The sequence below is a fragment of the Nocardia sp. NPDC059240 genome (assembly GCF_042753865.1).
Classification (GTDB): domain Bacteria; phylum Actinomycetota; class Actinomycetes; order Mycobacteriales; family Mycobacteriaceae; genus Nocardia.
In genome coordinates this window covers 1-57478 of sequence record NZ_JBHZAC010000018.1, presented here as the reverse complement: position 1 = coordinate 57478, position 57478 = coordinate 1, and the positions used below count along the sequence as shown (strand labels likewise).

55 protein-coding genes (1 of these 55 cut by a window edge) are annotated in these 57478 nt (G+C 67.8%); 24 read left to right on the top strand and 31 right to left on the bottom strand.

Features of this window, described 5'->3' with window-relative positions:
• Positions 1 to 405, bottom strand: the 5' portion of a protein-coding gene (locus ACFXHA_RS41920) for a response regulator transcription factor (protein ID WP_364697701.1). Its footprint begins 273 nt before the window's first position; 405 of the gene's 678 nt are visible here — the first part of the coding sequence; its start codon is at positions 403 to 405; its stop codon lies beyond the left edge, outside the window.
• 9 nt (positions 406 to 414) lie between these two features.
• On the bottom strand, positions 415 to 960 hold the full coding sequence (locus tag ACFXHA_RS41915) for a PH domain-containing protein (protein WP_379366409.1): 546 nt from the start codon (positions 958 to 960) through the stop codon (positions 415 to 417).
• Positions 961 to 1139: 179 nt separating this feature from the next.
• On the opposite strand from ACFXHA_RS41915, the gene ACFXHA_RS41910 reads away from it, so the two are divergent.
• Together ACFXHA_RS41910 and ACFXHA_RS41905 are read left to right on the top strand one after the other, a co-directional pair.
• Positions 1140 to 2093, top strand: coding sequence for an acyl-ACP desaturase (locus ACFXHA_RS41910; protein WP_379366407.1), 954 nt, complete (start codon positions 1140 to 1142; stop codon positions 2091 to 2093).
• A gap of 78 nt (positions 2094 to 2171) precedes the next feature.
• On the top strand, positions 2172 to 3524 hold the full coding sequence (locus ACFXHA_RS41905) for a protein kinase (protein WP_379366405.1): 1353 nt from the start codon (positions 2172 to 2174) through the stop codon (positions 3522 to 3524).
• Between the two features lie 10 nt (positions 3525 to 3534).
• Here ACFXHA_RS41905 and ACFXHA_RS41900 read toward each other — a convergent pair whose 3' ends face one another.
• The 6 genes from ACFXHA_RS41900 to ACFXHA_RS41875 form a co-directional block, all read right to left on the bottom strand.
• The gene (locus ACFXHA_RS41900) at positions 3535 to 4329 is read right to left on the bottom strand and encodes a biotin--[acetyl-CoA-carboxylase] ligase (protein ID WP_379366403.1); all 795 of its coding nucleotides are present in this window, start codon (positions 4327 to 4329) and stop codon (positions 3535 to 3537) included.
• Positions 4330 to 4427: 98 nt separating this feature from the next.
• Entirely contained in the window at positions 4428 to 4607 is a 180-nt protein-coding gene (locus ACFXHA_RS41895; protein ID WP_379366402.1) for a hypothetical protein, read from the bottom strand.
• A gap of 254 nt (positions 4608 to 4861) precedes the next feature.
• Positions 4862 to 5206, bottom strand: coding sequence for a hypothetical protein (locus ACFXHA_RS41890; protein WP_379366400.1), 345 nt, complete (start codon positions 5204 to 5206; stop codon positions 4862 to 4864).
• A complete protein-coding gene (locus ACFXHA_RS41885; protein ID WP_379366398.1) occupies positions 5206 to 5640 on the bottom strand; it encodes a DUF1707 domain-containing protein in 435 nt (144 codons plus the stop codon). Before ACFXHA_RS41885 ends, ACFXHA_RS41890 begins: the two co-directional genes overlap by 1 nt.
• A gap of 66 nt (positions 5641 to 5706) precedes the next feature.
• Entirely contained in the window at positions 5707 to 7500 is a 1794-nt protein-coding gene (locus ACFXHA_RS41880) for an acetyl/propionyl/methylcrotonyl-CoA carboxylase subunit alpha (protein WP_379366396.1), read from the bottom strand.
• A 199-nt stretch (positions 7501 to 7699) separates the two neighbouring features.
• Positions 7700 to 8599 carry a sulfurtransferase gene (locus tag ACFXHA_RS41875; protein WP_379366394.1) on the bottom strand — a complete coding sequence of 300 codons (900 nt, stop codon included), beginning with the start codon at positions 8597 to 8599 and terminating at the stop codon, positions 7700 to 7702.
• 264 nt (positions 8600 to 8863) lie between these two features.
• Between ACFXHA_RS41875 and ACFXHA_RS41870 the strand changes: the two genes are divergently transcribed.
• On the top strand, positions 8864 to 9613 hold the full coding sequence (locus ACFXHA_RS41870) for a helix-turn-helix transcriptional regulator (RefSeq protein WP_379366392.1): 750 nt from the start codon (positions 8864 to 8866) through the stop codon (positions 9611 to 9613).
• Here the strand turns inward: ACFXHA_RS41870 and ACFXHA_RS41865 are convergent.
• From ACFXHA_RS41865 to ACFXHA_RS41840, 6 genes are all read right to left on the bottom strand, one after another.
• Complete coding sequence (locus ACFXHA_RS41865) at positions 9539 to 10180, bottom strand: Maf family protein (protein WP_379366390.1); 642 nt, start codon at positions 10178 to 10180, stop codon at positions 9539 to 9541. The two genes, ACFXHA_RS41870 and ACFXHA_RS41865, sit on opposite strands and share 75 nt — an antisense overlap.
• A 5-nt stretch (positions 10181 to 10185) precedes the next feature.
• A complete protein-coding gene (locus tag ACFXHA_RS41860; RefSeq protein WP_379366592.1) occupies positions 10186 to 10503 on the bottom strand; it encodes an acyl-CoA carboxylase subunit epsilon in 318 nt (105 codons plus the stop codon).
• Between the two features lie 215 nt (positions 10504 to 10718).
• Positions 10719 to 12356, bottom strand: a complete 1638-nt coding sequence (locus ACFXHA_RS41855) for an acyl-CoA carboxylase subunit beta (protein WP_379366388.1) — start codon at positions 12354 to 12356, stop codon at positions 10719 to 10721.
• 223 nt (positions 12357 to 12579) lie between these two features.
• The gene (locus tag ACFXHA_RS41850) at positions 12580 to 13773 is read right to left on the bottom strand and encodes a hypothetical protein (RefSeq protein WP_379366386.1); all 1194 of its coding nucleotides are present in this window, start codon (positions 13771 to 13773) and stop codon (positions 12580 to 12582) included.
• Between the two features lie 175 nt (positions 13774 to 13948).
• Positions 13949 to 15289, bottom strand: a complete 1341-nt coding sequence (gene lat / locus ACFXHA_RS41845) for an L-lysine 6-transaminase (protein ID WP_379366384.1) — start codon at positions 15287 to 15289, stop codon at positions 13949 to 13951.
• 112 nt (positions 15290 to 15401) lie between these two features.
• Entirely contained in the window at positions 15402 to 15854 is a 453-nt protein-coding gene (locus tag ACFXHA_RS41840) for an Lrp/AsnC family transcriptional regulator (protein WP_120737141.1), read from the bottom strand.
• A 58-nt stretch (positions 15855 to 15912) separates the two neighbouring features.
• On the opposite strand from ACFXHA_RS41840, the gene ACFXHA_RS41835 reads away from it, so the two are divergent.
• Positions 15913 to 17442: an aldehyde dehydrogenase family protein gene (locus tag ACFXHA_RS41835; protein WP_379366382.1), complete on the top strand. Its 1530-nt coding sequence runs from the start codon at positions 15913 to 15915 to the stop codon at positions 17440 to 17442.
• A 33-nt stretch (positions 17443 to 17475) separates the two neighbouring features.
• Here ACFXHA_RS41835 and ACFXHA_RS41830 read toward each other — a convergent pair whose 3' ends face one another.
• Entirely contained in the window at positions 17476 to 18330 is an 855-nt protein-coding gene (locus ACFXHA_RS41830; protein ID WP_379366380.1) for an SDR family oxidoreductase, read from the bottom strand.
• Positions 18327 to 19286 (bottom strand): patatin-like phospholipase family protein, encoded by a 960-nt coding sequence (locus ACFXHA_RS41825; protein ID WP_379366379.1) that lies wholly within the window; start codon positions 19284 to 19286, stop codon positions 18327 to 18329. The genes ACFXHA_RS41830 and ACFXHA_RS41825 overlap by 4 nt, the downstream gene beginning before the upstream one ends.
• 69 nt (positions 19287 to 19355) lie before the next feature.
• Here ACFXHA_RS41825 and ACFXHA_RS41820 point away from each other — a divergent pair, with 69 nt between their 5' ends.
• Positions 19356 to 20018 (top strand): TetR/AcrR family transcriptional regulator, encoded by a 663-nt coding sequence (locus ACFXHA_RS41820; RefSeq protein ID WP_379366377.1) that lies wholly within the window; start codon positions 19356 to 19358, stop codon positions 20016 to 20018.
• On the opposite strand, the gene ACFXHA_RS41815 is transcribed toward ACFXHA_RS41820, so the two are convergent.
• A complete protein-coding gene (locus tag ACFXHA_RS41815) occupies positions 19972 to 20514 on the bottom strand; it encodes a histidine phosphatase family protein (RefSeq protein WP_379366375.1) in 543 nt (180 codons plus the stop codon). The genes ACFXHA_RS41820 and ACFXHA_RS41815 overlap by 47 nt on opposite strands.
• Positions 20515 to 20666: 152 nt before the next feature.
• Between ACFXHA_RS41815 and ACFXHA_RS41810 the strand changes: the two genes are divergently transcribed.
• Together ACFXHA_RS41810 and ACFXHA_RS41805 are read left to right on the top strand one after the other, a co-directional pair.
• A complete protein-coding gene (locus ACFXHA_RS41810; RefSeq protein WP_379366373.1) occupies positions 20667 to 25469 on the top strand; it encodes an ATP-dependent helicase in 4803 nt (1600 codons plus the stop codon).
• Positions 25470 to 25475: 6 nt separating this feature from the next.
• Positions 25476 to 26255, top strand: coding sequence for a DNA-formamidopyrimidine glycosylase family protein (locus tag ACFXHA_RS41805; RefSeq protein ID WP_379366371.1), 780 nt, complete (start codon positions 25476 to 25478; stop codon positions 26253 to 26255).
• A gap of 64 nt (positions 26256 to 26319) precedes the next feature.
• On the opposite strand, the gene ACFXHA_RS41800 is transcribed toward ACFXHA_RS41805, so the two are convergent.
• Positions 26320 to 27975 (bottom strand): hypothetical protein, encoded by a 1656-nt coding sequence (locus ACFXHA_RS41800; protein WP_379366369.1) that lies wholly within the window; start codon positions 27973 to 27975, stop codon positions 26320 to 26322.
• Positions 27976 to 28146: 171 nt separating this feature from the next.
• On the opposite strand from ACFXHA_RS41800, the gene ACFXHA_RS41795 reads away from it, so the two are divergent.
• Positions 28147 to 28701 carry a Uma2 family endonuclease gene (locus ACFXHA_RS41795; protein ID WP_379366367.1) on the top strand — a complete coding sequence of 185 codons (555 nt, stop codon included), beginning with the start codon at positions 28147 to 28149 and terminating at the stop codon, positions 28699 to 28701.
• Between the two features lie 10 nt (positions 28702 to 28711).
• Here the strand turns inward: ACFXHA_RS41795 and glpK are convergent, their stop codons facing one another.
• Positions 28712 to 30208, bottom strand: a complete 1497-nt coding sequence (glpK, locus tag ACFXHA_RS41790; protein ID WP_379366365.1) for a glycerol kinase GlpK — start codon at positions 30206 to 30208, stop codon at positions 28712 to 28714.
• 82 nt (positions 30209 to 30290) lie between these two features.
• Here glpK and glpD point away from each other — a divergent pair, with 82 nt between their 5' ends.
• Positions 30291 to 32039, top strand: coding sequence for a glycerol-3-phosphate dehydrogenase (gene glpD, locus ACFXHA_RS41785; RefSeq protein ID WP_379366363.1), 1749 nt, complete (start codon positions 30291 to 30293; stop codon positions 32037 to 32039).
• A 70-nt stretch (positions 32040 to 32109) separates the two neighbouring features.
• Here the strand turns inward: glpD and ACFXHA_RS41780 are convergent, their stop codons facing one another.
• The 4 genes from ACFXHA_RS41780 to ACFXHA_RS41765 form a co-directional block, all read right to left on the bottom strand.
• Entirely contained in the window at positions 32110 to 33300 is a 1191-nt protein-coding gene (locus ACFXHA_RS41780) for a PLP-dependent aminotransferase family protein (RefSeq protein WP_379366361.1), read from the bottom strand.
• Positions 33301 to 33410: 110 nt separating this feature from the next.
• Positions 33411 to 34625 (bottom strand): hypothetical protein, encoded by a 1215-nt coding sequence (locus ACFXHA_RS41775; RefSeq protein ID WP_379366359.1) that lies wholly within the window; start codon positions 34623 to 34625, stop codon positions 33411 to 33413.
• A gap of 101 nt (positions 34626 to 34726) precedes the next feature.
• Complete coding sequence (locus tag ACFXHA_RS41770) at positions 34727 to 35872, bottom strand: hypothetical protein (protein ID WP_379366358.1); 1146 nt, start codon at positions 35870 to 35872, stop codon at positions 34727 to 34729.
• Positions 35873 to 36070: 198 nt separating this feature from the next.
• Positions 36071 to 37474 (bottom strand): NAD(P)H-quinone dehydrogenase, encoded by a 1404-nt coding sequence (locus tag ACFXHA_RS41765; protein ID WP_379366356.1) that lies wholly within the window; start codon positions 37472 to 37474, stop codon positions 36071 to 36073.
• Between the two features lie 303 nt (positions 37475 to 37777).
• On the opposite strand from ACFXHA_RS41765, the gene ACFXHA_RS41760 reads away from it, so the two are divergent.
• On the top strand, positions 37778 to 38257 hold the full coding sequence (locus ACFXHA_RS41760; protein WP_379366354.1) for a gamma-glutamylcyclotransferase: 480 nt from the start codon (positions 37778 to 37780) through the stop codon (positions 38255 to 38257).
• Between the two features lie 73 nt (positions 38258 to 38330).
• Positions 38331 to 38744, top strand: a complete 414-nt coding sequence (locus tag ACFXHA_RS41755) for a PPOX class F420-dependent oxidoreductase (RefSeq protein ID WP_379366352.1) — start codon at positions 38331 to 38333, stop codon at positions 38742 to 38744.
• Between the two features lie 58 nt (positions 38745 to 38802).
• On the opposite strand, the gene ACFXHA_RS41750 is transcribed toward ACFXHA_RS41755, so the two are convergent.
• From ACFXHA_RS41750 to ACFXHA_RS41740, 3 genes are all read right to left on the bottom strand, one after another.
• Positions 38803 to 39972 (bottom strand): M20 family metallopeptidase, encoded by a 1170-nt coding sequence (locus tag ACFXHA_RS41750; protein ID WP_379366350.1) that lies wholly within the window; start codon positions 39970 to 39972, stop codon positions 38803 to 38805.
• 104 nt (positions 39973 to 40076) lie between these two features.
• Positions 40077 to 41306, bottom strand: coding sequence for a M20 family metallopeptidase (locus ACFXHA_RS41745; protein ID WP_379366348.1), 1230 nt, complete (start codon positions 41304 to 41306; stop codon positions 40077 to 40079).
• Positions 41307 to 41509: 203 nt separating this feature from the next.
• A complete protein-coding gene (locus tag ACFXHA_RS41740; protein WP_379366346.1) occupies positions 41510 to 42214 on the bottom strand; it encodes an enoyl-CoA hydratase/isomerase family protein in 705 nt (234 codons plus the stop codon).
• A gap of 148 nt (positions 42215 to 42362) precedes the next feature.
• Between ACFXHA_RS41740 and ACFXHA_RS41735 the strand changes: the two genes are divergently transcribed.
• Entirely contained in the window at positions 42363 to 43166 is an 804-nt protein-coding gene (locus ACFXHA_RS41735) for a purine-nucleoside phosphorylase (protein ID WP_379366344.1), read from the top strand.
• Positions 43167 to 43176: 10 nt separating this feature from the next.
• Positions 43177 to 44721 (top strand): phospho-sugar mutase, encoded by a 1545-nt coding sequence (locus ACFXHA_RS41730; RefSeq protein ID WP_379366342.1) that lies wholly within the window; start codon positions 43177 to 43179, stop codon positions 44719 to 44721.
• A gap of 27 nt (positions 44722 to 44748) precedes the next feature.
• On the opposite strand, the gene upp is transcribed toward ACFXHA_RS41730, so the two are convergent.
• Complete coding sequence (gene upp / locus ACFXHA_RS41725; protein ID WP_379366340.1) at positions 44749 to 45372, bottom strand: uracil phosphoribosyltransferase; 624 nt, start codon at positions 45370 to 45372, stop codon at positions 44749 to 44751.
• Between the two features lie 138 nt (positions 45373 to 45510).
• On the opposite strand from upp, the gene ACFXHA_RS41720 reads away from it, so the two are divergent.
• The 6 genes from ACFXHA_RS41720 (at position 45511) to ACFXHA_RS41695 (ending at position 49576) form a co-directional block, all read left to right on the top strand.
• Positions 45511 to 45834 carry a type VII secretion target gene (locus tag ACFXHA_RS41720; RefSeq protein ID WP_379366338.1) on the top strand — a complete coding sequence of 108 codons (324 nt, stop codon included), beginning with the start codon at positions 45511 to 45513 and terminating at the stop codon, positions 45832 to 45834.
• A gap of 166 nt (positions 45835 to 46000) precedes the next feature.
• Positions 46001 to 46372 (top strand): hypothetical protein, encoded by a 372-nt coding sequence (locus ACFXHA_RS41715; protein ID WP_379366336.1) that lies wholly within the window; start codon positions 46001 to 46003, stop codon positions 46370 to 46372.
• Positions 46369 to 47532 (top strand): C40 family peptidase, encoded by a 1164-nt coding sequence (locus ACFXHA_RS41710; protein WP_379366334.1) that lies wholly within the window; start codon positions 46369 to 46371, stop codon positions 47530 to 47532. The genes ACFXHA_RS41715 and ACFXHA_RS41710 overlap by 4 nt, the downstream gene beginning before the upstream one ends.
• A 16-nt stretch (positions 47533 to 47548) precedes the next feature.
• Positions 47549 to 47890, top strand: coding sequence for a hypothetical protein (locus ACFXHA_RS41705; protein ID WP_379366332.1), 342 nt, complete (start codon positions 47549 to 47551; stop codon positions 47888 to 47890).
• Positions 47891 to 47960: 70 nt separating this feature from the next.
• The gene (locus ACFXHA_RS41700) at positions 47961 to 48305 is read left to right on the top strand and encodes a YbaB/EbfC family nucleoid-associated protein (RefSeq protein WP_379366330.1); all 345 of its coding nucleotides are present in this window, start codon (positions 47961 to 47963) and stop codon (positions 48303 to 48305) included.
• Positions 48306 to 48331: 26 nt separating this feature from the next.
• A complete protein-coding gene (locus tag ACFXHA_RS41695; RefSeq protein WP_379366328.1) occupies positions 48332 to 49576 on the top strand; it encodes a primosomal protein in 1245 nt (414 codons plus the stop codon).
• 59 nt (positions 49577 to 49635) lie between these two features.
• Here the strand turns inward: ACFXHA_RS41695 and ACFXHA_RS41690 are convergent, their stop codons facing one another.
• The 4 genes from ACFXHA_RS41690 to ACFXHA_RS41675 form a co-directional block, all read right to left on the bottom strand.
• Positions 49636 to 50727: an adenosine deaminase gene (locus tag ACFXHA_RS41690; RefSeq protein WP_379366326.1), complete on the bottom strand. Its 1092-nt coding sequence runs from the start codon at positions 50725 to 50727 to the stop codon at positions 49636 to 49638.
• 109 nt (positions 50728 to 50836) lie between these two features.
• Positions 50837 to 51193 carry an excalibur calcium-binding domain-containing protein gene (locus ACFXHA_RS41685; protein ID WP_379366324.1) on the bottom strand — a complete coding sequence of 119 codons (357 nt, stop codon included), beginning with the start codon at positions 51191 to 51193 and terminating at the stop codon, positions 50837 to 50839.
• Between the two features lie 32 nt (positions 51194 to 51225).
• A complete protein-coding gene (locus tag ACFXHA_RS41680; RefSeq protein WP_379366590.1) occupies positions 51226 to 52509 on the bottom strand; it encodes a thymidine phosphorylase in 1284 nt (427 codons plus the stop codon).
• A gap of 74 nt (positions 52510 to 52583) precedes the next feature.
• A complete protein-coding gene (locus ACFXHA_RS41675) occupies positions 52584 to 52985 on the bottom strand; it encodes a cytidine deaminase (protein ID WP_379366322.1) in 402 nt (133 codons plus the stop codon).
• A 300-nt stretch (positions 52986 to 53285) separates the two neighbouring features.
• Between ACFXHA_RS41675 and sdhC the strand changes: the two genes are divergently transcribed.
• From sdhC to ACFXHA_RS41650, 5 genes are all read left to right on the top strand, one after another.
• Positions 53286 to 53681, top strand: a complete 396-nt coding sequence (gene sdhC / locus ACFXHA_RS41670) for a succinate dehydrogenase, cytochrome b556 subunit (protein ID WP_379366320.1) — start codon at positions 53286 to 53288, stop codon at positions 53679 to 53681.
• Positions 53682 to 53689: 8 nt separating this feature from the next.
• The gene (locus ACFXHA_RS41665) at positions 53690 to 54121 is read left to right on the top strand and encodes a succinate dehydrogenase hydrophobic membrane anchor subunit (protein ID WP_379366318.1); all 432 of its coding nucleotides are present in this window, start codon (positions 53690 to 53692) and stop codon (positions 54119 to 54121) included.
• A 34-nt stretch (positions 54122 to 54155) separates the two neighbouring features.
• Complete coding sequence (sdhA, locus tag ACFXHA_RS41660) at positions 54156 to 55907, top strand: succinate dehydrogenase flavoprotein subunit (RefSeq protein ID WP_379366589.1); 1752 nt, start codon at positions 54156 to 54158, stop codon at positions 55905 to 55907.
• Entirely contained in the window at positions 55907 to 56674 is a 768-nt protein-coding gene (locus ACFXHA_RS41655) for a succinate dehydrogenase iron-sulfur subunit (RefSeq protein ID WP_379366316.1), read from the top strand. The genes sdhA and ACFXHA_RS41655 overlap by 1 nt, the downstream gene beginning before the upstream one ends.
• Positions 56675 to 56829: 155 nt before the next feature.
• Positions 56830 to 57357, top strand: a complete 528-nt coding sequence (locus tag ACFXHA_RS41650; protein ID WP_379366314.1) for a hypothetical protein — start codon at positions 56830 to 56832, stop codon at positions 57355 to 57357.
• The last annotated feature ends 121 nt before the right edge of the window (positions 57358 to 57478 follow it).

Genomic DNA, 57478 nt, shown 5'->3' with positions numbered 1-57478 from the left:
CTCCAGCCGGATGCCGCCCACCTCGACCGCCTCGTCCCCGATTCCGCTGCGGCGCAACAGCGCCCGCACCCGGGCCAGCAGTTCGGCGAGCCGGAACGGCTTGCCCACATAGTCGTCGGCGCCCGCGTCCAGACCCACCACGAAATCCACCTCGTCGGTGCGCGCGGTCAGCATGAGCACGGCCAGATCCGCACCCCGCGCCCGCACCTGGCGGCACACCTCCAGGCCGTCCATGCCGGGCAGCCCGAGATCCAGGATGAGTAGATCGTGACCACCCTCCAGGGCCCGCTCCAGCACGGCGGGGCCGTAGCTCTCGACGGTCACCGAATAGCCCTCACGGCCCAGGGCGCGCGACAACGGCGCGGCAATAGCCTCGTCGTCTTCGGCCAGCAGTACTGCGGTCACGGAACAAGACTACGGGTACGCGCCCGAAGAACCGTAGAAGCCGCCGCCGTTCGGATTGTTCTGCACCACATCGAAGACCTGGTGATACAACATCGCGTGCACCGCCTGCACGTGCGGGATGTCGTCGTACTCCAGCGGATCCTCCGACGACGAACCGATGATCAGCGTGCCGGTGCCCAGCATTCGGTCGAAAAGGCCATAGCGGAACTGCACATTCGAGATCCGGTTCATCGGAATGTCGATACCGGTATGGGTGAGCACACCGTGCCGGATCAGCACCCGGCGATCGGTCACGATGAAATGCGTCGACTTCCACCGGATCAGCGGAGCGAGACTGCGCCACAGCACGATCCCCGCCCACAGCGCCAGAATGCCCAGCAGCAAACCGGTCTGGAGCGTGCCCTCGGTATTGCGTGCGCTGACCCCCGCGCCGAACCCGGCCAATGCGGTGATCAGGATGAAAGTCACAGCGGGCCAGAACAACATCTTCCAATGCGGATGACGGTGCAGCAACAACACCTCATCAGGCGCCAGTGCTTCTTCCGGGTATCCCATACCCGAAACCCTATCGCGCGTATGTGTCGGAACGCCTCACACGCGACTGCGGCAGAGGGCACAATCGTGCGGTTGCCGATCGCGTATCGGCGGTCGCGAGTCGACCTACTTCGAGTTGTACCAAGCCAAACCGCAGGACCATTCAGGCTGTACCCGTGTGCATGACACAGGAGGCGTGTGTGACCCGAGAGTTGACGCAGTACCAGATCCTCCGCGAGCTCGAACCCGTGGCGGAGGCCAACCTCAACCGGCATCTGTCGATCGCCAAGGAATGGCATCCGCACGATTACGTGCCGTGGGACCAGGGCCGGAATTTCGCGGCGATGGGTGGCGAGGACTGGGACCCCTCGCAATCGAAGCTCACCGAGGTCGCGAAGATCGCGATGGTCACCAATCTGCTCACCGAGGACAATCTGCCCTCCTATCACCGCGAGATCGCCGAGAACTTCTCCCAGGACGGCGCGTGGGGCACCTGGGTGGGCCGCTGGACGGCCGAGGAGAACCGGCACGGCATCGTGATTCGCGATTACCTGGTGGTGACCCGGGGCGTGGATCCGGTGGCGCTGGAACAGGCGCGCATGATCCACATGACCAATGGCGTGCAGTCCCCGGCCGATTGGGGCGGCTTTCTGGAGAATGTCGCCTATGTGACGTTCCAGGAATTGGCCACCCGCGTCTCGCACCGCAATACCGGCCGGGTCTGCGACGACCCCATCGCCGACCGCATGCTGCAGCGCATCGCCACCGACGAGAACCTGCACATGATCTTCTACCGCAGCCTGTGCAGCGCGGGCCTGGACCTGGCCCCCGACCAGGCCGTCGAGGCGATCACCAAGGTGCTCACCCATTTCGTCATGCCCGGCCACGGCATGCCCAACTTCCGGCGCAATGGCGTCATGATGGCCAAGCACGGCATCTATGACCTGCGCCAGCACCTGGAAGAAGTGGTCGCGCCGGTGCTGAAGAATTGGAATATCTTCGAGCGCAACGATTTCGGGCCGCGCGGCGAGAAGGCACGCGAGGAATTGGCCGCCTATATGACGCGGCTCGCCGAGGACGTGGCCAAGTTCGAAGAGCAGCGCGACCGCATGCTCGCCCGCGAAGCCGCCCGGCGCGAATTGCAACCGGTCTGAAATAACAGGCGAGTTGTGTGCGTCTGAAATAAATTCGGTTCGCTATCGTGGTCCCCCAGAGCGACGAGAGGAAATGCGTTGGGGGATGGCTATCTGGGCCGATACCGCCTCGACGAACTGCTCGGCAGCGGCGGCTCGTCGGAGGTGTGGCGGGCGCACGACACCGTGGCCGACCGGACCGTCGCGCTCAAGGTGCTCGCGCCCGTCCTCACCGCCGACCCCGAATACCGGCGGCGCTTCGAGCGCGAAGCCCGGGCCGCCACGCTGCTGCACGGGCCGCACATCATGGCGGTCCACGCCCACGGTGAACTCGAGGGGCGGCTGTTCATCGACACGGAATTCGTCGACGGCCTGGATGTCGAGGCCATGCTCGAATGGGAAGGCCCGATGGCCCCCGCCGCGGCCGTCGACCTCATCACCCAGATCGCCGAAGCGCTCGACGAGGCCCACGCCGCCGGGCTCATCCACCGGGACGTCAAGCCGCAGAACATCATCGTCGCCCCCGACGACGTCGCCTACCTGATCGACTTCGGCACCGCACAGCAGGACGGCCAGCGCGCCATCACCCAGACCGGCATGCTCGTCGGCACCCCCGCCTACATGGCCCCCGAACGTTTCGAGGGCACCGCGACGCCACGCTCGGACATCTACGCGCTGGCCTGCGTCCTGTTCGAATGCCTCACCGGTCAAAGGCCGTTCGCCATGCGTAATCCGGCACAACTCATGCGCGCCCACCTGGAACGCACACCCCCGGCACCGTCCACCCTGGTTGCCGCGATCCCCGCGACCCTGGACCAGGTCATCGCCCGCGGCCTGGCCAAGGACCCGGCCGAACGCCATTCCAGCGCAGGAGAATTCGCGGCAGCCGCGCGTGCTGCCCTGGTCGCCGTCGGCGCTGACGAGGACCTCGGTGCACCCGAACGCCTCGGCACGTCAGCGCTTCCCGACGGCGACACGACCGTTGTCATCACCGGGCCGAATCGCTACCGACCCGGTGCCACCGCGCCGGATGCGCGCACCGTCGCGATGCCCAGGCTCACCGGTCCGGGCGATGCGCTGACCGGCAAGCCGTGGACCCGCCGGGCAGTGATCACCACGGCGAGTCTGGCGGGCGCGGCAGTCATCGTCGCGATGCTGGCGACCTGGCTCACCGGCCGTGCCGTCGAAACACCTGGGCACGCGGACACCCCCGCCACGAAAATCACTGCTCCCGAATCGATTTCACCGACCAGTCGGTTCGAACAGCCGCCCCCGGTGGCCACCACCGAACCGCCCGCCACCCCGGAGGCGGTCGTCACGCCGGACGAACCGGCGTGGACCGAACCCGCACAACCCGTCGGACCACCCGGTCCCGGCAAGCGCCCGAAGAACCCGGGCGGCCCGGGCGATGACCGCCGCGGCGATCACCCAGGTCGCCCCCGCCACCCATGAATCCCCTCGGTCAGTACTCGGCGCGCAGGTGGGTGACATCACCCGCGGAGACCGCGCGGTCACCGATGAGCAGGCGGCCGTGCTCGTCGACACCGGTGGCAACACCGGTGATCACCTCACCGCCGGGCAGTTCGGCCCGAACCTCGCTGCCGATGGTGGAACAACGCTCCCGGTAGGCGGCCGCCAGCTCGGTGATGTCCCAATTCGCAGCCTCCCAGGCGATGAAACGCCGGGCGAACTCGCGCAGCATCGCGGTCACCACGGCGGTCCGATCCGGATCGGCGACGCCCGACAGCACCAGCGAAGTGGCATGCGACACCGGCAGTTCCGCCTCGGTGAGGCTCACATTCAGGCCGACGCCCACCACCACCGCGGGATCGACTCCGACGGCGGCGATCTCGGCGAGGATGCCCGCCAGCTTGCGCCCGTCGACGAGAACATCATTGGGCCACTTGAGGATTGCCTTCACCCCGGTGGCGGCGCGCACCGCGTCCACCACCGCGACACCGGTCAGCAGCGGCAGCCAGCCCAGCACCGCCGGATCGATACCGCGCGCCCGCACCAGCAGTGACATCGCAATCTGCGCGCGCGGCGGCGAGACCCACTGCCGATCGTGCCGGCCGCGGCCGCGCTCCTGCGACTCCGCGATCAGCACCAGCCGATCGGCACTCGAATCCGCGGCCCGGGCAACCAGATCCGCATTGGTCGAGCCGGTCGATTCGACCACCTCGACGGCCGAGAAGAACCTGAGCTCCCCGTCGACATTGCGGGCCAGCAAGTCAGCATCCAGCGGCGACCTCTCCATGCCCAGCACGGTACTACTCGCCGACCACGCGAAAGGGGCGGGTCCCGGTTGGAACCCGCCCCTGGGTGCGTGCCGCGTCCCCCGACGCGGCCCGCCGTTCAGCAGCCCGCGCCGACCAGAGACATTCCGGCGAGTGACATTCGCGCATACGCGGGGACGGTGATGCCCGCCATCGCGCCGTCGATCTCGGCGAGGCCACCGTCGCGCGGGGTGCGCCCGCCATCGGTGCCGGACGCGTCGTTGTCGTCCCCGGTCTCGCGGAAATCGGGATCGGTCACTGTCGGCTCCGGGTCACGGAAGCGCCAGTTGGTGAACGACGCCGCTGTCGCCCGATCGGATACGTGTCTACTCCAGCTGAACATGACGGCCTCCCCTGGTCGTCGATTTCTGATGCGACTTCAGGGTCCCTCACGACCGGGGGTCGGCACGACCCATTTTCGTCACGCAAACGGCATGACGACTGGTAGAGGCCATTTTTGAGGGGATGAGGCAGTATCCGGACCGGACGGGGAGACGCGGTCCGCTGCCGGTTTCAGGCGTCTATCGGTTCCAGGCCGAGCGCTCCGGCGGTGAAACGGCGGACCGTCACCAGGCCGTCGTCCAGCGCCTCGGCGTAGCCTGCGCGCGCCCAGCCGGTGACGGTCGCGGTGCCGTCGGCATTGGGCCGGACACCGATCTCGGCGACCATCTCGGCGGTGGTGGGCACGCACACCGCCCACGAGAAGTGGCTCTCCTGCGCCCATTCGGCGCTGCGCCGCGCCACATAGCCGGGATCGGTGATGCCGCCGTCGGCGAGGGCCGGGCGGTCGTCGATGCGCTCGTCGGCGCGCAGCGCACGCAGATACCAACTGCCCGCATTGATCTCGATGGGTTCCATCAGTCCTCCGATCCCCGATCCAGGCGGCGCTGCCGCTTGCCGTCCCGCCGTGCGCCGCGACCCCGCCGCCGCGCATTGTCGCGGCTGCCGAACAGTGCCGCACCGGCCAGCGGAATCAGCAGGAACACCCACCACTGGTGACTGACGATCGCGATGATCACGCACAGGATGCTGACCACCGGCATCACTCGCTCGGGCCACTGCGAACCGAAACCCGAACGGCGCGGCGCGGCAACGGCATTGCCCGCCACCGGTTCCGGCAGATCGCCGAACACCGGCTCCAGATCCCCGCGGGTGAGCGCGGCCGCGATCTTCCCGCTGCGCTCATCGAACTCGGCCACGGTCAACCGCCCGGCCGCGAAATGATCCGATAGCCGCTTCATCGCATCCTCACGCTCAGCGGTACCGATACGAATCTCGGGAGGTTCAGCCATGCCACGACATTAGCGCGAATGGCCGCCCACCTCGCAGGTGAGCGGCCATTCGCGAATTGCTCTGTCTTACTTGATCTCGGCCAGGACGGTGCCCTGGGTGATGGCCGCACCGGCCTCCACCGACAGACCCGTGATCACACCGGCCTTGTGCGCGGTGACCGGGTTCTCCATCTTCATGGCCTCGAGCACCACGACCAGGTCGCCCGCCTCGACGGTCTGACCCTCTTCGACGGCGACCTTGACGACCGTGCCCTGCATCGGGGCGGTCACGGCGTCACCGGACGCGGCACCCGCGCCCGCGCCACCACGCTTGCGCGGCGTCGGCTTCTTGCGCACGACACCGTTGCCCGCCGGGGCAGCGCCCGCGCCGACCGAGAACTGGCCCGGCAGCGACACTTCCAGACGACGACCGCCGACCTCGACGACCACCTTCTGACGGGGAGCCTCGTCCTCGTCCTCGATCGGGACCGCACCGGCGTAGGGCTCGATGGTGTTGTCCCAGTCGTTCTCGATCCACTTGGTGTAGACGTCGAACTTGGTGCCGTCACCGATGAACGCGGGGTTCTCGACGATGTGGCGGTGGAACGGCAGGACCGTGGCCAGGCCCTCGATCTGGTACTCGGCCAGCGCGCGGGCGGCACGCTGCAGCGCCTGCTCGCGGTTCTCGCCGGTGACGATCAGCTTGGCCAGCATGGAGTCGAACTGACCACCGATGACGCTGCCCTCGACCACACCGGAATCGACGCGCACACCGGGGCCCGTGGGCTCCTTGTAGACGACGACCGGGCCGGGGGCCGGCAGGAAGCCACGACCGGCGTCCTCACCGTTGATGCGGAACTCGAAGGAGTGCCCGCGCGGGGTCGGGTCTTCCTTGACCGACAGCTCGTGGCCCTCGGCGATGCGGAACTGCTGGCGCACCAGGTCGATTCCCGCGGTCTCCTCGGTGACCGGGTGCTCGACCTGCAGGCGGGTGTTCACCTCGAGGAACGAGACGGTCTCACCCTGCACCAGGTACTCCACGGTGCCCGCACCGTAGTAGCCGGCCTCGCGGCAGATGCGCTTGGCGGACTCGTGGATCTTGCCGCGCACCGCATCCGACAGGAAGGGGGCCGGAGCCTCCTCGACCAGCTTCTGGAAGCGACGCTGCAGCGAGCAGTCACGGGTACCGGCGACCACGACATTGCCGTGCTTGTCGGCGATGACCTGGGCCTCGACGTGGCGGGCCTTGTCGAGGTACTGCTCCACGAAGCACTCACCACGACCGAAGGCGGCAATGGCCTCACGGGTGGCGGACTCGAACAGCTCCGGGATCTCCTCGATGGTGTGCGCGACCTTCATGCCGCGACCGCCACCACCGAAGGCGGCCTTGATGGCCACCGGAACGCCGTACTCCTTGGCGAACGCGACGACCTCGTCGGCGTTCTTGACCGGGTCCTTGGTGCCCGCGGCCATCGGCGCGTCGGCGCGCTGCGCGATGTGGCGAGCGGTGACCTTGTCACCCAGATCGCGGATCGACTGCGGCGACGGGCCGATCCAGATCAGGTTCGCGTCGATGACGGCCTGCGCGAAATCGGCGTTCTCCGAGAGGAAGCCGTAACCGGGGTGGATCGCGTCGGCGCCGGCCTTGGCGGCGGCCTCGAGGATCTTGTCGAAGACCAGGTACGACTCGGCCGAGGTCTGGCCACCCAGCGCGAACGCCTCATCGGCGAGCTTCACGAACGGCGCGTCGGCGTCCGGTTCCGCGTACACGGCGACGCTGGCGATACCCGCGTCCTTGGCAGCCCGGATCACGCGCACGGCGATCTCGCCTCGATTGGCTACGAGGACCTTCGTGATCTGCGCGTTGGCATGGTTGGGCACTGAGCCTCCTGTGCTCTGGATACTTTCGTCAGTCGGGATTGTAGGCATCGTGCCAACAAACCCCACAAGGGGATAGGGCTACTGGAGAGTAGGCCCGAAGAGTGAGCAATGCGACTCTCGAATCCACTTTTCTAGAACCTGTTCTACCAGATTCGGTTCGAACCCTTCCCCGATGAATCATCGGGAGGGGTCTCGAGCGTTACGAGCTTGCCATGTTCACCGGAACCGTGCCGGGTTCTTGACCGATCACGATCGGTGCGCCGACGGCATTGGCCCATTCGGTCCAGGAACCGTCGTAGTTGCGGACGCCGTGCACGCCCAGCAGGTAGGTAAGCACGAACCAGGTCAGGGCCGAGCGCTCACCGATGCGGGAGTAGACGAGCGGGGCAAGGGCATCCACGACACCGCCGTAGATGACGTCGAGTTCGGCGCGGGGACGGAAGCGGGTGTCGGCCCCGACCGACGAGGTCCACGGAATATTGACCGCGGTGGGGATGTGGCCCGCGCGCAGCGCCTGCTCCTCCGGACGGTCCAGCACCACCAATTCGCCGGTGTACTCGTCGAACACGCGCGAGTCGATGAGCGCACCGCCCAGATGGGTGACCACGTCCTGCCGGAAGGCCCGGGAAGTCTTGTCGTCACGGTCGATGACCGGGTACTCGCCGAGTCCGGCCGAGGGCACCTCGAAGGTAGTGTCGCGAGCCTCGGAGATCCAGGCGTCGCGGCCGCCGTCCAGCAGGCGCACGTCCTCATGTCCGAAGAGGGAGAACACCCACAGGGTGGCGGCCGCGGTGCCGTTGGACTTGTCGCCGTAGATGACGACGGTGTCGTCGCGCTCGATGCCCTTGAGCCGCATAAGGTTGGCGAAGGCCGCGCCGTCGATGACATCGCGAGTGCGAGGATCGATCAGTTCCGAACGCCAGTCGATCTTGATGGCACCCGGGACATGCCCGATGTCGTATAGCAATATGTCTTCGTTGGACTCGATGATCTTGAGTCCCGGCGTGCCGATGTTTGCCGACAGCCACTCTGTGGTTACTAGTCGGTGAGGATGTGCATAGGAGCCGAATGAGTGATGCGGATCCGGAGCGACGGGCACGTTGTGGTCCTTCACGCGTGGTGGGTTAGGTATTGGCGGTTCGAATCTCAACACCGATCGTAGGCATGGTGTGGTTGCGAAACTCGTTTCAGATCACGAATCGGATGATTGGGCGAATTAAGCGCAGCTTCATCCGATAAAGTCTCTCGAGAGGAGGGGTGAGCTATGTCCGATTCTTGGCCGCGACGGCGACTGCTTGCGATCCTACGTGGCGCCAGCGAGCCTCTCGATGCCCAGGAACTGGCGCGCGTCACCGGACAACATGTGACCACAGTTCGTTTCCATTTAGATGTGCTCACCCGGGAATCGCTGGTCCGCCAATTCCAGCAGCCGCCACGCGGCCGGGGCCGCCCCCGCATCGGCTATACCGCCGTACAGCGATCGGTCGGTTATCAGGAACTCGCGCAGGTCCTCGCCGACCAGCTGGGCAGCGATCCACGCCGCCGTTCGGATGCCGCCATCTCGGCCGGGCGCACCTGGGGTTCGAAACTCGAGGCGGTGGATCAACCCATCGAATCGCTGGAGGACGCCAAGGACCTCACCGTCACCCTGATGTCGGAACTCGGCTTCGCCCCCGAACGCGACCACGCCAGCGAGACCGAGGAATCGGCCCTGATCCGGATGACCGCGTGCCCGCTGCGCGAATTGGCCCGCACGCATTCCGAGGTGGTGTGCGGTGTGCACCTGGGACTCATGCGAGAGGTGCTGGACCGCAACGGCGGTCGCGAGGCCGTGAATGTGCGCCTGCACCCGTTCGTGGAACCCGAACTGTGTGTGGCCCGCCTGGAACTGCTGCACGGCCGTCCCGGCGACTCCGCGCGCGAGGAGGAGCAGCCCGCCGATACCGGCGAGCCCCGATTAGCGCCGTCCACCGGCCGCATCGCACCCCAATTGCGCACCACGACGGAACCGCAGGTACGCGCGAACACCGAGCCGCAGTTACGCGCGGTTCCCGACCCACAGCTCCGCAACGCCGACGCCCACCTCGGCAAGCAGTCGACGAACCAGCGGTAGCCCGATCCCGATCACGCTCGACGGATCACCGTCGATGCGGTCCACGAACCAGCCGCCGAGGCCGTCCAGGGTGAAGGAACCGGCCACCTGCAGCGGCTCCCCCGTCGCGATGTAGGCGTCGAGTTCGTCCGGTTCGGGCTTGGCGAAATGCACTGTGGTGGAACTGCAGTCGGTGGCCTCGGCGACGATCTCGCCGGCCCGTAGCCGCAGCACGCTGTGCCCGGTGAGCAGATCCGCGCTGCGCCCGGCCATCTCGGCCCAGCGGGCGCGCGCCACCTCGGCGGTCAGCGGCTTGCCCTGCAGCACGCCGTCCACCAGCAGCATCGAATCGCAGCCGACCACAACGGAATCGGCGAAAGCCGGATCGCCGGCCAATTGCCCGGCGATTTCCCGTGCCTTGGCCCGCGCGAGTTCGATGACCACCCGGTCCGGCGGGGTGCCCGGCGGCAAGGCCGCGGCGATCGCGTCCTCGTCGACATGGGACACCCGCACGACCGGCTCGACGCCTGCGTTGCGCAGGACACCGAGCCGGGCGGGAGATTGCGAAGCCAGTACGAAGACGGTCAAGGCCGTCAGTCGCGCAGGTGCGAGAGCGCCGGGAACGCGTAGGGAGAGAAGGGCGAGGAGCCGCGGTGCGACAGGGTCGGGCGACCCCAGTTGTCGGCGGGGCCGTTATCGGCCGGTGCGGCAGCGCCGTTCGCCGACGCGGCGGCGAACACGGCGATCAGGGCGGCGAGTTCGAGATCGGTCGGGTTGCCCTTCAGGACCCGGATGACCGGCTCGGTACTCGACGATTCGACCTCAACGACGGCCTTTTCGACAGCGCCCGCAAGTTCGTCGACACCGGCTAGATCCAGTTCGGCGGCGCGCAGTACTTCTTCATCGGCCATGGTCGTCACAGCGCCAGTCCTCCTGTCCGTGTGCCGCAGGGTGTGCGGCTCGCTTGTGGCCCGAGTGTGTTTCGGTGGACCGCAAACGGTATTCGATACAACCCTCTTGAAGGAGGGTCATTCCAAAACATCATTGCTCGGATGAGGCGATCGTGCGCGGTACGAGTCATCGTCCTGATGCCCAGTGTGCGCCCCATACCGCGCATATCGCATCTTCAGAGCGGAATGTTGCCGTGCTTCTTGGGCGGCAGCGAAACCATCTTGCGCTCCAGCAGACGCAGCGCCGAGACGATCTGACCGCGGGTGTGCGACGGCGGAATCACCGCGTCCACGTAGCCGCGCTCGGCCGCCACGTACGGGTTGACGAGGGTGTCCTCGTACTCGTTCTGCAGCTCGAGGCGCAGGGCGTCGACGTCGCTGCCTTCGGCCGCGGCGTTCTGCAGCTGCTTGCGGTAGACGAAACCGACCGCTCCGGACGCACCCATCACCGCAATCTGCGCGGTCGGCCACGCCAGGTTCACATCGGCACCCATGTGCTTGGAACCCATGACGTCGTACGCGCCGCCGTAGGCCTTGCGGGTGATGATTGTGATCTTGCCCACAGTGGCCTCACCGTAGGCATACAGCAGCTTCGCGCCGCGGCGAATGATGCCGTTGTACTCCTGGCCGGTGCCCGGCAGGAAGCCCGGGACATCCACCAGGGTGATGATCGGAACGTTGAAGGCGTCGCAGGTGCGCACGAAGCGCGCGGCCTTCTCGGAGGCGTCGATGTCCAGGCAGCCCGCGAACTGCGAGGGCTGGTTGGCCACGAAACCCACACTGCGGCCGTCGATCCGGGCGAAGCCGACGATCACGTTCATCGCGCGCTCGGCCTGGACCTCGAGGAACTCCTCGTCGTCCACCAGGCGCTTGATGACCTCGTGCATGTCGTAGGGCTGGTTCGGGGAGTCCGGGACGATGGTGTCCAGCTCGAGGTCGGCCTCGGTGAGGTTCTCCTCGATGGCGCCCGCGGCGGCGGTGGCCGGGAAGCGCGGGGCCTCGGCGCGGTTGTTGCTGGGCAGGTAGCTCAGCAGATCACGCACGTAGTCGAGGGCGTCCTGCTCGCCGGAGGCCACGTAGTGGGCGACACCGGACTTGACCATGTGGGTGTGGGCGCCGCCCAGCTCCTCCATGGTCACTTCTTCACCGGTGACGGTCTTGATGACGTCGGGACCGGTGACGAACATCTGCGAGGTCTGGTCGACCATGACCACGAAGTCGGTCAGCGCGGGCGAGTAGACGTGGCCACCCGCGGCCGGGCCCATGATCAGCGAGATCTGCGGGATCACGCCGGAAGCCTGGATGTTGCGGTGGAAGATCTCACCGTAAAGACCCAGGGAGACAACGCCTTCCTGGATGCGCGCGCCGGCGCCCTCGTTGATGCCGACCAGCGGGCGACCGGTCTTGAGCGCCAGGTCCATGACCTTGACGATCTTCTCGCCGTACACCTCGCCGAGGGAGCCACCGAAGACGGTGACGTCCTGGGAGAAGATGCAGACGTCGCGGCCGTCGATGGTGCCGTAGCCGGTGACCACGCCGTCGCCCAGCGGACGCTGGTTCTCCAGGCCGAAATTCACGCTGCGGTGCCGCGCCAGGGCGTCGAGCTCGACGAAGGAACCCTCGTCCAGCAGGGCGAGGATGCGCTCGCGCGCGGTCATCTTGCCCTTGGCGTGGACCTTGTCGACCGCGGCCTCACCCATCGGGTGCTTGGCCTCTTCCAGCCGATTGCGCAGGTCAGCCAGCTTGCCGGCGGTGGTGTGGATATCGGGGGCACCTGCCGAACCCGGCGAAGGCTGCTGCTGGACACTCGTCATGACGGGGAGTGTAACCAGTACCAGAGGCCCTATGTAATCCAACCGGGGCTACTCGTGAGTACGGTTATTGACTACCCGCCAGTAGAAACCCGCAGGTAGACCGATATATTCGGGTTCGGACGCGGCTCAACTCGAACGTTGTTCAATGGTGGAATCCCCCAGTCATCCGAGCGACCTTTTGGGCAGGTCCACACTCGCCGGTTTCGACGCGAAGAACGCCCGGTCAACGCATCACTCCGGTGTGTCCGGTCGAATAGCGGCCCGGCTGCGGCCAGATGGTGAGACCGTGCGCGCCACGGCCGACGGGGATGCGGGCGAGCAGCTTCCAATCGACGATGTCGATGGCGTAGACCTCACTGTGATTGCGGCCCGATACCCAGAACACGCGGCCGTCGGCAGAGAGATTTCCCATATCCGGGCTACCGCCGCCGGGAATGTCCCATTTGCTGACGAGTTGACCCGCCGTGAAGTCCCACATCGAGATGCTGCCTTCGCCACGGTTGGTGATGAGCATCTGCTTCGAGTCGCGGGTGATGTAGAGGCCGTGGGTGCCGCCGCCGGTCTCGAGGAACCCCGTGTTGTCGAAGGTCTTGGCGTCGAAGACGTAGACGCCGTTGGCCATCATGTCGGCCACGAAGAAGGTGCTGCCGTCGGGTGACAGCTTCACGTCCTGCGGCATGCCCCCGCGGCCGCCGGGCAGATCGATCATGCGCAGCAACGACATTCCCGCGATGTCCACCACGGCCATGCGACCGCTGAACTCGCAGCTGACCAGCGCGGTGCGGCCATCGGCGGTGAAGTCCATGTGATTAACGCCCGGACAGTCGGGGACCGCGATGTCGTGCAGCTTCTCCCAGCTGTGGGGGTCGTAGAAGTCCAGGGACCGGTCGGCCTCGGCGACAACCAGGGCGTATTTGCCATCGGGCGTGAAGTACATGTTGTACGGGTCGCGCACGGGGATCGGGTCGCCGGGTTTGCCGGTGCGGGGATCGATGGGCAGCAGGCTGCCGCTGCCGATCGGGAGATCGTTGTTGGCGTAGAGCGTCTGCAGGTCGTAGGACGGGACGACGTGCTGGGGTTCGCGGCCACCGGCCGGGTAGGTGTCGATGACCTGGAAGCTGTCCGGGTCGATGACGGTGATGGTGTCGGATTCGCTGTTGGGGACGTAGACGCGAGTGGGCTGGTCGGCCACGGCGGGGCTGAGCGTGCGGGTGGCGGCGTAGACGTCGGTGGGTGAGAGCGGGGGCGGCATGCCGGGTAGCAGGTTCGGCGCCACCATCGCGGCGGGATCCACACCGCCCGAGGGGCCGGGCGATGGCGTGACGGAGCGCTGCGCGGGACCGGTTTCGGAACTCGAGCAACCGGCCAGCATCGCTATCGAGAGGATCAGACCCAGACGTGCACGGCGCGCGATCACAGGGCGCACCGTGCCATGGCGGCATTGCGGTGAGCTGACATGATGCCGAATAGTAGGCGGCGACATGGAGTTTCGCGGCGCGTTGACGGAGTGTCTCACTGCGCCACGCGCTTCGGTCATTAGACGCTTTTAGGAAATTACGGGCAACCCGGACCAATGCGGTCCGGGTTGCAGCTCAACCCAATACGCGCTCGAGGGCGTCTACGGCCTCGTCCAGCTCCGCCCTGGTTACCGTCAGCGGCGGGCGGAAGCGAATCCCGCGCTCGCCGGTTCCGAGGATGAGCACGTGCTCCTCCTCGCGCAGCCGGGTGACCACCTCGTTGCGCAGTTCCGGCGTCGCCAGCGTGATCGCGCACATCAGCCCGCGACCCCGCGGATCCGCGACTTCCGCATGGACAGTGGACAATTCGGTCAAACGTCCGAGCAGGTGCGGCCCGAGTTCCCGGGCCCGGGCCACCAGATCCTCGTGTTCCATCACCTCGAAGACGCGCCGCGCCCGGACCATATCGGCGAGATTGCCGCCCCAGGTGGAGTTCAACCGCGAGCTGACGTGGAAGACATTGTCGGGCACCTCGTCGATCCGGCCGCCCGCCATGATTCCGCAGACCTGGGTCTTCTTGCCGAAGGCGACCACATCGGGTTCGAGGCCGAGTTGCTGATACGCCCACATGCTGCCGGTCATGCCGACACCGGTCTGCACCTCGTCGAGGATGAACAGGGCGTCGTTGTCGTGGCAGAGCCGCTGCATCGCGCGCAGGAACTCCGGCCGCAGATGCCGGTCGCCGCCCTCGCCCTGAATCGGCTCGGCAATGAAACACGCTATGTCGTGCGGGTTTTCGGCGAAAGCGCGGCGGGCCTGGTCGAGGGCATGCGACTCGGCGGCCTCGATATCGGCGTGATCGGGTCCGACGTACGGGGTGTCGATGCGGGGCCAGTCGAACTTCGGGAAGCGGGCCGTCTTGACCGGATCGGTGTTGGTGAGCGAGAGCGTGTAGCCGGTGCGGCCGTGGAAGGCGCCGGTCAGGTGCAGCACCTTGGTGCCGAGTTCCGGTGCGCGCCCGTGCATCTCGTTGTGCCGGGACTTCCAGTCGAAGGCGGCCTTGAGGGCGTTTTCGACGGCGAGCCCGCCGCCGTCGATGAAGAACAGGTGCGGTAGCCGCGGATCGCCCAGCACGCGCGCGAAAGTGTCCACGAAGCGCGCCATTTCGACGGTGTAGACGTCGGAGTTGCTGGGTTTGTTGAGCGCGGCGGCGGTGAGGTTGGCCAGGAAGGGCCGGTCCCCCAGCAGTGCCGGATGGTTCATGCCGAGGGTGGAGGAGGCGAAGAACCCGAACATGTCGAGGTACGCGGTGCCGTCGCGGGCGTCCACGAGCCGTCGGCCACGCGATTTTCGCAGGTCCAGCACGAGGTCGAAGCCATCGGCGAGAATGCTCGCGGACAGAATGTCATGCACCCGGGCGGGGGTGACGAGAGTGGTTTCGGCGGCCGCCCCGAGCCGATCGAGTCCGAGGGTCACGCCACCCAGCGTAAATGAATATTTACGGCTAGGCCCGTAAATCCCGGAAGTATTACAGCCGTAACCGGGTCGTCACCCGAATGTCTGCGGCCGACTTCGCCCGGCTCGCAGACTACTTGTCATAGAATGTCTGCAGGATGATCGTGCTTCGCGTGCGGACGTTGGCCGTCGCGCGGATCTCCTGCAGCAGTTGTTCCAGGTGCCTGGGCGAGGCCACCCGCACCATCAGCATGTAGCTCTCGTCACCGGCCACCGAATGACAGGCCTCGATGCCCGGAATGTGCTGCAGCAGTGCGGGCGCGTCATCGGGCTGCGACGGATCGAGAGGAGTGATCGCGACGAATGCCGACAGCATCTGCCCCAGTGCCTCGGGATCGACGTTCGCCGTATAGCCGCGGATCACGCCGCGCGCCTCCAACCGCCGCACCCGCGATTGCACGGCGGACACCGAAAGGTTCGCCTTCTCCGCCAGATTGGACAGGGTGGCGCGACCATCGGCAATCAGCTCACGGATCAGCAGTCGATCGATGTCGTCGAGTTGTGGTTTCGCCGGTGTATCCGCCATCAGCGAAGGCTAACGCAGCGAACCGAACTCGGTGACGGAACCCAACCTGGAGCATGTAATGAGTCACGCACTGACCGACCCGGCCACCCGTGAGCTCCGTGAGCGCGCGGAGAACATTCTGCGACGCCTCGGTGTCGAATCGCCCGAACCGGGTGAACTTCCGGCACGCACCCCGATCACCGGCAGTGAGCTGCTCACCTTGCGCGCGAGCACAACTGCCGAAGTGGACGCCGCTATCGCGCGGGCGGACACGGCCTTCCGGAGCTGGCGCACGGTGCCCGCACCGCAACGCGCGGCGGTGGTGCGGCGGTTGTCCGCGCTGCTCACCGAAAATCTCGACGATCTGGGCGAATTGGTCACACTGGAGGCGGGCAAGATCGGGCCGGAGGCGCGCGGTGAGGTCCAGGAGATGATCGATGTCTGCGAGTTCGCCATCGGGCTCTCGCGGCAGTTGTACGGGCGGACCATGCCGTCGGAGCGGCCGGGGCACCGGCTGATGGAGACCTGGCATCCGCTCGGCGTGGTCGGGGTGATCTCGGCGTTCAACTTCCCGGTCGCGGTGTGGGCGTGGAATACCGCCATCGCGCTGGTGTGCGGGGACACGGTGGTGTGGAAGCCGTCGGAGACGACGCCGCTGACCGCGCTGGCCTGTCACGGGCTACTACGCCGGGCCGCGGTCGAGGTGGGCGCGGATCCCGAAGTGCACCAACTGATTCAGGGTGCGGCAAGCGTCGGTGAGCAATTGGTGGACGATCCGCGGGTGGCGCTGGTGAGCGCGACCGGATCGGTGCGGATGGGACAGCGGGTGGCGCCGCGGGTGGCGGCCCGGTTCGGGCGCTGCCTGCTGGAACTGGGCGGCAATAATGCGGCCATTGTCACACCGTCGGCGGACCTGGAATTGGCTACGCGGGGAATCGTTTTCGCGGCGGCGGGTACGGCCGGGCAGCGGTGCACGACCCTGCGGCGACTGATCACGCACGTGGATGTCGTAGGGCCGCTGCTGGATCGGATTTCTTCTGCGTATCGGCAACTGCGCGTGGGTAACCCGCTCGAGGAAGGCGTTCTCGTCGGGCCGCTCGTCAATGCGCGGGCCTACGAGGGCATGCAGGCGGCGCTGGAGCGCGCGCAAGCCGACGGGGGCGAGGTGGTCTGCGGTGGCGAGCGTATCGAGGGGCCCGGCGAGGACGCCTTCTACGTCCGGCCCGCCATCGTGCGGATGCCCGCGCAGACCGCGGTGGTGCGGGAGGAGACGTTCGCGCCGATCCTCTACGTGCTCACCTATCACGATCTGGAGGCCGCCATCGAGCTGCACAATGCGGTGCCGCAAGGGCTTTCGTCGTCGATCTTCACGCAGAACCAGCGTGAGGCGGAACGGTTCCTGGCCGCGGACGGTTCGGACTGCGGTATCGCCAATGTGAACATCGGCACCTCGGGCGCCGAGATCGGCGGCGCGTTCGGCGGTGAGAAGCAGACGGGCGGTGGCCGCGAATCCGGCTCGGATTCGTGGAAGGCGTACATGCGCCGGGCCACCAACACCGTCAACTACTCCACCGAACTGCCCCTGGCACAGGGCATTCGGTTCGAGTAGACACCCCTGCGGCCTACTCGAACCGGCCGTCGGTCAGGACTCGTCGTCCTCGGCGGTGATGGCACGCACCTGCGCCTCGTACTGCGAGCGGACCTTCTCGTCGGCGGGGTGCAGGGCGCGGTCGGCGTTGAGGGCCTTGCGCACCAGGCGCATCGCGGGTTCCGGGGCGGCGGCGATGGCGACGTCGAGCCCGCCCAGGTAGTTCGGGACGGCGACCTCGGCGCGACGGCTGCGCACCGTGCCGACCACGGCCGCGGCGACGTCCTCGGGATCGACGGTCGGCATGCCGCCGCCCAGGGACAGGCCCGAGGACAGGCGGGTGCGCACGGCCGACGGCATGACGCAGCTGACGCTGACCCCGTGCGGCGCGAACTCCAGACGTGTTGCGGCGGAGAGGCCGACGGCGGCGAACTTGCTGGCGTTGTAGACGGCCAGACCGGCGACCGGGAGCTTGCCCGCCAGCGAGGCCACGTTCACCACGTGGCCGTGGCCGCGGTCGATCATGCCGGGGACGACGGCGCGCATGCCGTGGATGAGGCCCCAGACATTGACGTCGATGGTGGTGTGCCCCACCGCGTCCGGCTCGTCGAGGAAGGCGCCGGCGGGCATGACGCCCGCATTGTTCACCAGGATGTCGATGCGGCCGAAGTCGGCGACCACCTTGTCCCACTGGTCGCGCTTGCGCACGTCGAGCTCGAAAGCCTTGGCCCCCAGGGCGGCCGCGGCGGTCTGGGCGGCGGCGGTGTCCACATCCGCGATGGCGACCTCCGCGCCCTTGCTCGCGAACAGTTCCGCCGTGCACTGGCCGATGCCGCGGCCCGCGCCGGTGATCAGCACCCGGGCGCCGTTCAGATCGATGGCGGGATAGTTGTTTCCGAAGATGCTCACGCGAATACTCCCTGCTCGACCCGGCGGCGGATGCTGACCAGGCTGTGTTCGAAGGTGGCGAGACGGCGGCGGCCGTCCATGAAGTTGGGGCCCATGACGGCCAGGTCCTCGGCGGTGGCGTCGATGCGCAGCACCTTGACGCCGCTGGCGCGCAGCAGCGCGACCTCGGCATCGAGCTTCTCGCTCATGCGGTTTCGCAGCTGGCGTTCGAGGAAGTGGCCCGCGCCGGTGGCGGGCAGGCGGCCGGTGGAGGCCATCGGTGCGATCACCACGACCTCGTCGAGGTCGGCGGGGATGAGCAGGTCGGCCGAGGCGGTGGAGGCCGCGCCGCCGTCGACGAAGCGGCGGCCCGCGATCTCCACGGCCGGGAACCAGCCGGGAATAGCCCACGAGGCCCGCAGTGCCGCACCGATAGTCGCGTCCGGGGCCGACGGCGCGCCGAAGGGCACCCGTTCGCCGGTGGCATTGTCCATGGCGACCAGCCAGGTGGCGGGGTGCTGGACCCAGTCGCGGCCGGGATTGAGTCGTTGTGCCAGGCGTTGCAGCCAGGCCGGGTCGCCGCTGCCCTGCGGCAGCAGCCCGCTGCCCGCGGTGAGCAGGGCGTGGCCATTGCCCGGGCGGGCCAGCAGTTCTCGCGCGGCGCGGGCGGGTGCGCCGAGGCGCGGTCGCGGCAGCGGCGGGAATCGCGGTGGCTCCGCGCGCATGTGGTCGATGAGGATCGGGTCGGTGGCGGTGCCGCGTTGCATGGCGATCAGATCGTCGACGCCGACACCGCTGCCCAGCATGGTGAGTGTCTCCGCGCCGGCCGAGGTGCCGATCATGGCGTCGGCGGTGCGCGGATCCCAGTCCAGTACGTCCCGCGCCGCAGCCAGTGCGGCGACGATCCAGGCCATGCCGACGGTGCCGCCGCAGCCGATGGCGAGGCCACGTCGCTGTGACCCGTTCCTGTTACTCATGGTTTCGAACACTAGCAGTATTCGCATACCGACGGTATCCCAAATCTTTCAGTACATAGAATCGTCGTCATGGCACGACTCACCAGGCCCGAGAGCCAGGCCCGCACCCGCTCGGACCTGCTCGCCACCGCGCGCGAGATGTTCCTGCGGGACGGGTACGCCAAGACCAGCCTGGAGAAGGTCGCCGAGGAGGCCGGGTACTCCAAGGGCGCGGTCTACTCGAACTTCAAGACCAAGTCCGCGCTCTGCCTCGAGGTGCTCGGGCTCATCCACGAGACCAAGTTCACCGAGTTGAGCGATCTGCTCAGCGGCGAGGATTCGCTCGAGGATCGGATGGAACGCTTCGAGCGCTGGGCCGAACGCACACTGGGCGATGTCGAGTGGACACTGCTGGAATTCGAGTTCGCCATCGTGGCGCGCGATGACGCCGACCTGCAGGCCGCGCTGGTCTCGGGGCTGAGCATGATGCGCGGGGCCGCGGCCGCTCAACTGCAGGTACTGGCCGATTCCATGGGGGTGGTGCTGCCCATGTCGGCGGAGGACTCGGCCACCACGATCCTGAGTCTCGGTCTGGGACTGGGCATTCAGCGCGCGGTGGACCCGAGCATCTCCGCCCGGCTGATCACGGACGCGGTGCGGGCCATGCTGGCGGCGGCCGTGCCCATCGGCGAAAGTGCGGTTGCGGTCAGCGGAAGTTCAGCGTCCACTCGCCGCGATACTGCAGCCGGGTGACGCTGACCGGGGGAACGTCGATGCGCCAGAACGACTTCGCGGGGGCGTCGAGGGTGACCAGCAGGGCGGCGCGGATGACGGCCGGGTGGGTGATCGCGATGGTGGGTTCGCCGTCCAGGGCGATATCGGCGAGCCATTCGCCGGTGCGCTCGATGACATCGACCACGGCCTCGCCGCCGTGGCCGCGATAGCCCGGATCGGTGAGCCACAGGTAGAGGTCCTCCTTGGGCACCGACATGAGTTCGCCGCCACGCCAGGCCCCGGCGTCCATATCGCGTAGTCGATCGTCCTCGTCGCCCGCGAGTCCCATGAGGGTGGCGGTCTCGACCGTGCGGCGTTCGGGGGCGGTGATGACCCGCGCGGCACTCAAACGGCCGCAGGCGGTGACCGAACGACGACCTGCTTCGGTGAGTGGTTCATCGACCGGAAATCGTGCTTTGCGCATCGCCTCTGTCATGCCGTGACTGACAAGATCGAGTCGGAGCACCTTCTGCACGGACCGAAGCCTACGCGCGGCGGCCAGGGGCGGATCACCAATTGCTCGGTCTTCGCTCACCCCCTACGAACCCGGAAAACGGACATGCGGGAGAACCTTCCGATAGGGGCCGGGTGGCGAAGTCTGTCGGTGGGCGGGTGCAGACTGGGGCGATGGATCGGTTCTCCCCCGCGACCAGAGAGTGGTTCGACGGCGCGTTTCCGGCGCCCACGGCCGCGCAGTTGGGGGCGTGGGAATCGATCGCGGCGGGGCAGCACACACTGGTGATCGCGCCCACCGGATCGGGTAAAACACTGTCGGCTTTTCTGTGGGCCATCGATCGGCTGGCGACGCGGGAACCGGTAACCGGGCCTCGCAAGACCTCGGTGCTCTACATCTCCCCGCTCAAGGCGCTGGCCGTGGATGTGGAGCGGAATCTGCGCGCGCCGCTGGTCGGTGTCACCCAGACGGCCAAGCGGCTCGGGGTGGAGGCGCCCGAGATTCGGGTGGGGGTGCGGTCCGGGGATACCAGTGCGGCGGATCGGCGCAGCATGCAGCGCACGCCGCCGGACATTCTGATCACCACGCCGGAATCGCTGTTCCTCATGCTGACCTCGGCGGCACGGGAGTCGCTGAGCGAGGTGCACACCGTGATCGTGGACGAGGTGCATGCCATCGCGGGGTCCAAACGCGGTGCGCACCTGGCACTTTCGCTGGCACGACTGGATCGTCTCACACCCTCGCCCGCACAGCGCATCGGCCTTTCGGCGACCGTGCGGCCGCCCGCAGAAGTCGGGAAGTTCCTGGTCGGGAGCGCGCCCATCACGATCGTCGCGCCGCCCGCGCCCAAAACCTTCGACCTGTCGGTGCGGGTGCCGGTGGCGGATATGACCGAACCCGATGCGGGGCGGGAGGATTCGGATCAGCCGGGCTCGATCTGGCCGCATGTGGACGAGGCCATCGTGGATCTGGTGCTCGAACACCGGTCCTCGATCGTGTTCGCCAATTCGCGGCGGCTTTCCGAACGCCTCACCGCGCGCCTGAACGAGGCGTACGCGGCCCGGCTCGGAGAAGCCGTCGAGACCGAGCACAAGCCGCCCGCGCAGCTGGGGGCTTCCACCGAGGTGATTCACGGTGCGACAACGCTTTTGGCGCGCGCCCACCACGGGTCGGTGAGCAAGGAGCAGCGGGCGCTCATCGAGGACGACCTCAAGAGCGGGCGGCTGCGGTGCGTGGTCGCCACCAGCAGCCTCGAACTCGGCATCGATATGGGCGCGGTGGAACTGGTGGTACAGGTGGAGGCGCCGCCGTCGGTGGCCTCGGGGCTGCAGCGGGTGGGTCGCGCCGGGCACCAGGTGGGTGAGATCTCACGCGGCGTCATCTTCCCCAAGCATCGCACCGATGTCGTGCACTGCGCGGTGGCATCCATGCGCATGACGGCCGGGCAGATCGAGGAACTCCAGGTCCCGACCCATCCCCTCGATATTCTCGCCCAGCAGACGGTGGCCGCCTGCGCGCTCGAACCCATCGACGCCGACGCCTGGTTCGACACCGTGCGCGCCACGGGAAGCTATGCGGCACTACCTCGTTCGGCCTACGACTCGGTGCTGGACCTGCTCGCGGGCCGCTACCCCTCCGACGAGTTCGCCGAACTGCGGCCGCGCATCGTCTGGGACCGCGACGCGGGCACCCTCACCGGCCGCCCGGGCGCGCAACGCCTCGCCGTCACCTCCGGCGGCGCGATCCCCGATCGCGGGCTGTTCCCGGTCTTCATGGTCGGTGAGAAGGCTTCCCGCGTCGGCGAACTCGATGAGGAGATGGTCTACGAATCCCGGGTCGGTGACGTCTTCGCCCTGGGCGCGACCAGTTGGCGTATCGAGGAGATCACCTTCGACCGGGTCCTGGTGACCCCGGCCTTCGGGCAGCCCGGCCGACTTCCGTTCTGGCACGGCGATTCCCTGGGCCGACCCGCCGAATTGGGCGCGGCATTAGGCGAATTCGTGCGGCTGGCAGGCCAAGCGGTCGAAGAGCATCGCGCGGGTGACAAATCGGCGACCACGCGAACAGCGGCATCCGATCCCGTCGACTTGGCCACCGCACTGGGGGAATTCGCGGCAGGTAAGCCCGAGGAACGGCCGGGTAAGGGCGGAAGCAAGACGAAATCCACCGGGGGTAAAGCGAAATCCGCCGGGGGCAAGGCGAAATCGGCACCGCGGTCCGCGCTCGAGCAGGTCTCGGCTGCGGCCGGACTGGACGAGAACGCGACGGGCAATCTGGTATCGCTGCTGGCCGAGCAGCGGGAGGCGACCGGGCAGTTGCCGACCGACAAGACGCTCGTAGTGGAGCGGTTCCGCGATGAGCTGGGCGACTGGCGGGTGGTGTTGCATTCGCCGTACGGGTTGCCGGTGCACGCGCCGTGGGCGCTGGCGGTGGGGGCCAGGCTGCGGGAGCGGTTCGGGGTGGATGCCGCGCCGACGCCGTCGGATGACGGGATCGTGGTGCGGCTGCCGGATACCACCGATGATCCGCCGGGGGCGGAGTTGTTCGTGTTCGAGACCGATGAGATCGATGATCTGGTGACCGAACAGGTCGGCGGCTCGGCACTTTTCGCGTCCCGGTTCCGGGAGTGCGCGGCGCGGGCGCTGCTGCTGCCGCGCCGCGATCCGGGGAAGCGGGCCCCGCTGTGGCAGCAGCGGCAGCGGGCGGCGCAGTTGCTGGATGTGGCGCGCAAGTTCCCGGATTTCCCGATTCTGCTGGAGACGGTGCGCGAGTGCCTGCAGGACGTGTACGACCTGCCGTCGCTGCGGGAGCTGCTGGGCCGGGTGGCGCGCCGGCAGGTACGGCTGGTGGAGGTGGAGACCGCCACGCCGTCACCGTTCGCGAATTCGCTGCTGTTCGACTACATCGGGCAGTTCATGTACGAGGGCGACTCTCCGCTGGCCGAGCGGCGGGCGGCGGCGCTGTCACTGGATTCGAGCCTGCTGGCGGAACTGCTGGGGCGGGTCGAACTGCGAGAGCTGCTGGACGCGGCGGTGCTGGAGCAGACCGAGCGGGAACTGCAGCGGCTCACGCCCGAACGGCACGCGCGGGATATGGAGGGGCTGGCCGATCTGCTGCGGCTGCTCGGGCCGATCACCGCCGGGGAAGCGGCCGAGCGGTGTGTTGACGATCCGCGCGAGTGGTTCGGAGAGTTGGTGAAATCGCATCGGGCGCTGGAGGTTTCGTTCGCGGGTTCGCGCTGGTGGGTGGCCATCGAGGATGCCGCGCGGCTGCGGGACGCGTTGGGGGTGCCGCTGCCCATCGGGGTCCCGGCGGCGTTCATCGAGCCGGTCGCCGATCCGCTCGGCGATCTCGTCGGGCGGTACGCACGCACGCACGGGCCGTTCACGCTGACCGCGGTCGCGCAGCGGTTCGGGCTGGGACCGGCCGTGGCGGCCACCGCATTGCATCGTCTGTCCATCGAGAAGCGGGTCGTGGAAGGCGAATTCACGCCGGGCTCGGCCGGCTCGGAATGGTGTGACAGCGAGGTGCTGCGCCGGTTGCGCCGTCGCTCGCTGGCCGCCGCCCGCAAGGAGGTCGAGCCGGTCGCGACCGCCGCGCTGGGCCGGTTCCTGCCGTCCTGGCAGCATGTCGGCACCGGCGAGCTGCGCGGCGTGGACGGGGTCGCGGCGGTGGTGGAACAGCTTGCGGGCGTGCCGATTCCGGCATCGGCCTGGGAGTCGCTGATCCTGCCGCTGCGGGTGCGCGACTACTCCCCCGCCATGCTCGACGAGCTGATGGCGACGGGTGAGGTGATCTGGTCCGGGCACGGGTCGATCACCGCCAAGGACGGCTGGATCGCGCTGCACCCGGCGGAGGGGGCGGGGCTGACCCTGCCGCCACCGGACGAGATCGATCTGACCGAACGGCACATCGGGCTGCTGACTGCGTTGGGGGCCACCGTGATCGGCGGCACCGTGGACGGCGCGGCCCAGGCCGACGGTGAGACCACGGGTACCGCTCTGCCGAAGGGCGAGTATCAGGTGGTGGCGGGTAACACCGGTGGCGCGTACTTCTTCCGGCAGCTCCTCGACGGTGCCGAGACCGAGGACGAGACCGCGGTGACTGCCGCGCTCTGGGATCTGGTGTGGGCCGGGCATATCGGCGGCGACACCTTCGCACCCGTCCGCGCCCTGCTGGCCGGGACGACCCGCACCACGACCGCGCATCGCACGCCCCGGCGCACCCCGCGCGGGCGAATGTATCTGCCGCGCACCGGCATGCCCGCCCGCACCGCGTCACCGCAGGTCGCCGGTCGCTGGTCGCTGCTACCGGAGCGGGTGGCCGACAATACGATCCGCGCGCACGCCACCGCCGACGTGCTGCTGGAGCGCTACGGGGTGCTGACCCGCGGCCCGGTGCAGAGCGAGGGCGTGCCCGGCGGTTTCGCCCTCATGTACCGGGTCCTCACCGAATTCGAAGATCGCGGCCGTTGCCGGCGCGGATACTTCGTGGATTCGCTGGGCGGCGCGCAGTTCTCGACCACGGATGTGGTGGATCGCCTGCGCTCCTTCGACACCGACCGCACCCGCGGTGACTCGTTCTCGGCCGACCCGGTCGGTAAGGCCGTCGCCCTGGCGTCCTGCGATCCGGCCAATCCCTATGGCGCGGCGCTCCCCTGGCCCAAGGCCGCCGCCGAGGGCGCGGGCCATCGGCCGGGCCGCAAGGCGGGAGCCCTGGTCGTTCTCGTCGAAGGCGAATTGGCGCTCTACCTGGAACGCGGCGGCAAGACCCTGCTCACCTTCAGCGAGGATCCGGCCATCCGCACCGCCGCCGCCACCGCCCTGGCGGCCCTGGTCCACGATCGCCGCGTCGACTCCCTGGTCATCGACCGGGTGAACGGAGAATCCGTCCACGGGAACACCTTCGCCGGATTCCTCACCGAAGCCGGATTCGCCGCCACCCCCAAGGGCTTCCGCCTCCGAGGCCGACCGTGAGCCCCGATGCCCGAAGGTGACACCGTCTTCCTCGCTGCCGCCCGCCTCCGAAAAGCCCTGGCGGGCAAGGAACTCACCCGCAGCGACTTCCGGGTCCCGCGCTACGCCACCTTGAATCTGCGGGGTCAGGAGGTCGACAGCGTCGGCACCTACGGCAAGCACCTGTTCATCCGGACCCCGGAACTGAGCATCCACACGCACCTGAAGATGGAGGGCGAGTGGCGGATCTACCAACCCGGACAGCGCTGGACCAAACCGGGATTCACCGCCCGCCTCATCCTCTCCACCGCCGATAGCGAAGCCGTCGGCTTCTCCCTCGGCCTCGTCGAAGTCCTCCGCCGCCCCGACGAACACACCGCCACCGACCACCTCGGTCCCGACCTCCTCGGCCCGAACTGGGATGCCGCGGAAGCCGTCCGCCGCCTGTCACAGGATCCGGCCCAGCCGATCGGCCTCGCCCTCCTGGACCAAACCAACCTGGCGGGCATAGGCAACATCTACCGCAGCGAGATCTGCTTCCTCCGCCGCGTCAACCCCGCCACCCCGATCGGCGCTGTCGACGACCTCCCCGCCCTCGTCGACGAGGCCCACCGAGTGCTCACCAAGGCAGCCCACCAACCACCCTGGCGGGCACAGGCTTACGGCCGCCACCGCCGCCCCTGCCCCCGCTGCGGCACAAACCTGGTCGTCCACCTCCTAGGCGACGATTCCCACGCCACCCGCGCCGACCGCGGCATCTACTTCTGCCCCCGCTGCCAGCCCACGCCGAACCGCGAGCCAAGCTAGCCGACGAATCCTTGCGCACCAGGCCACGCGATCATGGCATCGAATCCGTTTGGCGCAACGGCAATCAGGACAGCAAAGCCAACTTCACGGAATCCGCGACAAGGATGACGTGGCTCACCGGATCGACCGCGAGCCCTACCTCAGGCTCACTGTCCTTCCCGCTTGCGATGGTGACGGCCGAGGTGACCGCACCTGTCCTGGTATCGAGCGCCCGCGTCGATTCGTAGTTCTGCTTGGGGTCGTCCCCGGCCGCGAAGTTCTGTTCGAGCACGTACGCGGTGTGGGAGCTCGGATCGACGTCGAGTCCCCATGCCATCGGCGCCAATGACAGGGTGCTGCGAATCGTATTGGTGACCGTGTCGATGATCTTCAGGACCCGGGGTGCGTCTCCGGTACTGCCGGTCTCGTCGCCTATCGCGACCAGCGAGTGGGTCTGCGGGTCCACTGCCAGGCCGCGAACACGATCGCCGAACGCGATTGTCGCGGTGACCTTCATGCTCGCCACGTCGATTACCTGGATCGGTTCCGGCAGTTCGGACCCGACGTAGACGAGGTGGGTGCGGGAATCGACAGCGATGTCCTTCTCTGATTCGCCGACCTGCACCTCGCCGACCACCGCGTTCGTGCCCGTATCGACGATCGCGAGCGCATCCCGCGATTTCGGAATTTGTTCGCCGACATAGAGACGATGCAGCGCGCTGTCGATCGCGAGTTTCCATACGCCGGAATCGAACCCGATGGTGGTTCGGACGACCTTCGCGTCGGTATCGATCACGGTGACCTTGCCGTTGTGGCCCAACCCTGGATCGCTGCCGACATACAGCAACCTGGTCGCCGGGTCGAATGCGATGCCGAAGGAGTTCTGGCCCACGGGGACAGCCGCGGTCACAGCCCCGGAGGACAAATCGACGAACCGGACCTTGCCATCGAAACATGCGATGTATGCAACATTTCCGTAGGCGGCGATCGTATCGGAGGTGTAGTCCGCAGGAATGCTCTTACGCAGGGCGACACCGGCCGGATGTCCGGTTCCACCGATACCACCGGGCACCAGAGACAGCGCTCCGAGCGCCGCCCCGACTGCCACCAGTACCGAGGCCATCACGACGCCGATAACGATCGTTCGCCTCGCCTGGGGCCGACTACCCAGCCGCCGCCCCATGAGTTGTAGCGCGGCTTCGGGAAACAGTTCGCGCGGCAATGCGATTCCGCGTGCCCCGCGCACCCGCAGGAATACCGAATCGCCGATGGCGAAGAGTTCGCGGATCTGCCCGAAGGCGATCACGCTGGTGCCGGTCGCGAGGGTGAGTTCCAGCGAATCCCGTTGGTAGCGCGTCGTCATCGTCGCGCCCGGTGTCGCATACGCCATGACGGCGCGGCTGCGGCGCACCATGGCTACGGCGGTGAGGAGCGCTCCGATCACGATGGTGACCGCCAGTAGGCCGAGGTACAGACCCGCCAACTCCAGGGCCCAGGAACCCGAACGACTCACGCCCACAACCAGATCGACGATGTGCCGGACCATGAGAATCAGTGGGATCGTCGCGATGAATCCCAGTCCCGCCGGCGACCGCCAGCGGGCCAGCGCCGTTGCCCGGCTCAGGCGCATCGCCGTATCTGCTTCGGCGGCAAAGGCTGCCACCCCCAGTATCTCGCCGTGCGCCCCCGCCGGTTGCGCCGCATACTGTGCCGGTCGCAGCGCGGAATGTGGCTGATCCATTGCCCCCGCCTTTCGTCGCAGCGACGATAGCCACGCCCTGCGGGGGATTCAACTCGCGCGGTTTCACTGGTCACCACGGGAGAATTCGGTGTGTCTCATGGCTGATCTGGTTAGGGTTCGGGCTTGCGAAAGGAGGCACGGGTGAGTTCGGTGTCCTGGCTCGGTCGGCTGTTGACGCTGGAGGACTGGATCGCAGTTCCGAAGGATGACGGTCATGGTCTCGAGTTGGCCGAGGGGGTGTTGATTGTTACGCCGCAGCCGAGTCAGCGGCATGAGCAGGCCGTTCTGCGGCTGGCGGCGCAGCTCGAGCCGCAGTTGCCGATTACCTGGGGCACGTTGCGGCGGGCTGAGCTGGTGGTCGATTCCGGGCCGGTGCCGACCGTGCGGTTGCCCGATTTGCTGGTGGGGACCGAGGCCGGGATCGAGGACAATCTGCCGCGCTGGTCGCCCGAGCATGTCTGTCTCGTAGCGGAGATCATGTCGGAGGGCACCAGGCGAACCGATCGGGTCACCAAACTCGACGAGTACGCCGAGGCGGGCGTCGAGAACTACTGGTTGATCGATATGGACGATCCCATGAGCCTCAGAGCCTTTCGCCTGATGGCCGACCGGTACGAGAACCTCGGGAGGCAGACCGGGCGGATCGCGCTGCCATTGCTGAATTCCAGTGTGACGATCGATCTTCCGGCGCTGACCGGCAGACGGACTGCCGGTCAGGCCGGATGAGGCGACGCGGTCAGGCCCAGTCGTAGGTGCGTTCGACCGCCTTGTTCCATTCGGTCATGAGGTGGGTGCGGGTGTCCGCCGACATCGACGGGGTCCAGCGTTTGTCTTCGGACCAGTTGGCGCGGATGTCGTCGGTGGAGGACCAGTAGCCGACGGCCAGGCCGGCGGCGTAGGCCGCGCCCAGCGCGGTGGTTTCGGTGACCATGGGGCGGACCACGGGGGCGTCGAGGATGTCGGATTGGAACTGCATCAGCAGTTCGTTCACGACCATGCCGCCGTCGACCTTCAGGGTGACCTTTTCGACGTCGAGGTGCTGGGCTTCGGAGTCGGCGCGCATGGCGTCGATGACCTCGCGGGTCTGGAAGGCGGTGGCTTCCAGGACGGCTCGGGCGAGGTGGCCCTTGTTGACGAAGCGGGTGAGGCCCGCGACGATGCCGCGGGCGTCGGGGCGCCAGCGGGGGGCGAAGAGGCCGGAGAAGGCGGGGACGACGTAGGCGCCGCCATTGTCGGCGACGGTGCGGGCCAGCGGCTCGATCTCGTCGGCGGAGGAGATGATGCCGAGGTTGTCGCGCAGCCACTGGACCAGGGAACCGGTGACGGCGATGGAGCCTTCGAGGGCGTAGACGGCGGGCTGGTCACCGAGGCGGTAGCAGACGGTGGTGAGCAGGCCGTGCTCGCTGAAGACCGGGGTGGTGCCGGTGTTCATGAGCATGAAATTGCCGGTGCCGTAGGTGTTCTTGGTGTCGCCGGGCGAGAGGCAGGCCTGACCGAACGTCGCGGCCTGCTGGTCGCCGAGGATGCCCGCGAGGGGGACGCCCGCGAGCGCTCCGGTGGTGATGTCCCCGTAAACCTCGGAGCTGCTGCGGATTTCGGGCAGCATCGCCATGGGAATGCCGAATTCGGCGCAGATCTGCGAATCCCATTGCAGCGTGCGCAGATCCATCAGCATGGTGCGCGAGGCATTGGTGACGTCGGTGATGTGCAGGCCGGTCAGCTTCCACAGGATCCAGCTGTCGATGGTGCCGAAACACAGTTCCCCGGCCTCGGCGCGCGCCCGCGCACCGGGCACCTCGTCGAGGATCCAACGCAGTTTGGGCCCGGCGAAATACGTGGACAGCGGCAGTCCGGTGCGGTCGGCGTAGCGGTTGGGCCCGAGGTCACCGGCGAGGGTCTCGGTGAGCTCGGCGGTCCGCAGGTCCTGCCAGACAATGGCGTTGTAGATGGGCTTGCCGGTGGCGCGTTCCCACACCACGGTGGTCTCGCGCTGATTGGTGACGCCGGCGGCGGCCACTTCGGCGGCTCCGATGCCGCAGCCCTTCAACGCCTGGGCGATCACCAATTCGGTATTGCGCCAGATGGATTCGGGATCGTGCTCGACCCAGCCGGGCTGCGGGAAGAGCTGTTCGTGTTCGCGCTGGGCGACTCCGGCGATTCGGCCCTGATGATCGAACACGATGCAACGACTCGACGTCGTCCCGGAATCGATGGCGGCCACATAACGACGCATCGCTCGAGGCTAACCGACGCCGCGGGCTACTGTGGGTACCGTAGCCCTCGGTAGCCGAAAAGTAGCCCAGAGGAGTCTGAGGATGACGAAGCAACCGCGATCGCAGTTCCTGGGCCCCGAGCAGCGTGAAGCTGCCTGGGCACGACTCGGGAAGGACACCTTCGACGTCATCGTGATCGGCGGCGGCGTGGTCGGCGCGGGCATCGCCCTGGACGCCGCCACCCGCGGCCTGGAGGTCGCGCTGGTGGAGGCCCGCGATCTGGCGGCGGGCACCTCGAGCCGCTCCTCGAAGATGTTCCACGGCGGTCTGCGCTACCTGGAGATGATGGAGTTCGGGCTGGTCCGCGAGGCCCTCAAGGAACGCGAACTGGCGCTGTCCACGCTGGCCCCACACCTGGTCAAGCCGCTGCGGTTCCTCTACCCGCTCAGCCACTACGGCTGGGAGCGGCCGTACGTGGCGGCGGGCCTCACCCTCTACGACACCATGGGCGGCGCGAAATCCGTTCCCGGACAGCATCATCTGACCAAATCGGCGGCCATGCGGCTGGCTCCGGGCCTGAAGAACGGCGTCCTGACCGGTGGGCTCACCTACTACGACACCGTGGTCGACGATGCCCGGCACACCATGACCGTGGCCCGCACCGCCGCCAATTACGGTGCGGTGGTGCGGACTTCGACCCAGGTGGTCGGCTTCCTGCGCGAGGCCGACCGGGTGACCGGGGTGAAGGTGCGCGACAGCGAGGACGGGCGCACCGCCGAGATCCGCGGCAGCGTCGTCATCAATGCCACCGGCGTCTGGACCGACGAGATCCAGGCCATCGCCGGGCAGCGCGGCCGCTTCCACGTGCGCGCGTCCAAGGGCGTGCACATCGTGGTGCCGCGCGACCGCATCGCCAGCGACACCTCGATCATCCTGCGCACCGAGAAGTCGGTGCTGTTCGTCATCGCGTGGAGCACCGACCACTGGATCATCGGCACCACCGACACCGACTGGAATCTGGATCTCGCGCATCCGGCGGCCACCAAATCCGATATCGACTACCTGCTCGAGCACATCAACAAGGTGCTGGTCACCCCGCTCACCCACGCCGACATCACCGGCGTCTACGCGGGCCTGCGCCCGCTGCTGGCCGGGGAGAGCGACCAGACCTCGAAGCTGTCGCGTGAGCACGCCGTGGCCCGCATCGCGCCCGGCCTGGTGGCCATCGCGGGCGGCAAGTACACCACCTACCGGGTGATGGCCTACGACGCGGTCGACGAAGCAGCACAGGACATTCCGCGCCGGGTCCCGCCGACCGTCACCGAGAAGGTGCCGCTGCTGGGCGCGGACGGCTATCACGCCCTGATGAATCAGACCCCGCACCTGGCCGAGAAGTACGGCGTCCACCCGTACCGAATCCAGCACCTGCTCAACCGGTACGGCTCGCTCATCGACGAGGTGCTCGGCCTGGCCGACGGCAAACCCGATCTGCTGCAGCCGATTACGGAATCACCCGGCTATCTGCGGGTGGAGGCGGTGTACGCGGCCGCCGCCGAGGCCGCCCTGCACCTGGACGACATCCTGGCCCGGCGCACCCGCATCTCCATCGAATACGCCCACCGCGGAGCGGATTGCGCCGACGAGGTGGCGCGCCTGGTGGCCCCGGTACTGGGCTGGTCCGAGGCGGATATCGACCGCGAGGTCGCGGTCTACACCGCCCGCGTCCGCGCCGAGATCGAATCCCAGACCCAGCCCGACGACGCGGGAGCCGACGCCCTGCGCCTGGAAGCCCCGGAAGCCCGGCGGGAAGTCCTCGACCCGATCCCCCTCACCCAGTCCGAATCCGTCTGAGCTCAGCAGAGCCCGATCCGGGTGAGCTCAGCTCACCCGGATCCGCCTGAGCGACAAGACGATCCGTCCTTCAGACGCGAACGGTCGCGGCGTGGGCCTTGGCGAGGCGGTCGACAGCCTCGGTCAGGGTGGCCGCGTCGGAGGTGGTGAAGCACAGGCGCATCGAGCGGGTGTAGTCCGTGGAGACGGCGAAGGCGTTGCCGGGGACGTAGGCGACGCCCGCGTCGAGAGCGTGCGGGAGCAGGGCATCGGTGTCGGTGCCGTCGGTGAAGTCGGCCCAGACGAACATGCCGCCGGCGGCATCGGTGCAGACCACGTTGTCGCCGAAGCGGGTTCGCACGGCGTCGACGAGGGCGCGGGCCCGGTCGCCGTAGACCTGGCGGACCGTGTCCACGTGGCCGGTGAGCCAGTCGGTGTCGGCCAGGAGGTCGGCGGTGATCTGCTGGGTGAGGGCCGAACCGCACAGGTCCGCACCCTGTTTGAGCAGTTCGACGGCGCGGCAGACCGGTTGCGGGGCGATCATCCAGCCCGCGCGCAGACTGGGGGCCAGGATCTTGGAGGCGCTGGAGAGCCGGATCACGAAGGGCGAGTAGGTCGCCACGGGGGCAGGTGAGGGACGGTCGAACCAGAGCTCGCCGTACGGGTCGTCCTCGAGGATCCAGAAACCGTACTGCTCGGCCAGCGCGGCCAGCTCCCGGCGGCGGTCCGGGCTCAGCGTGACACCGCCCGGATTGTGGAAGTTGCTCACGGTGTGCACGACGGCGGGACGCTCACCGGCGGCGAGCAGTTCGCGCAGCAGGTCGACGCGCATACCGTCGGAATCCAAGGGCACGGCCACGATTCGCGCGCCCGCGGCCCGGAAGACCTGCAGCGCACCGACATACGCGGGATCCTCGACCACGACCAGCGCGCCCGGATCCAACAGCACCTCGGCCAGCAGTGAAAGCCCCTGCTGGGAGCCGTGGGTCACGAAGATCTCGTCGACCGGAACGGGCCGACCGGTGCGTCCGGACTCGCGGACGGCCAGCACCTCACGCAGCGGCCCCCAACCCGGGGACTCGGTGTATTGCAGCCGGGCGCGATCCGACAGCGCGGTGTCGGCGGCCGCGGCGATGCGGTCACGGGGCATGAGTTCGGCGTCCGGCAGCCCGCCGGCCAGGCTGATGATGTCGGCGCGCGAGGTGAGCTTGAGCAGGTCACGAATCGCCGAGCTCTGCAGGCCGTCGAGTCGCCGCGCGAGGGGCGGGAAGGTCGCGGACATGAAACCACCTCCGAGGGGACACCGGGGTATGCGAAATTCCACCATGTCACACGGTGACCAGGATATGAAATTCCGATCCCAATATATGGGAAGCGAGTCCAGATTCCGGGCTACTCGATCGACTGGATGAGGTGCTTGCCGTCCCGCTCCACGGTGGTGACCCGCTCGGTGTAGACCTCCGTGGTGCCGTCCGCCCGATGCTCGGTGATGTCCACGTCGTAGAACTGCTGCGCCTGATCGGGACTCTTCCCGGATTCGACGATCTTGAGGCAGTAGGTGGTGCCCGCCTTGAGCGGGTCGATGCCCTTCTGCTGGATCACGTCGGCGGGCATCACCGTGGTCGACTCCGGCACCACGAACGACCGCGCCAGCGAACCGCTGCGCTCGACGTAGAAGGCATGCTCGAAACCGAGAATCGCGTCCACGCCACTGCCGGTGCCACCGGAGCCGTTGCCGATCGTCAGCGGACCGTCGTGCTTGGACGGGCAGCTCAGCGCCGCCACCGTCGAAGGCACCTTGCCCGTGGTGGTCACCCCCGCCACCGGCGCACTGTCCTTGCCGCCGCGCAGCACCGCGAACACCACCAGCCCGATGACCACGAGCAGCACCACCGCACCGCCCGCGATCACCCCGATCTTGCGATACGACCGCTTGACCTCCGGCTTGGGCTGCGGCGCAGGGGTTTTCGGCGTCAGCGCCCTGACGATGGGATCGTCCGCCCAGGACAGCGATTCACTTTGCGGCGCACCGGATTCCGCGGGCGGCGCGGGCGGGAAGCCGCTCGGCGCGGACCGCCACCACGAGTCCGGGGCGGCGGGTGCGGTCTCCGCCGCGGCCGCGCCCGTCGAATTCGGTTCGGCGGCGGCCTCATCGGCCGCACCGATGCGGGTGGTGAGTTCTTGATCACCCGACGCCGATTGCGACCCGCCAGGCGGGATTCTGACGGTCTGTTCGACGTCCGGGGTACCCGATTGCTGCCCGGCGCCCTCGACCGGCGCGAACTGCCCCGTGGACATGCCGTTCACCGGCGGGTACTGCCCGGTCGGATACTGCGCCGGGTACTGCCCGGTCGTCGGAGCCCAGGCATCCGGGGCCCGGTACTGCGGCGGCGGGGGCGGCACCTGCCCACCGGCCGGACGCCACGCCACATCGGGGCCCTGCGGCCCGGGAGCGGGACTCCAGCCCGGCGCGGCCGGAGCCGGGGTGGGACCGAACTCGTTGATCGAGGGCCCGAAATCACCCAGCGACGGCCCGAATTCGCCCTCGGACCCCTTCGACTCCCCGGGTTCGGGACGGTCGGCGGATTCGTCCTGACCGGAAACCATCACCCGTCCTTTCGCCACATGCGCGTGGGGCGGTCGCTGACGACCGCCCCACGCGACGACACTTCCCCTACCGGTGCCATCACCGGAAACCTATGGATCTGTCAGTACTGAACCGATTCGCCCACCTGGGCGGTCACGCCACCGACGTCGACCGAAGAGGACGGCCGCTCGCCCTCGGGGAGCTTACCAATCTGCGCGGCGGCCTCCAGGATCGTGGCGCCGCCCGGCATCAGGCGGATGAAGTTCTCGGCGTCGGCCTTGGCCGCGTTGGCCGCGGCGGTGTCCAGCAGGAACTCGACCTTCTGATCGTTGTCCGGGCCGCTGCCCGCGAACGCCGTCACCTTGATCTGGTTGAGCGTGGTGAAGTCCAACGACATGCCGGCCTCGCCGATCCCGCCCGGCGTGGTGTAGCCGATGGTGCCGACGTAACCGTCCAGGTTGCTGAAGTGGTGGGTGTTGGCGGCCCAGCCCGGCAGCACCGCGCCACCGTCGAGGTTGACCCCGACCTCGGTGTGCGGACCGGTCATGGCGACCACCGGCGCGGCCGGGGCGGTGTCCACGGCGGGCGACTGCCAGCGCGGCTGCTGCGCCGGGGTGTTCGTCGCGGGCTGGCCGGTGATGGTGTCCACCGACGGGTCCGGCTTCGGGGTGGTCCCGGCGGGCTGCGCGGTCTGGTCGTTCGGCTTGGGCGTGGTGGCCTGGCCCGGCGTGGCGGCCGGATCCGGCTGGGTCACCACGGGCTGGGTGGACTGACCCGGCACCGGCAGCGGCGCGACACGCGGCACGGTGACACCCGGCTGCGGCTTCACCGACTTGGGCTGCGCGGGCTGCCCGTTGTTCCCCGCCTGCGAGGCGTTCGGATCACTCTTCGGCGCGTTGGGATCCACCTTCGGGGTGGTGCCCTCCGGCTGGGCGGCGCCCGCCGGCTGACCCGGATCCTGCTGCGGCGCAGTGGTGTCCGGGGTAGTGGGCGCGGTCACACCCGGCTGGGTCTGCTGCGGCTTGGTGGTGCCCGGCTGCACGTTCTCCGGCTTGGGCGCGGGCACGACCTGCGCCTTGGCGTCCGGAGCCGGCGTCTCGGTGGTGGGCGGCGCGGCCGGATCGGGCTGCTGCTGGTCGGCCGGGACCGCACCCGGATCGGCGGGCGCGGCGTTGGCGGGCGCGGACAACAGCGACACCACCGCGGCCGCACCGGCCAGCGTCAGGGAGGTGCTCGCCTTGATCCGACTCGGCTTGCGGTGCTTCACGTTTCGCTCAATTCCTTCGTCCCTCGGCGGCACGATCGCTCCGGGGCATCGAAGAGCCTCGCCGCGGAGGGGAATTGAGAGCCCCCGCTACGTAACGCTCGCGACCGCCCTGCCGATCGCTTCCGCCGCGAACTTAATCACAAGGGAGACAAGGCAGCAAGACGGGCCGGTAACAAAGGGGTGTGAAAAGCGTTGCGGCTAGTCCAGATCGTCGTGCCGCATGAGCTGACGCGCGGCCTCCGTGACCGATCCGGTCAAGGACGGATACACCGAGAATGTCTGCGCCAGATCGTTCACCGTCAGGTTGTTCTGCACCGCGAGCGCGATCGGCAGGATCAATTCCGAGGCGATAGGGGCCACGACAACGCCGCCGATCACCACACCGGTGGCCGGACGGCAGAAGATCTTCACGAAACCCCGTCGCAGGCCCGACATCTTGGCGCGCGGGTTGGTGTTCAACGGCAGCATGACCGTGCGGGCGGGCGTCTCACCATTGTCGATGGCGGTCTGCGAGACACCGACGGTCGCGATCTCCGGACGCGTGAACACCGCGGACGCAACGGTCTTGAGGCGAATCGGCTGCACGCCCTCACCGAGTGCGTGGTACATGGCGATGCGGCCCTGCATGGCGGCCACCGAGGCCAGCGGCAGCAGGCCGGTGCAGTCGCCCGCCGCGTAGACGCCCGTCGCGGTGGTGCGCGAAACCCGGTCCACGCGCAGGTATCCGCCCTTGTCGAGTTCGATGCCCAGGCGTTCCAGGCCCAGCCCGGTGGTGTTCGGGACGGAACCGACGGTCATCAGTGCGTGGGTGCCGGTGACGGTGCGCCCGTCGGACAGCTTCACCACGACGCCTTCGGGGGTGCGCTCCACCGCGTCGGCGCGCGCGTGCTTGGCCAGTTCCACACCGCGCTCGGCGAGGGCATCCTCGAGCACCAGCGCGGCGTCGGCGTCCTCGCGGGGCAGCACGCGGTCCTGGCTGGAGACCAATTTCACCTTCACGCCCATCTCCGTATAGGCGGAGACGAATTCGGCACCGGTCACACCGGAGCCGACGACGACCAGCGTCTCGGGCAGCTCCTTGAGGTCATAGAGTTGGCGCCAGTTCAGGATTCGCTCACCGTCCGGTTCGGCGCCGGGCAGCACGCGCGGGCTGGCACCGGTGGCGATGAGCACCACCTCGGCTTCGATGACCCGTTCCTGACCGTCGGCAAGGGTGGCCTTCACCAGGTGGGTGGCCAGGCCGGGAGCCTGGTCGATGATTTCGCCGTAGCCGGAGAGCACGGTCACGCCGGCGGTCTGCAGTTTGGTGCGGATATCGGAGGACTGGGCCTGGGCGAGGGCCTTCACGCGCGAGTTCACCTCGGAGAGACGCACCTGCGCCTGCGAGGGATGCACGGTGATGCCCAGGTCACGGGCGCGGCGCAGATCGGTGCGCACGCCGGTGGAGGCGATGAAGGTCTTGGACGGCACGCAATCCCACAGCACGCACGCGCCGCCGATGCCGTCACTGTCGATCAGCGTGACCGGGGCCCCGTGCTGGGCCGCTACCAGCGCCGCTTCGTAACCGGCAGGGCCGCCACCGATGATCGCAATGCGGGTCATTGTTCCTCCGCGTTCATTCCGGCCCCGGGATCTCCGATGCCGGTCCCTTACGTTATCCGTCCAGCTCCTTATGTGTTTGACCGCATCCCAGGACAAGCGTCCCACTGTGGCGCATCCCATTCGCGAAGTTCGTCCGTCATCGAGGGAGTGTTGCCCGAACTCCTTGTCGCCCCAGGACGAACCGGACACGCGCGAGGTCCGGCACCGGTTCCGGCGACCTCACGGCTACCGATCATGCGTGCGCCGACCGACTTGTGACGGGATCGGGGATGGTCTTCCCGGATTGTTCGATAGGCTTCTATGGTGCCGATTTACGCCGCCTATGGGTCCAACATGGATCCCGAGCAGATGCTCAAGCGCTGTCCGCACTCCCCCGTATACGGAACCGGCTGGCTGGAAGGGTGGCGACTCACCTTTGCCGGGGACGACATCGGCTGGGAGGGACCGCTGGCGACGGTGGTCGAAGATGCCGGACAACGGGTCTTCGTGGTGCTCTACGACGTTCCCAGTGAGGACGAGCTGAGTCTCGACCGCTGGGAGGGTTCGGACTTCGGAATCCACAAGAAGATCCGGCTGCGCGTCACCCCCAATCAGGGTCCCGGCTCCGAGCCGGTACTCGCCTGGCTCTACGTGCTGGACGCCTACGAGGGCGGGCTGCCGTCCGCGCGCTATATCGGCGTCATCGCGGATGCCGCCGAGAAGGCGGGCGCGCCAAGCGATTACACACACGCGCTCCGCACCCGCAACAGCAAGAACGTCGGGCCGGGCACCTTCGGGCCGTAGCCGCGCCGGAAGATTCGGCGCGGCAGCGGTGTTGCGGGACACGAACGATCTTCGAACCGTCGAAAGAGGAGTCATGCCCGCGACACCCGTGCCCGCCCCGATCGCCGAATTCCTGTCCCGGCCCAACCCGGCCGTGTTCGCCTCGAATCGCCCGGACGGTCAGCCGGTCTCGGTAGCCACCTGGTACCTGTACGAGGACGGCCGAATCCTGGTGAACCTGGCCGACTTCCGCAAGCGCCTCGACTACCTGCGCGAGGACCCGCGCGTCAGCCTGACCGTGCTGGCGGACGGCAACTGGTACAGCCACGTCAGCATCCAGGGCCGCATCGTCTCCATCGAGAACGATGCGGACTCCTCGGTCATCGACCGCATCGCCCAGCACTACACCGGCGGCCAGTACGGCGTCCGCGACCAGAAGCGCGTCTCGGTCTGGATCGAGATCGACCGGTGGCACGCCTGGGGCGCGATCGCCGACGAGGCCAAGTAGCCCCGAAACACGAAGCCGGGCCGCACCTTCGGGTGCGGCCCGGCTTGTTCGTGGTGGGTCAGCCGGCGTTCAGGACGATATTGGTGAACACCCGGACACCCGCGGCCAGCGCGCGCTCGTCGATATCGAAGGTCGGCTGGTGCAGGTCGAGCTGTTCGCCCTGTCCGGACCAGACGCCGAGCCGCGCCATCGCGCCCGGCACCTCCTCGAGGTACCAGGAGAAGTCCTCGCCGCCGCCGGACTGCTGGGTGTCGGCCAGCGCGTCCGGGCCGAGACCGCGAATCGCCTCCTCATACATGCGCACGGCCTGTTCGTCATTGACGACCGGCGGCACGCCGCGCTTGTAGTTGAGCTGGTAGCGCACGCCGGTCGGGGCCAGCAGGCCCTCGACGATCTCGCGCACCATCGGCTCGAGCAGCGACCAGGTGGCGTGATCGCCGGTGCGGACGGTGCCGGTGAGCATGCCGGTCTGCGGAATCGCGTTGGGCGCCTTGCCCGCCGACACCGCGCCCCACACCATGACGGTGCTGGTACGCGGATCGATGCGGCGCGAGAGCAGACCGGGCAGACCGGTGATCACGGTGCCCATGGCGTAGACCAGATCGCTGGTCAGGTGCGGGCGCGAGGTGTGGCCGCCGGGCGAATCCAGCACCAGTTCGACGGTGTCGGCGGCCGAGGTGATCGCGCCGACCCGGATGCCGACCCGGCCGACTTCCAGCCGCGGATCGCAGTGCAGCGCGAACATGCGCGAGACGTCTTCCATCGCACCCGCGGCGACCATGTCGATGGCGCCGCCGGGCATGACCTCTTCGGCGTGCTGGAACACCAGCCGCACACCGACCGGAAGGTCCGGAATCTCGGCCAGCGCCAACGCCGTACCGAGCAGGATGGTGGTGTGCGCGTCGTGCCCACAGGCGTGCGAGACGCCGGGCACGGTGGAGGCGAACGGTAAGCCCGTGTACTCCTGCAGCGGCAGCGCGTCCATGTCGGCGCGCAGACCGATCCGCGGAGTGTCCGGGCCGATGTCGACGATCAGGCCGGTACCGCTCGGTAGCTTGCGCGGTTCCAGCCCGGCCTTGATTAGCCAGGACTCCACGAATTCGGTGGTGCCGAACTCGGTTCGCGAGAGCTCCGGGTTGGCGTGGATATGACGACGCCAAGCCGCGAGGTCGTCCATATGCTCCGAGAGCCAGGCCTCGACCATCTCGTGCCCGGTAGCCGGTTCCATCACGACGTCCATTGCCGCGCCCACCGATGGACGCGCACAGACGGAACCTCTGGAAAGCCCGGGTTCAAAACCGCGAGCGGATCCGCCGGCATGGCCGGTTGTGCTCACCGAATGTCCTCCTGTCGCTGAAACTGCCGTTGAATGACTCGTTCCGACAACCTGTCCCTGTGCACTTTGTCGCCCGCAATATGTATCGCGGTGCGAGCCAACGCCGTTGCCCCGTCCAGGACCGCGCGGTCCGCCGAGGCGTTCACGGCGGCGGCCGCGAACGCGGGTTGGTGGGTCACCGCACCCCCGGCATCGATGCCGATGACCGGGTGAATACCGGCGATGACGTTGGTGACGTTGCCCATATCGGTGCTGCCCAGCGGCCGTGCCGCCTCGAATTCCGGGGCGATGGGCTCGCGTCCGAGATCTCGGATCTGCTCGCGATAGGCACACAGTAGTGCGCTGTCGGGAGTGAGCTCGGTATATGTCGGCGCGAGCTTCCGGATTTCGTGTGTGCATCCGGTCGCCAGGGCACCTGCCTCGAAACATGCCGATGCTCGTTGCATCAGATCTTCGAGGGACGCGGTGTCGACTGCGCGTAGGTAATACAGCAGTTCCGCGTGTCCGGGCACGATATTGGGGGCGACGCCGCCCGACCCGACTATACCGTGCAGTTGCTGTCCGGGCAGGAGATGTTGCCGCAGCAAACCTAAAGCAACTTGCGAAACGGTGACGGCATCCAGGGCATTCCGCCCATGGTGCGGCGCGGCGCTGGCATGCGATTCCCGGCCGTGGAAAACCACGGACACATCGGCGAGCGCCAGCGAATGCGCGCCGGCGATATCCTCCGGGCCCGGATGCACCATCAGCGCCATGGCGAGATCGTCGAAGACGCCGCGCTCGAGCATGAGGACCTTGCCGCCGCCGGACTCCTCGGCGGGCGTACCCAGCAGTTTCACGGTGATGCCGCAGGCGTCGGCGACGGCGGCCAGACCCAGGGCCGCGCCGACGGCCGAGGCCGCGATGATGTTGTGGCCGCAGGCGTGCCCGATTTCCGGTAATGCGTCGTATTCCGCACAAATTCCGACCACCAGGTCGCCACTGCCGTATTCGGCGGTGAATGCCGTCGGAAGATCCGCTACGCCCGTTTCGATCCGAAAGCCGCGTTCGCGCAAAGGCTCGATTGTCTTTGCGACACTGCGAAATTCCTCGAAGGCGAGCTCGGGTTCGGAATGAATGTCATGCGAGAGTGCGATCAATCGCTCGCGCTGCGCGGCGATCGCGGCGTCTACCTCGGCGAGGAGTATCGGATCCGCCGGTGCCAGGACAGCATTCGACGTCGACACGGAAAGCGCATCGTGCCGACTAGTCGGTTTGCGAAGAGTGCGTTCATCGCTGTTGCGCGACGCTTGCATCCCAACAGTCTCGCACTACCGTGCCGGTCTGTCGCACCAGGTCCGGTGGAAAATATCCGGCAGATCACGGGATGGGCAGAAATTAGGGGTTCGAGGGCAAGCCCTCGAACCCCTCGAAACGGAAGGAACAGACCTTACGGGTTGAAGGCCAGGTTCTCCGGGGTGGTTTCCACGGCCAGGCCCGCGAGCGCGTTCTGGTGCAGGGCGCGCTTGATGACCGGGAGGTTCGGCTTGCGGTTGCCCTTGAGCAGGTCGGCGCGCGCGATGGCGGTGGCGAGCAACGCGTCGGCATCCGCCTTGGCGTCCACGATGCCGGCGGCGATGGCGTCATCGGCGCCGTAGCGGCGGCCGGTGGTCATGGCCTCGACCGCAACCTGGTTGATCAGGCGGTTGGTGACCAGGGCATTCATGGCGACCGTGAACGGCATGCCCAGGTGCACCTCGGGCAGGCACCAGAAACCGCGGTCGGCACGCATGACGCGGAAGTCGCAGGAGGTGGCGAGCATGGCACCGGCGCCGAAGGCGTGCCCGTTCACCGCGGCGACGGTCGGCAGCGCGAAGGCCAGCAGGCGGCTGTAGAGCGAATGCACGCGGTCGAGGTACCAGCAGTTCTTGTCGAAATTGCCGAACAGCCAATCGGTGTCGAGACCGTTGGAGAAGAACTTGCCGTCGGCGGTGACGACCAGCGCGGCCGGACCCTCGGACGCCTCGACCTCGTCGAGCAGCGCGTGCACCTCGGTGATCCAATCCGGGTGGAAACGGTTCTCGCTGTCGATGGTCTGGCCCTCGGTCCCGAGAGACAGCACGAACACGTCCCCATCACGCTTCAAATAAGGCATGCGTGCAGCGTAGCGAGGGCGCGGAGCGATACCTACCCGTGGGTAGGGATAACTTGCGGGACACGAAAGAGCCGGACATACGGCGTGAAAACGGCAGGTCGTGGCGGTGGTCGGGCAGCGTTGATCGCCTAGGACTAGGGTGGGCGACATGCTAGCCGAGAAGGCCATGGGCGGGGTTTCCGAACTAGCCGCCGAAGCCATTGCCGAACGAACCGGGGTGCGCAAGCACCGCGTCGCCGTGGTGCTGGGATCGGGCTGGCAGGAAGCTGCCGCCGTGATCGGCGAGCCCGCCACCTCCATCCCCATGGCCGAGGTGCCGGGATTCGGATCGCCCACCGCGCAAGGACATCAGGGCACCATCCACTCCGTCCCCGTCGGGGACGAGCCGGTGCTGCTGCTCATGGGCCGCCAGCATCTCTACGAGGGCCACGCCCCGGGGCAGGTCGTGCACAACGTGCGCACCGCGCTCGCCGCGGGCGCGCAGACCGTGCTGCTCACCAATGCCGCCGGCGGCATTCGCGACGGGCTCGCGGTCGGCGAGGCGGTGCTCATCAGCGACCACCTCAACCTGACCGGGCGCACCCCCATCGAGGGCGCGAACTTCGTGGACCTGGTCGATGCCTGGGATCCCGAATTGCGCGCGCTCGCACAGGAAATCGATCCGAGCCTGCGCGAAGGCGTGTACGCGGGCCTGACCGGGCCGCAGTACGAGACACCCGCCGAGATCCGCATGCTGCGCACCCTGGGCGCGGACCTGGTCGGCATGTCCACCGTGCTGGAGGCCATCGCCTGCCGTGAGGGCGGCGCGAAGGTGCTCGGCATCTCGCTGGTCACCAACCTGGCCGCCGGCGTCACCGGACAGCACCTCTCGCACGCCGAGGTCCTGGCCGAAGGCCACGCCGCCGCACCGAGATTGGGCAAACTGCTGCGCGGCGTGCTGGAACGCGTCTAGGCGCGCGGGGATGCTGCGCTTCGGAACCGCCGGGCTGCGCGGGCCACTGCAGGACGGCCCGGACGGCATGAACGTGGACACCGTCTCCCGCGCCTCGGCCGGGATCGCCGCCTGGCTGCGTGACCGCTGCCTCGGCGGCGGGCTGGTGATCGTGGGCCGCGACGCTCGGCACGGCTCCGCGGAATTCGCCGTCGCCACCGCCGAAGTCTTCGCGGCGGCGGGGTTCTCGGTGCTGACTCTCCCCCACCCCGTGCCGACACCGGTGGTCGCCTTCGCCGTTCGCGAGCTGAAAGCCGTTGCCGGGGTGCAGATCACCGCCTCGCACAATCCGGCCACCGACAACGGCTACAAGGTCTATTTGGACGGCGGCTCCCAGCTCATCCCCCCGGCCGACGCCGAGATCGAGCGCTGTATCGACGCCGTCACCACACCGATCCCCCGCACCGAACCGGCCGCGGTCGATCCGAGCATCCTGGGATTGCCCACGGATGCTCCGGCCGATGCCCTCGGCGAGGAGATCATCAGCCGCTATCTGACTCGAATCACCCTGTTGCCCAATCTGATCGGCGGGGCGGCAGCGCAGCGGGCGGATATTCGGATCGCGTTGACCGCCATGCACGGGGTCGGCGGGGAGCTGGCGGTGTCCGCGCTGCGGGGTGCGGGATTCGACGAAGTACTCGTGGTCACCGAGCAGTTCGCGCCGGATCCGGACTTTCCGACCGTGTCGTTCCCGAATCCCGAGGAGCCCGGGGCGTCGGATCTGCTGCTGGATCTGGCGAAACGGCTCGAGGCCGATATCGCCATCGCGCTGGATCCCGACGCGGACCGGTGCGCGATCGGCGTGCGCGGGCCCGACGGGTGGCGGATGCTGCGCGGAGACGAAACCGGGGTGCTGCTGGGCGATTTCGTCTTGCGGACCGCCGATCCGGAGTCGCTGGTTGCCACCACCATCGTGTCGTCGCGGCTGTTGAGCAAGCTGGCTCCGGCACGTGGCGCGCGATACGCGGAGACGCTGACCGGATTCAAATGGCTGGCACGGGCAGGCGAAGGACTCGTCTACGCCTACGAGGAAGCGATCGGGCACTGCGTCGATCCGGTCGCCGTGCGCGACAAGGACGGGATCTCGGCGGCCGTGGTGGCGGCGGATCTGGTGGCGCAGTTGAAGGCTCAGGGCCGGACGGTGCTCGAGGTGCTCGACGATTTCGCCGTGGAGTTCGGGGTGCACGCCGGGGATCAGGTGTCGCTGCGGCTGCCCGATGTGAGCGAGGCCACGGCGACGGTGGCGCGGCTGCGCGAGGCCCCGCCCACCGAGATCGCCGGAGAAGCCGTGACCTGCACCGACATGTCGCAACTGCGCGGGCGGATGCGCACGGACGCACTGGTTTTCGAGGGATCGGCGCTGCGGCTGGTGATCCGGCCGTCCGGGACCGAGCCGAAGCTCAAGTGCTACGTGGAGACCGTGGTGCCGGTCGCCGATCGGGCCGAGCTACCGGCCGCGAAGGCCGCTGCGGCGCAACGGCTCTCCGAGATCCGGCAGTTCTGCGAGAAGCTCTGAGGGTCTGACAGAGGTTCCGAGATCGGCTCAGCGCGGGCCGAATTGGCGGTCGCCCGCGTCGCCGAGACCGGGGACGATGTAGGCGTCGGAGTTGAGGCCACGGTCCACCGAGGCGGTGACCAGGCGCACCGCGTGACCCGACTTCTCCAGGGCGGCAATGCCTTCCGGCGCGGCCACCACGCACAGCACGGTGATGTCGCGAGCATTGCGGGTGGCCAGCAGGTCCAGGGTGTAGACCATGGAGCCGCCGGTCGCGAGCATGGGATCGAGCACGATGACCGGGGTGCTGGAGAGATCCTCGGGCAGCGATTCCATGTACGGCGTCGGCTGGTGCGTCTCCTCGTCGCGGGCCAGCCCGACGAAACCGATGCGCGCGTCCGGAATCAGATTCTCCGCGGTCTCCACCATGCCCAGTCCGGCGCGCAGCACCGGCACCAGCAACGGCGGAGCATTCAGCCGGGTCCCCTCCGCCGCGGCCACCGGCGTGGCGATCGGAAACCGCTCGACCGGGGCATCCCGCATGGCCTCATAGACCAGGATCCCGGTCAGATCCCGCAGCGCCGCCCGGAATGTCGGATTGGTTGTGCGGGAGTCTCGCATGGTGGTCAGCAAAGCGGCAGCGAGCGGATGGTCCACGACGAGAGTGCGCATACGAAAACCATAAATCAGCCAAGCCCACCAAGATCCCCGCCCGCCGGATTTCCTCGCCCCCGGAACCAACCCACCCCGCCGAACGTCCAACCCCCTACAACCGAAATCCACCCCGCGACCGGCATGAAAGGGGCATTCATGCACCGCATTTCGATCCACACCCCCGGCCTCGCCACCTACGCGACGACCACCACGGCCCTCGCCACCGACGTGGCCACCCTCACCCCCCGAGCGGCCAGCGCCGCCCCCGAGCTACTCGCCCCCACCTTCGGCCTCATCGGCACCGATTTCCTGGCCGCCTACACCGCCACCCACGCCACCCACGTCGCCGACCTGCTCGAACTGTCCGCGGCCTTCGCGAACATCGGCACCGCCACGGAAGAGGCCGCATCGACCTACGCCGACCACGACGCGCAGTACACCACCGAACTGCGCGCGACAGACGAGGAGCTGCGCGCATGAGCACCGCTGCCACGCACCACGGCGGATCCCGCCGCGCCCGCTCCCGAGAGCCCCTGCCCGGCTGCCGCCTCAGCCGTCGGCCGACATCGCGCGGGGACGACGGCCACGACGCCATCGCCAGGGTAGATCCGCTGCCGCGCACCGGAGTTCACAGCGGGACATCCCGATGAACGCGCCGGTCAGCGATTCGACACCGGCCGCCCGGACGGCCTCGGCCATTCGCACGGGACAGGCCGCCGCGGCGCACGGCTGGGCGGCGCCGCCGTGCATGGGCCGGGCCGCGGCCCGCACCGGGATGAGTTATGCCGCTGGAGCACGACGGCGCATGCCCACCGGACCCGAATGGCCGACAGCCATTGCACCGCAGCGCCGTTCGACCGGAGGTTCGGTGATGAGCATCGGGTTGGAAGCAACCGTGCTGGCGGAACTGACCATCGAGATGCTCGCGGGCGTCGGCGCGTCCGGCACGAGGTCCACCGTCGCGGCGCTATGGGAGACCTCGGCGGCGGGCCACGATGTGCAGGGGGTTCAGAGATGAGCGGGGAGGTGGCTGCGTTGGCGGAGCCGATCATTGCGTTGCTGGGGAGTTTCGGGGGCGGGGGTGGCGGGGCGGCTGCTGCGACGCTGCGGGAGACGTCGGGGGTGGTCGACGAGGTGGGGGCTGCGAGTCGGGCGAATATCGATGGGATGTACGAGGCGTGGCGGGGGCGGGCCGGGGATGCTGCCATGGATGCGGGGTTGCGTGGGCAGACCACTGCCGCAACGGCTTCCGAGCGGGGTAGAGCCATGGCCGACATCGTCGAGCGGGCGGACCGGGAGGTGGGTGCCGGGCAGCGGGAGATCGAGGAGATTCTGCGGTCGTTCACGGCAGAGGCCGACGGGCTGACCGCGGGCGGGCTCACGCCGGGCGCTGTGGCCGCGCTGGTCGAGTCGGCGATCGAGCATGTCGGGCGGGCGGTTCGGGTGACCGAGCGGGTTCGGGCCGAGCTCGACTCCGAGACGGCGGCCATGCGCGAATTGGCAACACCGGCACCCGCTCCGGTCCTCGGGGGTGGGTCGGTCGGCCAGGGTGAGGCACCGGAGGTTGTTCCGGCGTCGGTCGGCTCCGGATTCGGGAGCGGGATCGAGAAATTCGGCGGGACGGCCGGAAAGGTCGGTGAGGCGATCGCGGCGGGCGGGAGTACGGCGTTCGGGTCGGGGTCACCGCCGTGGAGTGGGTTCGACACCAGTCCGGCCTCGGTGACGACACCGAAGACTTCGGATCGTGGTCATGATTCGACCGTCACCCGGCCGCAAGGGGGTGGGGTGCGGTTGACGCTGCCCGATGGGAGCACTGTCGAGGCGCCGAATCAGCGGGCGGCGGATGCGGTGCGGAATGCGTTGAGCCAGGTGGGGACGCCGTATGTGTGGGGTGGGGAGACGCCCGGGGTGGGGATGGATTGCAGTGGTCTGACACAGTGGGCGTATGCGCAGGCGGGTGTTTCGCTGCCGCGGCTGGCGCAGGAGCAGGGGTTCGGGCACCAGCAGATCGGTCCAGGGGACTTGATGCCTGGGGATCTCGCGGTGTGGAGCGGGCACGTGGCGATGGTGATCGGGAACGGCCGGTTGGTGGAGGCCGGTGATCCCGTACAGATCGGACCGATACGAACGGAGAACTCGGGCATGCGGTTCCTCGGTTTCTACAGGCCCACCTCATGAGCGCGGGGCCGACCTCATGAGCGCGGAGCAGGTGCCGGCGGTGACGACGGCGGCGTCCGGCAATCGCTCGGGCACGGTGACGGTGCGCGCCACCGACCAGGGCATGCCGGTGGAGATCCAGTTCGAGCGCGGTGAATACCGCTACGGCGCACAGGCTCTGGCCGACGAGATCCTGCGGCTGACCAAGCGTTCGGCGATCGTGGCGCGGTCGCGGCGACGCGAGCAGCTGGCCGAGGCGGGAGTACCCGACGCCGTGCTGGATCGGCTGGGCCTGCCCACCCGGCAGACCGCGGTCGACGAATTGGATCGGCTCGACGACGCCGATACCGGACAGACCAGTTGGCTGCGGAAATCATGATCCGGGCCACCGGAAACGGTTGGGACGCGGCGGCGCGGGTATTCCGGCCCCGGGCCGGAAGGAGTTCACGATGAGTGCTGAGATGGATTCGCTGCTCGATCGCGTGAACCAGCAGTTGGCGACGCTGGAGGCGACCCTGCACGGATTGTCGCAGGTACGGGCGCGTTTCAGCGCCGAGGATCGCTCGGTCACGGCCGAGGTCGACGCCGACGGCGCGCTCACCGGACTCTGGCTGTCCGAATCGGTGACCTCGCGTTCTCCGGCGGAACTGTCGCGGCTGATCCTGTGGGCATGTCAGCAGGCCGCCCAGGAGGCGACCGCGCAGCGCGCCCGAATCGTGGCCCACTTGAACGAGTCCCTGACTCCCGGCGGAAACATTTCGGGAAGCATTGGGGGCAGCCCGGATAGTGCCTGACGCGACGACTGGATAGGCTCTCCGTCATGGCTTCTGGAGACATCGTCCCGATCGCACTCGGCCTGACCAAAGGCGATCTTGTCACCCTCTGGGCACCCCGCTGGCGCGACGGCGACGATGAGTGGCAGGCATTCCTCGGCCACGAGGAAGACCTGTACGGTTTCGAGTCCGTCGCCGAGCTGGCGGCGTTCATTCGCACCAACTCCGAAAACGACCTGGTCGACCATCCGGCGTGGAAGATCATCGCCGGTCTGTCGGCGGCCGAACTGGAGCCGGAGGAGCAGTACGTCTTCGATCTGGTCGGCGTGCCCGAGCTGGCCGCCGACGACCCGGACCCGGAGGTGGTCTCCGAGCTCGAGGAGACCCTCGAGATGGTCCGGAACCTCGGTGACGTCTGTGAACTCGACACCGTCACCAAGTTCTTCGGCTCGCATCCGGTCCTGGGCGCGCTGCCGGGCGGCGTGAGCGCCTTCCTCGGCCGTGAGGGCGAGGAACTGTGGGATCAGATCGGCGCGGCCATCGCCAAGGACTGGGAGAAGGTCATCGACGCCATCGACTCGGTGGTGACGATTCCCGAGGTGGACGCCGACGCGGTCTCGGTGGCCGAGGCCGAACTGCTTGCGGCGCAGGAGAACATCGTCGACGCCGAGGACGCTGCCGAGAGTGACGACGACGAGATCGAGGCCGTCGACCTGGACGAGGAAGACGAAGAGGACGAGGAGCTGTCGTTCTGGCACGAGGTCGGTATCGACCCGGTGCAGATCATCACTTCCGACGGCACCTTCTTCACCCTGCGGTGTTATGTCGACGACGAGCCGATCTTCCTCGGCAAGGACGGCAACATCACGGTCTTCGGCTCCGAGCGTGCCCTGGCCCGCTACCTGGCCGACGACCACGACCACGATCTGTCGCGGGTGAGCACCTACAGCGAGGTCCAGACCGCGGCCGTGGACGGCTCCCTCGATGTCGAGGTGGACGAGGAGAACGTCTACGTTCTGCCCGGCCTGTCCGACGACCTGGCCACCGGCCCCAAGGCCGTCGACACCGACCAGCTCGACCTGGCCGTCGAACTCTTCACCGACGCAGCCGATTACGCCGAGGACGACTCGGTCGAGTCCGCCCTCGCCGTGTCCACTCCCCTCGGCTGGTACGTCTCCTACCTGCTCAACCCGGACCCGACCCGCATGGCCCCGAACCCCCCGTTCGAGGCCGAGTCGGAATCCTGGAAGGCCCTCGAGACCGCCTTCGAGTCGCGACTCGAAAAAGCCTGACCTGAAACATGATTCGGGCCGCACCTACGGGTGCGGCCCGAATTTTTTTGCGGTGCAAGTTATCCCAGCAGTACCGCGTAGCCGGGCTTGATGACCTCGTCGATCAGGCGGAGACGTTCGGGGAAGGGGATGAAGGCGGACTTCATGGCGTTGATGGTGAAGCGTTCCAGGTCGCTCCAGCCGTAGCCGAAGGTCTGCGACAGCTTGAGCATTTCGTTGCTCATGGTGGTGTCGCTCATGAGCCGGTTGTCGGTGTTGACCGTGACCCGGAAGCGCAGGCGGGCCAGCAGGTCGAAGGGGTGCTTGTCGAGGGAGGGCACCGCGCCGGTCTGGACGTTGGAGGACGGACAGAGTTCCAGCGGAATTCGCATGTCGCGGACGTAGTTCGCGACCACGCCGAGTTTGGGGCCGTCGGGGGAATCGGTGATGTCGTCGGTGATGCGGACACCGTGGCCGAGGCGTTCGCAGCCGCAGAAGGCGACGGCCTCGTGGATGGACGGCAGGCCGAAGGCTTCACCGGCGTGAATGGTGAAGTGCGCGAGGTTGGCTCGCAGGTGATCGAAGGCGTCGAGGTGTCGGGAGGGCGGATAACCCGCCTCCGCACCGGCGATGTCGAAGCCGCCGACGCCGCGGTCGCGCCAGCGCACGGTGAGTTCGGCGATCTCGCGGGAGCGGGCGGCGTGACGCATGGCGGTGAGCAGGCAGACCATGCGGATCGGGGTGCCCGCGGCGGCCGCGGCCGCTTCGCCCTCGCGGAATCCGGCGATGGTGTGCTCGACCACCTCGTCGAGGGTGAGGCCGTTCTCCAGGTGTTGTTCGGGCGCGAATCGCACCTCGGCGTAGACGACGCCGTCGGCGGCGAGGTCCTCGGCGCATTCGCGCGCCACCCGGCGCAGGCCCTCGGGGGTCTGCATGACGGCTACGGTGTGCGCGAAGGTTTCCAGATAGCGTTCCAGCGAGCCGCTGTCGGCCGCGTCGCGGAACCAGGCGGCCAGGGTTGCGGCGTCGCCTGCCGGTAGCTGGTCGTAACCGCAGGCGTTGGCGAGCTCCAGCACGGTCGCGGGTCGCAGCCCGCCGTCCAGGTGATCGTGCAGGACCGCCTTGGGAGCCTGGCGGATCGAGGCGAGAGTGAGGGGCGTCGGTCCAGTCATGTAGCAACGTTAGCCGCATTCCCGTTCTGCGGCAGGGTGGTTGATGCGAGTCACCCGATAGTTCGGTCTGTCGTTGCCCTCACGTTGCTGCCCGCTAGGTTTCCTTCACTCACCGGGAACAGGCCACGCCGGTCCCGTTCGGGTCGAGGTAGGCCGAGTAACCGGGCTGCCCTTCGTAGATGGGGCCGCCGCCGTGCTCCCACACCTGCTCGCAGCTGCTGTAGATGGGGTCGGGTTTGGCCTTCTTGTCGGCCTTGGGCGGGGTGGCGTCGCCCCGGGCCAGCGAGTTGGGTTCGTAGCCCGCGCCGGAGTTGTCGCCACCGGCATTGTCGGCGGGGTTGGCCTGTGCGACCGCGGCGGTCGACCAGCCGACCGGCGCGATGGCGCCCAGCGGCATGACGATCCCGAAGACGCCCAGCGCGGCCAGCGTGGCGGCGCGGGTCCGGAAAGTGCTTCTGTGCTTCACGATCCCAGGCTAGGCCGATTCGGGCGAAGCGGTCAGGCCGTGATGCGCCCGAGGATGAGCGGTTGCGGCTCCGCCTCGCCGTCGGCGATCGTGAACGCGTCGCGCAACAGCTCCAGCGCCGGGGGAAACGCCTCGGGCGTATCGGTGTGCAAGGTCAGCAGCGGCTGCCCCGCGGCAATGGAATCGCCTGGCTTGGCATGCATTTCGATACCCGCACCGGCCTGCACCGGATCGCCCTGCCGGGCCCGGCCCGCGCCGAGCCGCCAGGCGGCCAGCCCGACCTCGAGGGCGTCCAGCCGGGTCAACGTCCCGGCGGCGGGCGCGCGCAAAGTTTCGGTATGGCGGGCTTGCGGCAGCGCCGCGTCCGGGTCGCCGCCCTGGGCGCGCACCATGGCCCGCCACTGGTCCATGGCTCGGCCGTCGGCGAGCACGTCGGCAGGGTCGATATCGTCGATTCCGGCCTGGGCCAGCATCTCCCGGGCCAATGCGAGGGTCAGGTCGACGACATCGGCGGGACCGCCCCCGGCCAGCACGTCCAGGGATTCGCAGACTTCCAGCGCGTTTCCGGCGGTGTGGCCGAGCGGGGTGTCCATGGCGGTGAGCAGGGCCACGGTCCTGACTCCGGCGTCGGTGCCGAGTTCGACCATGGCGGTGGCGAGTTCGCGCGCCTGCTCCAGCTCCTTCAGGAAGGCCCCGCGCCCGACCTTCACATCCAGCACCAGCGCCCCGGTGCCCTCGGCGATCTTCTTGCTCATGATGGAGCTGGCGATCAGGGGGATGGATTCCACGGTCCCGGTCACGTCGCGCAGCGCGTAGAGCCGTTTGTCGGCGGGCGCGAGGTCGGCTCCGGCCGCGCAGACGACGGCCCCGATCGCGGGATCCGCCAGCAGTTCCCGCATCCGCTCGACCGGAATGTCGGCCTGCCAGCCGGGAATCGCCTCGAGTTTGTCGAGTGTGCCGCCGGTGTGCCCCAATCCGCGCCCGGACAGCTGCGGCACCGCGGCCCCGCACGCCGCGACGAGCGGCGAGAGCGGCAGCGTGATCTTGTCCCCCACCCCGCCGGTGGAGTGCTTGTCCACGGTGGGCCGTCCGAGATCGCTGAAGTCCAGGCGCTTGCCGGAATCGATCATGGCCTGGGTCCAGCGCGCGGTTTCGCGCCGGGTCATGCCGCGCCACACGATGGCCATGGCCAGCGCGGACATCTGCTCGTCGGCCACCTCCCCGCGGGTGAACGCGTCCACCACCCAATCGATCTGCGCGTCGCTGAGCTGTCCGCCGTCACGCTTGGCCCGAATCACGTCCACCGCCGAGTGCACCGTCACGTCCTCCACCCTGGCACGCGTACCCGGGCGTTTCCATGTAAAACCCGGTGCGCCACGAAGATCAGGGGTTATAGCTGTCCAGCACTGAGGTCGTCGGGGCCGAAGGAGTCCGGCAGCAAGGTGTTCAGCGGGACAGCACCCTTGTGGTGATCTACGAGCAACTCGCCGCCGCCGTGTTCCAGGAGGATCTGCCGGCAGCGCCCGCAGGGCATGAGCACCGCGCCTCGGGAGTCGCAGACGGAGACCGCCAGGAGGCGTCCCCCTCCGGTCGAAATCAAGTTACCGACCAGTACACATTCGGCGCAGAGGCCCAAACCGTATGAGATATTTTCCACATTGCAGCCGCTCACCACGCGGTCGTCGGCGGTGAGAGCTGCCGCCCCGACGGGGAATCGGGAGTAGGGGGCATATGCCCCTTGCATTACCTCGAATGCCTTGTAGCGCAAGGCTTTCCAGTCGATTTCCGACAATTCGGACCATCCTCCTATGGACGTGGCCATACCCGCGTGATACGCGTTCCGCATGGTCGCGAAAATCAGGAAAGGCAAACCTAACTCACAACAATTTGGTCCAACGAGCGGCACGCCGAATTAGTTCCCCCCCAAAGCTGGGTTTAGAGTTCACGACAGATCGGTTCAGGTTCCCGAAGCGGGTCCTGCAGCACTGCCACCGGACCTTGATTCCGCTTGTGAGCAGGTGGTTTCAACAGTCCTCAGGCTCCGCGCCGGATCTGACCGGGTCCATCGACGACGTTGGAGGCACCGCACTCTATGACCACGCTAGAAGCTCCGGCGGCCAAGCCGAAGCGGACCCTGTACCGAGGCGACCCCGGCATGTGGTCCTGGGCTCTGCACCGCATCACCGGCGTGACGATCTTCTTCTTCCTGTTCGTCCACGTCCTCGATACCGCGTTGGTGCGCGTCAGCCCGGACACCTACAACCGGGCGATCGAGACGTACAAGAACCCGCTGGTCGCGATGATGGAGATGGGTCTCGTTGTCTGCGTGCTGTTCCACGCGTTCAACGGCATCCGCATCATCCTCATCGACTTCTGGTCGCAGGGCCCGCGCTACCAGCGGCTCATGCTGTGGATCGTGCTCGCGATCTGGATCGTCGTCGCCGGGGCCGGCGTCGGACGCCAGTTCTTCTACCTGCTGACGAAGTGAGAGCCGACATGACCGCACCCATTCTCGGCACGTCCTACGACCGCCCCGCCTCGCTCGACGCCCCGCGCGCCCCGCGTCGCCAGTCCGGCAACAACTTCGAGAAGTACGCGTGGCTGTTCATGCGCTTCTCCGGCCTGCTGCTGGTCGTACTCGTGATCGGCCATATGACGATCATGCTGATGCTCGACGGCGGTGTGCACCGCCTCAACTTCGCGTTCGTCGCGGGCCGCTGGTCCTCGCCCTTCTGGCAGATCTGGGATCTGACCATGCTGTGGCTGGCGCAGTTGCACGGCGGCAACGGTGTCCGCACCGTCATCGACGACTACGCGCGCAAGGACTCCACCCGCTTCTGGCTGAAGACCGCGCTGGTCGTGTCCATGCTTCTGATCATGGTCACCGGCACCTACGTGATCTTCACCTTCGACCCCAACATCAGTTAAGGACAGGCCACCTCGAATGAGTGAATCCCGACCGATTCAGGAACACCGCTACGACGTCGTGATCGTCGGTGCCGGTGGCGCTGGAATGCGTGCGGCGATCGAGGCCGGTCCCCGGGCCCGCACCGCCGTGCTCACCAAGCTGTACCCGACTCGCTCGCACACCGGTGCCGCGCAGGGCGGCATGTGCGCCGCACTCGCGAATGTCGAAGAGGACAACTGGGAGTGGCACACCTTCGACACCGTCAAGGGTGGTGACTACCTGGTCGACCAGGACGCCGCGGAGATCATGGCGAAGGAAGCCATCGACGCCGTGCTCGACCTGGAGAAGATGGGCCTGCCGTTCAACCGCACGCCCGAAGGCAAGATCGACCAGCGTCGCTTCGGCGGCCACACCCGTGACCACGGCAAGGCCCCGGTGCGCCGCGCGTGCTACGCCGCCGACCGCACGGGCCACATGATCCTGCAGACGCTGTACCAGAACTGCGTCAAACACGACGTGGAGTTCTACAACGAGTTCTACGTGCTCGACCTGATCCTGTCCGACGGCCCCAACGGTCCGATCGCGACCGGCGTCGTCGCCTACGAGCTGGCCACCGGCGAGCTGCACGTGTTCCACGCGAAGTCGATCATCTTCGCCACCGGTGGTTCGGGTCGCATGTACAAGACCACCTCCAATGCCCACACCCTCACCGGTGACGGCATGGCGATCGTGTTCCGCAAGGGACTTCCGCTGGAGGACATGGAGTTCCACCAGTTCCACCCGACAGGCCTCGCGGGCCTCGGCATCCTCATCTCGGAGGCCGTGCGTGGTGAGGGCGGCATCCTGCGCAATGCCTCCGGTGAACGCTTCATGGAGCGCTACGCGCCGACCATCAAGGACCTCGCGCCGCGTGACATCGTCGCGCGCTCCATGGTTCTCGAGGTCCGTGAGGGCCGCGGCGCGGGTCCGAACAAGGACTACGTGCTCATCGACGTGACCCACCTCGGCGCGGACGTCCTGGAGGAGAAGCTCCCGGACATCACCGAATTCGCCCGCACCTACCTGGGCGTGGACCCGGTCGTGGAGCCGGTGCCGGTCATGCCGACCTGTCACTACGTGATGGGTGGCATCCCGACCCGCATCCGCGGCGAGGTGCTGCGCAACAACACCGACATCGTTCCCGGCCTGTACGCGGCCGGCGAATGTGCCTGTGTCTCCGTGCACGGCGCGAACCGTCTGGGCACCAACTCGCTGCTGGACATCAATGTGTTCGGCCGGCGCGCGGGCATCGCCGCCGCGGAGTACGCCCAGCGTGCCGAGTTCGTGGACATGCCGGAGAACCCGACGCAGATGGTGCAGGACTGGCTGTCGCTGATCCTGTCGGATCACGGCAACGAGCGCGTCGCCGACATCCGCACCGAACTGCAGAACGCCATGGACGACAAGGCCGGTGTGTACCGCACCGAGGAGTCGCTGAAGTCCATGCTCGAGGAGATCCAGGTGCTCAAGGAGCGCTACTCGCGGATCACCGTGCAGGACAAGGGCCGTCGCTACAACAGCGACCTGCTCGAGGCCATCGAGCTGGGCTTCCTGCTGGAGCTGGCCGAGGTCACGGTGGCGGGTGCGGTGAACCGCAAGGAGTCGCGCGGCGGCCACGCGCGCGAGGACTACCCGGACCGCGATGACGTCAACTTCATGCGGCACACCATGGCCTACAAGACGAGCCCGGAGCTCATCTCCGACATCCGGCTCGACTACAAGCCGGTGGTGCAGACCCGCTACGAGCCGATGGAGCGTAAGTACTGATGACTGCTGTCGCTGAAACGCCGCAGAAGCCGGCTCCGGTGCCGGACGGGTCGACCATGATCACGGTCAAGATCGCCCGCTTCAACCCGGAGGACGGGCTGGGCGCGCACTGGGACGAATTCAAGGTTCCGGTGCTCCCCACCGACCGGTTCCTGAACGTGCTCATCTACATCAAGTCCTACCTGGACGGCACGCTCACCTTCCGGCGCTCCTGCGCGCACGGCGTGTGTGGCTCGGATGCCATGCGCATCAACGGTGTCAACCGCCTGGCGTGCAAGATCCTGATGAAGGACATGCTGCCGAAGAACGGCAAGGACATCACCATCACCGTCGAGCCGATCCGCGGTCTGCCGCAGGAGAAGGACCTCGTCGTGGACATGGAGCCGTTCTTCGACGCGTTCAAGGCGGTCAAGCCCTACCTGATCACCAAGGGCAACGAGCCGACCTACGAGCGCATCCAGTCCCAGCACGACCGGGCTCGCTTCGATGACACCACCAAGTGCATCCTCTGCGCCTGCTGCACCACCTCCTGCCCCGTGTACTGGAGCGACGGCAGCTACTTCGGCCCGGCCGCGATCGTGAACGCGCACCGCTTCATCTTCGACAGCCGTGACGAGGCCGCCCGCGAGCGTCTCGACATCCTCAACGACGTCGAGGGTGTCTGGCGCTGCCGCACCACCTTCAACTGCACCGATGCCTGCCCCCGCGGCATCGAGGTCACGAAGGCGATCCAGGAAGTCAAGCGCGCCCTGCTGTTCACGCGGTAAGTGCGAATCCTGAAAGCCGCCCGCATCTTCTGATGCGGGCGGCTTTTCGTATCACCATGGGTAATCGGGGAACTCGACGGTGCGGTCCCCGCGTTTCCAGTTCGGATAGCAAGAAGCCCGGGTCCCGCCGGGCGCGCGCGTAGAGGGATGTTCCTGTGATCTGCTTCTTCGACCCGGCTCACGGCCCGGCCACCATGCAAATGCCGTGGACGCCGCAGTGGGGTGTGGCCCGCACCGTCGAGGTCTGCCAATTCTGTGCGCAACGCCTCCAGACCACGCAGCCCCCGTTCTATCAGCCTGTGCAGCAGGGATATCCGCCGCAGCCGGGCTATGCCCCGCAGCCCGGGTATCCGCCCGCCGGGTATCCCCAGCCCGGATATCCGCCGCAGCCCGGTTACGCGCCCCAGCCCGGTTACGCTCCACAGCCCGGCTACCCGCCGCAGCCCGGGTACGCTCCCCCGCCGCCGCGGCAGGGGCACAGCACCGGGGCCGTGGTCGGCGCGGGTGCGGCCGGGCTGGTGGGCGGCATGTTGATCGGCGAGATGATGGCCGATGACGACAACCGCGACGAGGAACGCGCCTACGAGCGCGGCTATGAGAACGCCGAGCGCAATGACTTCGCCGGTGGCGGCGACTATTACGACGGTGGCGGCAACAACAACAACGACGACGGGTTCTTCTGAGGACCTGGACTCGAAACCCATGGGCCGCCCGCCACGTTGGATGCGGGGGGGCCACTTTTTTAAGAAAACCACCGCGGTGAAGCGCTGGATTATTTATGGGAACTCTGGCTTATAAAGATCT

Coding starts and splice junctions, on each gene's coding strand:
- ACFXHA_RS41655 (WP_379366316.1), top strand. CDS start 55,907: ATGACTGCTGTCGCTGAAACGCCGCAGAAGCCGGCTCCGGTGCCGGAC.
- ACFXHA_RS41800 (WP_379366369.1), bottom strand. CDS start 27,975: ATGGATCAGCCACATTCCGCGCTGCGACCGGCACAGTATGCGGCGCAA.
- ACFXHA_RS41695 (WP_379366328.1), top strand. CDS start 48,332: ATGGCTTCTGGAGACATCGTCCCGATCGCACTCGGCCTGACCAAAGGC.
- ACFXHA_RS41840 (WP_120737141.1), bottom strand. CDS start 15,854: ATGGCGGATACACCGGCGAAACCACAACTCGACGACATCGATCGACTG.
- ACFXHA_RS41665 (WP_379366318.1), top strand. CDS start 53,690: ATGACCGCACCCATTCTCGGCACGTCCTACGACCGCCCCGCCTCGCTC.
- ACFXHA_RS41855 (WP_379366388.1), bottom strand. CDS start 12,356: ATGACGAGTGTCCAGCAGCAGCCTTCGCCGGGTTCGGCAGGTGCCCCC.
- ACFXHA_RS41700 (WP_379366330.1), top strand. CDS start 47,961: ATGAGTGCTGAGATGGATTCGCTGCTCGATCGCGTGAACCAGCAGTTG.
- upp (WP_379366340.1), bottom strand. CDS start 45,372: ATGCGCACTCTCGTCGTGGACCATCCGCTCGCTGCCGCTTTGCTGACC.
- ACFXHA_RS41810 (WP_379366373.1), top strand. CDS start 20,667: ATGGATCGGTTCTCCCCCGCGACCAGAGAGTGGTTCGACGGCGCGTTT.
- ACFXHA_RS41720 (WP_379366338.1), top strand. CDS start 45,511: ATGCACCGCATTTCGATCCACACCCCCGGCCTCGCCACCTACGCGACG.
- ACFXHA_RS41730 (WP_379366342.1), top strand. CDS start 43,177: ATGCTGCGCTTCGGAACCGCCGGGCTGCGCGGGCCACTGCAGGACGGC.
- ACFXHA_RS41825 (WP_379366379.1), bottom strand. CDS start 19,286: ATGAGTAACAGGAACGGGTCACAGCGACGTGGCCTCGCCATCGGCTGC.
- ACFXHA_RS41690 (WP_379366326.1), bottom strand. CDS start 50,727: ATGACTGGACCGACGCCCCTCACTCTCGCCTCGATCCGCCAGGCTCCC.
- ACFXHA_RS41715 (WP_379366336.1), top strand. CDS start 46,001: ATGAACGCGCCGGTCAGCGATTCGACACCGGCCGCCCGGACGGCCTCG.
- ACFXHA_RS41900 (WP_379366403.1), bottom strand. CDS start 4,329: ATGGAGAGGTCGCCGCTGGATGCTGACTTGCTGGCCCGCAATGTCGAC.
- ACFXHA_RS41775 (WP_379366359.1), bottom strand. CDS start 34,625: ATGGTTTCCGGTCAGGACGAATCCGCCGACCGTCCCGAACCCGGGGAG.
- glpK (WP_379366365.1), bottom strand. CDS start 30,208: ATGCGTCGTTATGTGGCCGCCATCGATTCCGGGACGACGTCGAGTCGT.
- ACFXHA_RS41735 (WP_379366344.1), top strand. CDS start 42,363: ATGCTAGCCGAGAAGGCCATGGGCGGGGTTTCCGAACTAGCCGCCGAA.
- ACFXHA_RS41750 (WP_379366350.1), bottom strand. CDS start 39,972: ATGGAACCGGCTACCGGGCACGAGATGGTCGAGGCCTGGCTCTCGGAG.
- ACFXHA_RS41860 (WP_379366592.1), bottom strand. CDS start 10,503: ATGGCCGATGAAGAAGTACTGCGCGCCGCCGAACTGGATCTAGCCGGT.
- ACFXHA_RS41915 (WP_379366409.1), bottom strand. CDS start 960: ATGGGATACCCGGAAGAAGCACTGGCGCCTGATGAGGTGTTGTTGCTG.
- ACFXHA_RS41755 (WP_379366352.1), top strand. CDS start 38,331: ATGCCCGCGACACCCGTGCCCGCCCCGATCGCCGAATTCCTGTCCCGG.
- ACFXHA_RS41835 (WP_379366382.1), top strand. CDS start 15,913: ATGAGTCACGCACTGACCGACCCGGCCACCCGTGAGCTCCGTGAGCGC.
- ACFXHA_RS41710 (WP_379366334.1), top strand. CDS start 46,369: ATGAGCGGGGAGGTGGCTGCGTTGGCGGAGCCGATCATTGCGTTGCTG.
- ACFXHA_RS41890 (WP_379366400.1), bottom strand. CDS start 5,206: ATGGAACCCATCGAGATCAATGCGGGCAGTTGGTATCTGCGTGCGCTG.
- ACFXHA_RS41820 (WP_379366377.1), top strand. CDS start 19,356: ATGGCACGACTCACCAGGCCCGAGAGCCAGGCCCGCACCCGCTCGGAC.
- ACFXHA_RS41740 (WP_379366346.1), bottom strand. CDS start 42,214: ATGCCTTATTTGAAGCGTGATGGGGACGTGTTCGTGCTGTCTCTCGGG.
- ACFXHA_RS41805 (WP_379366371.1), top strand. CDS start 25,476: ATGCCCGAAGGTGACACCGTCTTCCTCGCTGCCGCCCGCCTCCGAAAA.
- ACFXHA_RS41705 (WP_379366332.1), top strand. CDS start 47,549: ATGAGCGCGGAGCAGGTGCCGGCGGTGACGACGGCGGCGTCCGGCAAT.
- sdhC (WP_379366320.1), top strand. CDS start 53,286: ATGACCACGCTAGAAGCTCCGGCGGCCAAGCCGAAGCGGACCCTGTAC.
- ACFXHA_RS41765 (WP_379366356.1), bottom strand. CDS start 37,474: ATGACCCGCATTGCGATCATCGGTGGCGGCCCTGCCGGTTACGAAGCG.
- glpD (WP_379366363.1), top strand. CDS start 30,291: ATGACGAAGCAACCGCGATCGCAGTTCCTGGGCCCCGAGCAGCGTGAA.
- ACFXHA_RS41885 (WP_379366398.1), bottom strand. CDS start 5,640: ATGGCTGAACCTCCCGAGATTCGTATCGGTACCGCTGAGCGTGAGGAT.
- ACFXHA_RS41780 (WP_379366361.1), bottom strand. CDS start 33,300: ATGTCCGCGACCTTCCCGCCCCTCGCGCGGCGACTCGACGGCCTGCAG.